Origin of the sequence: Micrococcus sp. KRD026 (genome assembly GCF_017168445.1) — a bacterium.
GTDB classification, from domain to species: domain Bacteria; phylum Actinomycetota; class Actinomycetes; order Actinomycetales; family Micrococcaceae; genus Micrococcus; species Micrococcus luteus.
The window spans coordinates 34,413-75,970 of sequence record NZ_JABFBA010000009.1 but is presented as its reverse complement, the minus strand read 5'-3'; the positions used below and the strand labels follow the sequence as shown (position 1 = coordinate 75,970).

The 41,558-nt window shown below is 74.4% G+C and carries 33 protein-coding genes, 3 tRNA genes and 2 pseudogenes; 29 read left to right on the top strand and 9 right to left on the bottom strand.

The window, feature by feature from the left end; all coding sequences use genetic code 11:
* Window positions 1–6: 6 nt before the first annotated feature.
* The 8 genes from gltX (at window position 7) to J1M40_RS03410 (ending at window position 7,653) form a co-directional block, all read left to right on the top strand.
* Complete coding sequence (gene gltX / locus J1M40_RS03445) at window positions 7–1,521, top strand: glutamate--tRNA ligase (protein WP_206450492.1); 1,515 nt, start codon at window positions 7–9, stop codon at window positions 1,519–1,521.
* A gap of 8 nt (window positions 1,522–1,529) precedes the next feature.
* On the top strand, window positions 1,530–2,315 hold the full coding sequence (locus J1M40_RS03440) for an HAD family hydrolase (RefSeq protein WP_206450480.1): 786 nt from the start codon (window positions 1,530–1,532) through the stop codon (window positions 2,313–2,315).
* A 119-nt stretch (window positions 2,316–2,434) separates the two neighbouring features.
* A tRNA-Gln gene (locus tag J1M40_RS03435) sits at window positions 2,435–2,506 on the top strand.
* Between the two features lie 55 nt (window positions 2,507–2,561).
* Window positions 2,562–2,634 (top strand) — tRNA-Glu (locus tag J1M40_RS03430).
* Between the two features lie 129 nt (window positions 2,635–2,763).
* Window positions 2,764–2,836 (top strand) — tRNA-Glu (locus J1M40_RS03425).
* Between the two features lie 106 nt (window positions 2,837–2,942).
* Window positions 2,943–4,751 (top strand): dynamin family protein, encoded by a 1,809-nt coding sequence (locus J1M40_RS03420; RefSeq protein WP_134416627.1) that lies wholly within the window; start codon window positions 2,943–2,945, stop codon window positions 4,749–4,751.
* Window positions 4,748–6,508 (top strand): GTPase, encoded by a 1,761-nt coding sequence (locus tag J1M40_RS03415; RefSeq protein WP_036312928.1) that lies wholly within the window; start codon window positions 4,748–4,750, stop codon window positions 6,506–6,508. The genes J1M40_RS03420 and J1M40_RS03415 overlap by 4 nt, the downstream gene beginning before the upstream one ends.
* On the top strand, window positions 6,505–7,653 hold the full coding sequence (locus J1M40_RS03410; RefSeq protein WP_119217392.1) for a thiamine-monophosphate kinase: 1,149 nt from the start codon (window positions 6,505–6,507) through the stop codon (window positions 7,651–7,653). The genes J1M40_RS03415 and J1M40_RS03410 overlap by 4 nt, the downstream gene beginning before the upstream one ends.
* Before the next feature lie 27 nt (window positions 7,654–7,680).
* On the opposite strand, the gene J1M40_RS03405 is transcribed toward J1M40_RS03410, so the two are convergent.
* On the bottom strand, window positions 7,681–9,147 hold the full coding sequence (locus J1M40_RS03405) for a UDP-glucose/GDP-mannose dehydrogenase family protein (RefSeq protein WP_036312925.1): 1,467 nt from the start codon (window positions 9,145–9,147) through the stop codon (window positions 7,681–7,683).
* A 122-nt stretch (window positions 9,148–9,269) separates the two neighbouring features.
* Window positions 9,270–10,046: an IclR family transcriptional regulator gene (locus J1M40_RS03400; RefSeq protein WP_002856418.1), complete on the bottom strand. Its 777-nt coding sequence runs from the start codon at window positions 10,044–10,046 to the stop codon at window positions 9,270–9,272.
* A 229-nt stretch (window positions 10,047–10,275) separates the two neighbouring features.
* On the opposite strand from J1M40_RS03400, the gene leuC reads away from it, so the two are divergent.
* From leuC to J1M40_RS03370, 6 genes are all read left to right on the top strand, one after another.
* Window positions 10,276–11,730, top strand: a complete 1,455-nt coding sequence (gene leuC, locus J1M40_RS03395; RefSeq protein WP_060973445.1) for a 3-isopropylmalate dehydratase large subunit — start codon at window positions 10,276–10,278, stop codon at window positions 11,728–11,730.
* Window positions 11,731–11,733: 3 nt separating this feature from the next.
* The gene (leuD, locus tag J1M40_RS03390) at window positions 11,734–12,339 is read left to right on the top strand and encodes a 3-isopropylmalate dehydratase small subunit (protein WP_036338085.1); all 606 of its coding nucleotides are present in this window, start codon (window positions 11,734–11,736) and stop codon (window positions 12,337–12,339) included.
* A 172-nt stretch (window positions 12,340–12,511) separates the two neighbouring features.
* Window positions 12,512–13,840 (top strand): UDP-N-acetylglucosamine 1-carboxyvinyltransferase, encoded by a 1,329-nt coding sequence (murA, locus tag J1M40_RS03385; RefSeq protein ID WP_002856412.1) that lies wholly within the window; start codon window positions 12,512–12,514, stop codon window positions 13,838–13,840.
* Between the two features lie 80 nt (window positions 13,841–13,920).
* Window positions 13,921–14,595, top strand: a complete 675-nt coding sequence (locus J1M40_RS03380; protein ID WP_036334718.1) for a 1-acyl-sn-glycerol-3-phosphate acyltransferase — start codon at window positions 13,921–13,923, stop codon at window positions 14,593–14,595.
* Window positions 14,592–15,629, top strand: a complete 1,038-nt coding sequence (locus J1M40_RS03375; RefSeq protein ID WP_036338089.1) for an NAD(P)H-dependent glycerol-3-phosphate dehydrogenase — start codon at window positions 14,592–14,594, stop codon at window positions 15,627–15,629. The genes J1M40_RS03380 and J1M40_RS03375 overlap by 4 nt, the downstream gene beginning before the upstream one ends.
* Complete coding sequence (locus J1M40_RS03370) at window positions 15,626–16,765, top strand: D-alanine--D-alanine ligase family protein (protein WP_036338091.1); 1,140 nt, start codon at window positions 15,626–15,628, stop codon at window positions 16,763–16,765. Before J1M40_RS03375 ends, J1M40_RS03370 begins: the two co-directional genes overlap by 4 nt.
* A gap of 56 nt (window positions 16,766–16,821) precedes the next feature.
* Here J1M40_RS03370 and J1M40_RS03365 read toward each other — a convergent pair whose 3' ends face one another.
* Window positions 16,822–17,301 (bottom strand): DUF3515 family protein, encoded by a 480-nt coding sequence (locus tag J1M40_RS03365; protein WP_069941790.1) that lies wholly within the window; start codon window positions 17,299–17,301, stop codon window positions 16,822–16,824.
* Between the two features lie 89 nt (window positions 17,302–17,390).
* Here J1M40_RS03365 and J1M40_RS12615 point away from each other — a divergent pair, with 89 nt between their 5' ends.
* Genes J1M40_RS12615 through rsmD form a run of 4 tightly spaced genes read left to right on the top strand, consistent with a single transcriptional unit; the run spans window position 17,391 to window position 22,298 of the window.
* The gene (locus J1M40_RS12615; protein ID WP_095347298.1) at window positions 17,391–18,515 is read left to right on the top strand and encodes an LCP family protein; all 1,125 of its coding nucleotides are present in this window, start codon (window positions 17,391–17,393) and stop codon (window positions 18,513–18,515) included.
* A complete protein-coding gene (locus J1M40_RS03355) occupies window positions 18,512–19,549 on the top strand; it encodes a DAK2 domain-containing protein (protein ID WP_206450479.1) in 1,038 nt (345 codons plus the stop codon). The genes J1M40_RS12615 and J1M40_RS03355 overlap by 4 nt, the downstream gene beginning before the upstream one ends.
* The gene (locus J1M40_RS03350) at window positions 19,539–21,731 is read left to right on the top strand and encodes an ATP-dependent DNA helicase RecG (protein ID WP_206450478.1); all 2,193 of its coding nucleotides are present in this window, start codon (window positions 19,539–19,541) and stop codon (window positions 21,729–21,731) included. The genes J1M40_RS03355 and J1M40_RS03350 overlap by 11 nt, the downstream gene beginning before the upstream one ends.
* 3 nt (window positions 21,732–21,734) lie before the next feature.
* On the top strand, window positions 21,735–22,298 hold the full coding sequence (gene rsmD / locus J1M40_RS03345; RefSeq protein WP_206450477.1) for a 16S rRNA (guanine(966)-N(2))-methyltransferase RsmD: 564 nt from the start codon (window positions 21,735–21,737) through the stop codon (window positions 22,296–22,298).
* A 237-nt stretch (window positions 22,299–22,535) separates the two neighbouring features.
* Here the strand turns inward: rsmD and J1M40_RS03340 are convergent, their stop codons facing one another.
* Window positions 22,536–23,789: an aminotransferase class I/II-fold pyridoxal phosphate-dependent enzyme gene (locus tag J1M40_RS03340; protein ID WP_145015474.1), complete on the bottom strand. Its 1,254-nt coding sequence runs from the start codon at window positions 23,787–23,789 to the stop codon at window positions 22,536–22,538.
* 132 nt (window positions 23,790–23,921) lie between these two features.
* Between J1M40_RS03340 and coaD the strand changes: the two are divergent.
* Window positions 23,922–24,353: pseudogene (gene coaD / locus J1M40_RS03335) on the top strand (pantetheine-phosphate adenylyltransferase); the annotation flags it as partial.
* Window positions 24,354–24,359: 6 nt separating this feature from the next.
* Here the strand turns inward: coaD and J1M40_RS03330 are convergent.
* From J1M40_RS03330 to J1M40_RS03315, 4 genes are read right to left on the bottom strand one after another with little or no spacing between them, the layout of a single operon-like run.
* Entirely contained in the window at window positions 24,360–25,952 is a 1,593-nt protein-coding gene (locus tag J1M40_RS03330; protein ID WP_241252036.1) for a glycosyltransferase family 4 protein, read from the bottom strand.
* Window positions 25,953–25,972: 20 nt separating this feature from the next.
* Window positions 25,973–27,769: a hypothetical protein gene (locus J1M40_RS03325; RefSeq protein WP_285139025.1), complete on the bottom strand. Its 1,797-nt coding sequence runs from the start codon at window positions 27,767–27,769 to the stop codon at window positions 25,973–25,975.
* Complete coding sequence (locus J1M40_RS03320) at window positions 27,766–28,641, bottom strand: ABC transporter ATP-binding protein (protein WP_206450475.1); 876 nt, start codon at window positions 28,639–28,641, stop codon at window positions 27,766–27,768. The genes J1M40_RS03325 and J1M40_RS03320 overlap by 4 nt, the downstream gene beginning before the upstream one ends.
* Entirely contained in the window at window positions 28,638–29,525 is an 888-nt protein-coding gene (locus J1M40_RS03315) for an ABC transporter permease (RefSeq protein WP_144879132.1), read from the bottom strand. Before J1M40_RS03315 ends, J1M40_RS03320 begins: the two co-directional genes overlap by 4 nt.
* Before the next feature lie 178 nt (window positions 29,526–29,703).
* On the opposite strand from J1M40_RS03315, the gene wecB reads away from it, so the two are divergent.
* From wecB to J1M40_RS03300, 3 genes and pseudogenes are all read left to right on the top strand, one after another.
* Window positions 29,704–30,942, top strand: a complete 1,239-nt coding sequence (gene wecB, locus J1M40_RS03310; RefSeq protein WP_285139021.1) for a non-hydrolyzing UDP-N-acetylglucosamine 2-epimerase — start codon at window positions 29,704–29,706, stop codon at window positions 30,940–30,942.
* Window positions 30,943–31,183: 241 nt separating this feature from the next.
* Window positions 31,184–31,810: pseudogene (locus J1M40_RS13015) on the top strand (asparagine synthase-related protein); the annotation flags it as partial.
* 409 nt (window positions 31,811–32,219) lie between these two features.
* Window positions 32,220–32,657 (top strand): hypothetical protein, encoded by a 438-nt coding sequence (locus tag J1M40_RS03300; protein ID WP_206450474.1) that lies wholly within the window; start codon window positions 32,220–32,222, stop codon window positions 32,655–32,657.
* A gap of 68 nt (window positions 32,658–32,725) precedes the next feature.
* On the opposite strand, the gene J1M40_RS03295 is transcribed toward J1M40_RS03300, so the two are convergent.
* Entirely contained in the window at window positions 32,726–34,054 is a 1,329-nt protein-coding gene (locus tag J1M40_RS03295) for an MFS transporter (RefSeq protein ID WP_206450473.1), read from the bottom strand.
* Between the two features lie 51 nt (window positions 34,055–34,105).
* Between J1M40_RS03295 and J1M40_RS03290 the strand changes: the two genes are divergently transcribed.
* From J1M40_RS03290 to J1M40_RS03260, 7 genes are all read left to right on the top strand, one after another.
* Entirely contained in the window at window positions 34,106–35,530 is a 1,425-nt protein-coding gene (locus tag J1M40_RS03290; RefSeq protein WP_206450472.1) for an alginate lyase family protein, read from the top strand.
* 77 nt (window positions 35,531–35,607) lie between these two features.
* Window positions 35,608–36,111: a hypothetical protein gene (locus tag J1M40_RS03285; protein WP_206450471.1), complete on the top strand. Its 504-nt coding sequence runs from the start codon at window positions 35,608–35,610 to the stop codon at window positions 36,109–36,111.
* Between the two features lie 46 nt (window positions 36,112–36,157).
* Window positions 36,158–37,378, top strand: a complete 1,221-nt coding sequence (gene ftsY, locus J1M40_RS03280) for a signal recognition particle-docking protein FtsY (RefSeq protein ID WP_206450470.1) — start codon at window positions 36,158–36,160, stop codon at window positions 37,376–37,378.
* 243 nt (window positions 37,379–37,621) lie between these two features.
* Window positions 37,622–38,902 (top strand): ammonium transporter, encoded by a 1,281-nt coding sequence (locus J1M40_RS03275; protein WP_241252056.1) that lies wholly within the window; start codon window positions 37,622–37,624, stop codon window positions 38,900–38,902.
* Window positions 38,903–39,011: 109 nt separating this feature from the next.
* The gene (gene ffh / locus J1M40_RS03270; RefSeq protein WP_145015486.1) at window positions 39,012–40,598 is read left to right on the top strand and encodes a signal recognition particle protein; all 1,587 of its coding nucleotides are present in this window, start codon (window positions 39,012–39,014) and stop codon (window positions 40,596–40,598) included.
* A gap of 200 nt (window positions 40,599–40,798) precedes the next feature.
* A complete protein-coding gene (gene rpsP, locus J1M40_RS03265; protein WP_020628324.1) occupies window positions 40,799–41,245 on the top strand; it encodes a 30S ribosomal protein S16 in 447 nt (148 codons plus the stop codon).
* Window positions 41,246–41,247: 2 nt separating this feature from the next.
* Window positions 41,248–41,487: an RNA-binding protein gene (locus tag J1M40_RS03260; RefSeq protein ID WP_029248213.1), complete on the top strand. Its 240-nt coding sequence runs from the start codon at window positions 41,248–41,250 to the stop codon at window positions 41,485–41,487.
* Window positions 41,488–41,558: the final 71 nt, after the last annotated feature.

Genomic DNA, 41,558 nt, shown 5'->3' with positions numbered 1-41,558 from the left:
CCCCAGGTGGACGCCGAGACCCCCGTGCGCGTGCGCTTCGCCCCCTCGCCCACCGGCACCCCCCACGTGGGGCTGATCCGCACCGTCCTGTTCAACTGGGGCTGGGCGCGGCACACCGGCGGCACCCTCGTGTTCCGCATCGAGGACACGGATGCCAAGCGCGATTCGGAGGAGTCCTACCAGCAGCTGCTCGAGGCGATGCGCTGGCTCGGGATCGACTGGGACGAGGGCGTCGAGGTCGGCGGTCCGCACGAGCCATACCGTCAGTCCCAGCGTGGGGAGATCTACGCGGACGTGATCGAGAAGCTCAAGGCCGGCGGATACATCTACCCGTCCTACTCGAGCCCCGAGGAGACCGAGGCCCGTCACCGGGCCGCCGGCCGCGACCCCAAGCTGGGCTACGACGGCCACGACCGTGACCTCACGGACGAGCAGATCGCCGCCTTCGAGGCCGAGGGCCGCGCGCCGGTCTGGCGGCTGCGCATGCCGGACGAGGACATCACCTTCACCGACCTGGTGCGCGGGGAGATCACCTTCAAGGCCGGCTCCGTGCCGGACTTCGTGGTGGTCCGCGCGGACGGCTCGCCGCTGTACACCCTCGTGAACCCGGTGGACGACGCGCTCATGGGCATCACCCACGTGCTGCGCGGCGAGGACCTGCTCTCGTCCACTCCGCGCCAGATCGCGCTCTACCGCGCCCTGCACGCGATCGGCGTCGCCCGGTACATGCCGGTGTTCGGCCACCTGCCCTACGTGATGGGCGAGGGCAACAAGAAGCTGTCCAAGCGCGATCCGCAGGCCAACCTGTTCCTGCACCGGGACAACGGCTTCATCCCGGAGGGCCTGCTGAACTACCTCGGCCTGCTGGGCTGGTCCCTCTCCGCGGACGAGGACATCTTCACCCCGCAGCAGTTCGTGGAGCACTTCGACGTGCACAAGGTGCTGGCCAACCCCGCCCGCTTCGACGAGAAGAAGGCGATCGCGATCAACGGCACGCACGTGCGCATGCTCGACGTGGCCGACTTCCGTGACCGTCTCGTGCCCTACCTGCACGCGGCCGGCCTCGTGGGCGAGCACCTGACGGAGCGGGAGATGGAGGTCCTCACCGCCGCGGCCCCGCTCGTGCAGGAGCGCGTGCAGCTGCTCGGTGAGGCCGTCGAGATGCTCACCTTCCTCTTCACGGCGGACCGGGACGTCCGGACCGCCGAAGGCGCCCTCAAGGGCATGCCGGCGGACCTGGGCGCCGCCGTCGCCGCGGCCCGGGAGGCGCTGGCCGCCCTGCCCGAGGACGAGTTCACCACCGAGCGCATCGAGGCGGCGCTGCGGGCCGCCCTCATCGACGGCCTGGGCCTCAAGCCGCGCCAGGCGTTCGGCCCGGTGCGCGTCGCGGTGACCGGCCGCAAGGTGTCCCCGCCGCTCTTCGAGTCGCTCGAGATCCTGGGCCGGGACTCCGCGCTCGCCCGTCTGGACCGCTTCGCCGCGGAACAGGGCCTGGACCAGGACCAGCCCGCCGACGCATGAGCCGGGGCGTGAGCACGACGCCGGCCGGCGGGTCCGCGGGCGCGCCCGCGCCGCCGGCCTGGGACGCCGTCCTCTTCGACCTGGACGACACGCTGCTGGATCTGCGCTCCGCCCAGCACGCCGCGTTCGACGCGACGGTGCGCCGGCAGTGGGCCGGGGCCGCCGACGTCGACCCGGCGGTGCTGGCTGAGGCCACCGACGCCTTCGCGTCCGACGCCGGCGGCCACTACGGGCGCTACGTGGCCGGGAAGCTGACGTTCGAGGAGCAGCGGCTGGCCCGCGTGGCCGACGCCCTGCGCGCGCTCGGCGTGCCCGAGGACGCGGCGACCCCGCTCGACGGCCTGTGGACCACCGACTACGAAGAGGTCGTGCGCGGGCACTGGGCGCTGTTCCCCGCGACCGTCGACGTCCTCGCCGAGGTGCGGGGAACAGGCCGTGGCGTGGGGATCGTCACGAACAACGTGGAGGCCTACCAGCGCGGCAAGGCCGACGCCCTCGGTCTGGAGTGGGTCGAGGTGCTGATCGGCTCGGACACGGCCGGGGCCCCGAAGCCGGACCCGGCCCCCTTCCTGGCCGGCTGCTCCCGCCTGGGCACGGACCCGGGACGCACCCTCATGGTGGGGGACAGCCTGCGTCACGACGTCGAGGGGGCCCGGTCGGCGGGGCTCGTTCCGGTGTGGATGAGCCCCGACGCCCCCGCCCACGGCGGGGCGGAGGAGCCGCTCTGGGACGAGGAGCACGCATGCTGGCGGATGCGGGCGATCGGCGGGCTGCGGACCTGGCTGGCGGCCTGACCCGCCGATTTTGCACACGTCGCCCGGAGGGTGTAGAGTTCTTACTCGTTGCCGGAGAGATCCGGGAACACCGAGCTCATGAATATGATGCACATCGGTCAGGCATGCTTGACCGACAGTGGGGTATGGTGTAATTGGCAACACAACGGTTTCTGGTACCGTCATTCTAGGTTCGAGTCCTGGTACCCCAGCGAGTCTTCGGACTCAATGAACGCGCACGGGCGGAGACGCTCGGACGTGGCGCACGGCCCCATCGTATAGCGGCCTAGTACGCCGCCCTCTCACGGCGGTAACGCGGGTTCAAATCCCGCTGGGGTCACGCAGTCGCCGCCCGGTCCTCGGACCGGAACGGCACGGGCGGATGAACGCATCCGCCGCCTGAACAGGAGACGCAGGCGCAGAAGAAGGTCTCCACGGCATCGCTTCCGCACACGCGGACAGCGCGCTCGGCCCCATCGTATAGCGGCCTAGTACGCCGCCCTCTCACGGCGGTAACGCGGGTTCAAATCCCGCTGGGGTCACCCGAGTGACAGGAGGCCCGGTCCCTGCGGACCGGGCTTCCGTCGTTTCCGTCCGCCGGGCCGGCGGGATGGGCGGCCGGTGCGCGCCCGTGAGACGATGGCCCACGTGCCACACACGGATCAGAACGCCCCAGACCTCGGCGTCGACACGGCCGTCCGTCGCGTGCGCGAGCACCTCGCCGCGCTCGAGCTGCCCTTCGAGACCGTCACCGCGGGGCAGGACCGCGCCGAGCGCGAGCGCACCCTGCACCAGATCGACGACTACGTGCTGCCCCGCCTCGACTCGCTCGACGCGCCGCTGCTGGCCGTCGTGGGCGGCTCCACCGGTGCGGGCAAGTCCACGCTGGTGAACGCGCTCGTCGGCCACGAGGTCTCCCGCTCCTCCGCCCTGCGGCCCACCACGCGCCAGCCGCTGCTGCTGCACAACCCCGCCGACGCCCACTGGTTCACGGGCCCGCGGGTGCTGCCCGACCTCGCCCGCGTCAGCGTGCACCGCGACGCGGCCGCCGGCCCCGTCGAACCCGACCAGTCCGCGATGGACACGGTCGCGCTCGTGGCCGAGCCCGCACTGCCCTCGGGCATCGCCCTCGTGGACGCCCCGGACATCGACTCCGTGGCGGACCAGAACCGCGCGCTGGCCCGGCAGCTCCTCGAGGCCGCCGACCTGTGGATCTTCACGACGACGGCGCACCGCTACGCCGACGCCGTGCCCTGGCAGCTGCTGGACGAGGCCGCCGCCCGCGACATCACCGTGGCCGTCGTGCTCGGCCGCGTGCCCGAGGGCGCGGCGGAGGACATCACCCCGGACCTGCGGCGCATGCTCACCGAGCGCGGCCTCGCCGACGCCCGGATCCACGTGATCCCCGAGACCCGCTTCGACGAGCGCGGTCTGCTCCCGCAGGAGCACGTCGCGGGCCTGCGCGCCTGGCTCGAGACCCTCGCCGCCGACGCCCAGGCGCGCGGCGCTGTCGCCCGCCGGACCGTGGACGGCGTGCTGGGCCAGCTGGCCGCCCGCGTCGCCGACCTGGCCCGCGCCGAGGAGGAGCAGCGGCATGCCGCGGACCTGCTCGCCCGGATCGTGGGGGACTCCACGGACCAGGCCGTCGGCCGGGTCCGTGAGGCCACCTCGGACGGCACGCTGCTGCGCGGCGAGGTGCTCTCCCGCTGGCAGGACTTCGTGGGCACGGGGGAGTTCTTCCGCGGCGTCGAGACCACGATCGGCCGGCTGCGGGACCGCCTCGGCGCCCTGGTGCGCGGGCGCCCGGCCCCGCCCGAAGAGGTCGAGACCGCGCTCGAGACCGGCCTGCACGCCGTGATGGTCGAGGCGGCTGCCGCGGCCGCCGAGCAGATCGAGCGGCGTTGGGCGTCCGAGCCGGCGGGCCGGGCCCTCGTGGCCGGGCGCGACCTGGGCGCCCTGGCGCCGGACACGTCGGCGCGGGCGGCCGACGTCGTGCGGGACTGGCAGTCGGACGTCTTGGCACTGGTCCAGGAGGAGGGCGCGGGCAAGCGCACGCGCGCCCGCCTGGCGGCCACCGGCGTGAACGGCGCGGCCGTGGCCCTCATGATCATCTCGTTCGCCTCCACCGGCGGACTCGCGGGCATCGAGGTCGGCATCGCCGGCGGCGCCGCCGTCGTCGGGCAGAAGCTGCTCGAGTCGATCTTCGGCGAGGACGCCGTGCGCCGCATGGCCCGGCGGGCCGATGAGCTGCTCGAGCACCGCGTGCGGGCCTTCCTCGAGACCGTGCTCGCGGACCGCTTCCTGCCGCTGCTCCACCTCGAGCGCGAGCCGCAGGCCACCGAGGAGCTGCGCGCCCTCGTGCCGGTGCTGCGCCGCGGGGTGGCCGCCGGCGTCGACGGCCCGACCGGGCCCGAGCACGTCCCGTCCGCCGCCGAGGCGGGGGAGGAGCCCCGATGAGCCGCCGCGACACCCCCGCCCTGGCCCCCCGCCTGGACGCCCTCGGTGAGGCCGCCGAGCTGGCCGCGGGCCGCCTGCCCGAGGACGTCGTGGCCGGGGCCGACGCCGTCGTGCGCGCGGCCGGGGAGCGCCAGGCACTCTCCGCGGAGCACACCGTGGTCGGGTTCTTCGGGGCGACGGGCTCCGGCAAGTCCTCCCTGTTCAACGCGCTCACCGGCCGCGACCTGGCCCGCGTGGCCGCCACCCGGCCCACCACGTCCGAGCCGCTCGCCGCGGTCTGGGGCGTGGGCCGGGGACAGGGGCTGGACCCGGACGCGGAGCACGGCGACGGCACCGGCGAGGGCGGCGGCGCGGCCGCCCTGCTCGACTGGCTCGGCGTGCGCCGCCGCCACCTGCTGGACGAGGCCCCCGTGCTCGACGACGGCCGCCCCGGCTTCCTCGGCTTCGGCCGCCGTGACGGCGCCGACGCCACCGGCCTGATCCTGCTGGACCTGCCGGACATCGACTCGGTCGAGCGGGGCAACCGCGAGATCACCTCCCGGCTGGCCGGCCACGTGGACGTGCTGGTGTGGGTCGTGGACCCGGAGAAGTACGCGGACGCCGTGCTGCACCGCGAGTTCCTGGCGACCATGGGCTCGCACGCGGCCGTGACCCTCGTGCTGCTCAACCAGGTGGACCGGCTCTCGGTGCGGGACCGGGACGTCGTGCTGGCCTCGCTGCGCCGGATGCTCTCCGGCCACGGCCTCGGCGACGTCCGGGTGCTGCCCGTGTCCGCGCGCACGGGGGAGGGCCTCGAGGAGGTCGGCCGGCAGGTCGCGGCGATCGTCGCCCAGCGCGGCGCGGCCGCCGAGCGCCTGGGCGCGGACGTCGCGGCCCGTGCCGCGGACCTCGCCGCCGCCTCGGGCGAGGGCGAGCCGGCCGGCGTCGGGCCCGGGGACGAGCAGCGGCTCGGGCGCGAGCTGGCCGTGGCCGGCGGCGTGCCGGCCGTCGTCCGGGCGGTGGAGGGCTCGTACCGGCTGCGCTCGGCCAAGCGCACCAGCTGGCCCGTGCTGCGCTGGATGCACTCCTTCCGCGCGGACCCCCTGCGGCGCCTGCACCTGATGCCCGAGAGCGCCGCCCCCCGCCGCGACCGGGACGAGGTCGCCCGCGACCCCGCGCTGCACCGCACCTCCCTGCCCGAGCGCTCGGGCACCCAGCGGGCCGTCGTCGACGGCGCGGTCCGCACGCTGGCCGCCGCGGCCGGCGCGGGAGCCTCCGAGCCGTGGGCCGCCGCCATCCGCCGCGCGGGCCGGGAGCACGCCGAGGAGCTCCCCGGCGCCGTGGACCAGGCGATCGCCGCCACCGACCTCGGGGCCGGTCGGGGCAGCTGGTGGCACCCCGTGCTGGACGTGCTGCAGTGGCTCGCCCTCCTCACCGCCGTCGTCGGCGCCGGCTGGCTGGGCGTCCTCGCCCTGGCGGGGTACCTGCAGTTCCCCCTGCCGCCCGCGCCCACGGTCGAGGGCTTCCCCCTCCCGACGCTGCTGCTCGTCGGCGGCCTCGCGCTCGGCGTGCTGCTGGCCCTGCTGGCGATCCCCCTGACCCGGTGGACCGCCGCGGCGCGGGGACGCCGCGCGCGCCGCCGCCTCGAGGAGGCGACCACCGACGTCGGCCGGCGGCTCGTCGTCGACCCGGTGCGCGCCGAGGTGGACCGCTTCCACGCCTTCCGCGACGCCCTCGCCCGGGCCTCCGGCGTCCCGGTCCGGCGGGGCCGCCGATGACGATGCGCGACCCCGCGGCTGCGGCGGGGGCGACCGTCGGCGACCTCACGGAGGCCGAGCTGCTCGAGGTCGTCCTGACCGGGCTCGCCCCCGCCGTCCGGGACGGCCACTGGCCCGCCGGCACCGTCGCCCCGGGCGACGACGCCGCCCTCGTGCCCGCGCCCCGCGGCGGGACGCTCATCTCCACGGACGCGATGGGGGAGGGCACGGACTTCCTGCACCGCTGGCCCGCCGGTCCCCGCACCCGCGGCCACGACGCCGGCTGGAAGGCCGTCGCCCAGAACCTCTCGGACGTCAACGCGATGGGCGGGACCGCCTCCGCGCTCGTCACCGCCCTCACCCTGCCGCCGACGACGCCGGTCGCCTGGGTGCGGTCGTTCGCCGCGGGCATCGTGGGCGCGGTGCGTCACCTCGGCGCGCCGGACTGCCGGGTGGCCGGGGGCGACCTGGGCACCGGCGGACGGGTCCACGCCGCAGTGACGGTGCTCGGGGACCCGCACCCCGGCGGCGTGCTGCGCCGCGCGCCGGCCGCGGCGGACCGGGACCGCGTGCTCGCCGAGGGCGCCGACCTCGTCCATGCCCAGGCGGTGCCGGACGGTCCCCGGGCCGCCGCGCCTTCGGGGCCGGGGTGGGCCGCCGCCGGGCTCACCCTGCTGCTCACCGACCGCGCGGAGCTGGAGCGATGGGCGGACGCCCTCCCCGCCGCCGACCGGCCGTCACCGCGGGAGCTCGCCCGCGCCGTCCGCGCCCAGCTGCGACCGCGCCCGCCGCTGACCCTCGGGCCCGCCGCGGTGACGGCCGGCCTGCTCACCCTCATGGACGTCTCCGACGGCCTGGGCAAGGACGCGCACCGCATGGCGGCCGCCACCGGCGGGGCCGGACCCGCGCCGGCACCGTGGCTGGACGAGGCCTGGCTGGCGGCGACCGCCGCACCCCTGCGCCGCGTGGCCGCCCTGGCCGGGACCAGTCCGGAGGCGCTCGTGACCGGCGGGGGCGAGGACTACGGCCTCCTGGGGCTGGCGTGGCCCGAGACCGAGCTGCCCCGGGGGTTCACGCGGATCGGCCGGCTCGTGCCGGACGGGGCCCGGCCGCCGACCGGGCACCGGCCCCTGTCCGAGTCCGGCTGGGACCCGTTCGCCGGCTGAGCGCCCGGGCCGGGGTCCGCGGGCGGGTCAGGCCGCGCGGAGGAGTCGCTCCGGGTCGAAGCGGTGGCCGAGGCCGATGACGTCCCACCCGTGCTCGCGCCACGCGGCGACGTCCAGGACGTTGCGCCCGTCGATCAGCAGGCGGGAGGCCACGCGTGCGCCCACGGTGTCCGGATCCATCTCGCGGAACTGGCGCCACTCGGTCAGCAGCAGGGTCAGCTCGGCGCCGTCCACGGCCGCCTCGAGCGAGTCCACGTAGTCGAGCCGCGGGAAGCGGGCGGCCGCGTTGGCATTGCCCTCGGGGTCGTACACCCGGACGTCGGCGCCGGCCGTGTAGAGACGGTTGGCGACGTCGAGGGCGGGGGAGTCCCGGACGTCGTCGGAGTCCGGCTTGAACGTGACGCCCAGCACGGCGATCCGCGTGCCGTTGAGCACCTGCACGCTCGCGGGGGTGGGGGCGGGCCCGGAGGCCTCGGCCCGGCGGATCCGGCCGTCGCGAGCCGCGGAGAGCACCTGCACCGCCAGGTCCACCACGCGGTCACGGCGGCGCAGGTTGATGTCGTCCACCTCCGCCAGAAACCGCATGGTCCGGTCCAGGCCCAGCTCGGAGACGCGCGCCTGGAGCGCGCGGATGTCCTTGGGCAGACAGCCGCCCCCGAACCCCACGCCCGCGTTGAGGAACCGGCGTCCGATCCGCGCGTCGTGGCCGATCGCGTCCGCAAGGGTGCCGATGTCCCCGCCCACGTTCTCGGTGATCTCCGAGAACGCGTTGATGAACGAGATCTTCGTGGCCAGGAAGGCGTTCGCGGCCACCTTCACCAGCTCGGCCGTCTCGAGGTCCGTGCTGATCCACGGGGTGTCGTCCGCGAGCTGCCGCGCGTAGACCCGGCGCAGGATGCCCGCGGCGCGGGGCCCGTGCGTGCCGATGACGAGGCGGTCCGGGGTGAGCGTGTCCCTCACGGCGAAGCCCTCCCGCAGGAACTCGGGGTTCCAGGCGAGCTCGACCTCGCCCGGCAGCCCGGCCTCGGCGCGCACGGTGCGCACGAGCTCGGCCAGGCGGCGCGCGGTGCCCACGGGCACGGTCGACTTGCCGACGATCAGCGCGTCGCGGTCGATCGCCGCAGCGAGGGAGGCGACGGCGGCGTCCACATAGCTCAGGTCCGCCGCGGTCTCGCCCACCTTCTGCGGGGTGCCGACGCCGATGAAGTGGACGTCCGCCCAGCGGGCCGCCTCCGCGACGTCCGTGGTGAAGCGCAGCCGCCCGGAGGCGACGTGGGTGCGCAGCAGCTCGGGCAGGCCGGGTTCGTGGAAGGGCACCTCGCCGCGGGCCAGGCGCTCGATCTTGGCCGGGTCCACGTCCACGCCGAGGACCTCGAAGCCCAGCTCGGCCATGCACGCGGCGTGCGTGGCGCCCAGATAGCCCGTGCCGATCACGGACAGCCGCGGCGCGGCCTCCTGCTCGGCGGGGGCGGCGGGCGCGGTCGTCTCGGTCACGGCGGACTCCTCGGTGGTGCGGGGGCGGCGGTCGGGGACCTGGCTGACGCTAGGCCCCGCGGGTGAACGCGGGAAGAACGGGGTGTCTCGGCGGCGCGTCCCGTCGGTGGCGCGGGCGGGCCTCAGGCCTCGCCGGCGCGGATGAGCTCGGTGAGCCGCGTCGCGGCGGAGACGACGGCGTCCGCGTGCAGTCGGCCCGGCTGGCGGGAGAGCCGCTCGAGGGGGCCGGAGATCGAGACCGCCGCGATGACGCGTCCGCTGGGGCCGCGCACCGGTGCGGACACCGAGGCGACCCCGGGCTCGCGCTCGGCCAGGGACTGGGCCCAGCCGCGCCGCCGCACCGCCGCGAGGACGGTGGGTGTGAACACGGCGCCGGCCAGTCCCTCGACGAGCCGCTCGTGGTCCTCCCAGGCCAGGAGCACCTGCGCGGCGGAGCCGGCCTTCATGGACATGCGGGCGCCCACGGGGATGGTGTCGCGCAGGCCCCAGGGCCGCTCCGCGCTGGCCACGCACACGCGGGAGTCCGCCTGCCGACGGAACACCTGGGCGCTCTCTCCCGTGGCGTCGCGCAGCCACAGCAGCACCGGGCCGGAGGCCGTGGTCAGCCGGTCCTCGCCGGCGGCGGAGGCGAGCTCGGCCAGGCGGGTGCCCAGCACGTAGCGGCCCTGCAGGTCCTTGCCCACCATGCGGTGGTGCGTGAGGGCGGCCGCGAGCCGGTGCAGCGTGGGCCGCGCGATCCCGGTGGCGGTGACGAGCTGGGCGAGCGTGGCCGGGCCGGACTCGAGCGCGTCGAGGATCGCCACCGACTTGTCCACCACGCCGACGCCGCTGGGATGCCGGTGGAGCGAGGGGCCGATGAGGTCGTCCTCGGTGGGCGGGCGCACGGGCTCGGTGGTCATGGGGTGATCGTAGTCGTCTCACTGCTCGGACGGACCGGGGCTGTCGGTGTGCGTCGCATGTGACCGCGCCGGCCGGCGCCAGGTCCGGCATGTGAGACGAAATCTCACGATATGGAATATTGCGCCGCGTGGTCGAGAACGGCCTCGCCGCGCCCCACAGTGGTCCGTGAGCACCGGCGCCCCGCGCCGGGCGACGACCGACAGGTGCGTGAGCAGGAAGGTGCGGCACATGACGACGGCGACGACGCGGCCCAGGACGCTGGCCGAGAAGGTCTGGGACGAGCACGTGGTGGTGCGTGGCGAGGGCGAGGGCGCCTCCCGCACCCCCGACCTGCTCTACATCGACCTGCACCTCGTGCACGAGGTGACGAGCCCGCAGGCCTTCGAGGGGCTGCGTCTGGCCGGGCGTCCGGTGCGTCGGCCCGACCTGACCATCGCCACGGAGGACCACAACACCCCGACGCTGGACATCGACCAGCCGATCGCGGATCCCACCTCGCGCACCCAGATCGAGACCCTGCGGGCCAACTGCGCCGAGTTCGGTGTGCGCCTGCACCCGTTGGGCGACGCCGAGCAGGGCATCGTCCACGTCGTCGGCCCCCAGCTGGGCCTGACCCAGCCCGGCCTCACCGTGGTCTGCGGCGACTCCCACACCTCCACCCACGGTGCGTTCGGCGCCCTGGCGTTCGGCATCGGCACCTCCGAGGTCGAGCACGTCCTGGCCACCCAGACCCTGCCGCTGAAGCCCTTCAAGACCATGGCGGTCACCGTGGACGGCACGCTGCGCCCGGGTGTGACGGCCAAGGACATCATCCTCGCGGTCATCGCGAAGATCGGCACGGGCGGGGGCCAGGGCTTCGTGCTCGAGTACCGCGGTGAGGCCATCCGGAACCTCTCCATGGAGGGCCGGATGACCATCTGCAACATGTCCATCGAGGCCGGCGCCCGCGCCGGCATGGTCGCCCCGGACGAGACCACCTTCGCCTACCTGAAGGGGCGGCCCCATGCCCCCGAGGGCGCCGACTGGGACGCCGCCGTCGAGCACTGGCGCACCCTCGCCACGGATGAGGGCGCGGAGTTCGACGCCGAGGTGGTCATCGACGCGGACACGCTGGAGCCGTTCGTCACGTGGGGCACCAACCCGGGTCAGGGCGTGAGCCTGAACGACACCGTCCCCGCGCCCGAGGACTTCGCCGACCCGGTGGCCCAGGAGGCCGCCCGCAAGGCGCTGTCCTACATGGACCTGGCCCCCGGCACCCCGATGAAGCAGGTCGAGGTCGACACCGTGTTCATGGGCTCGTGCACCAACTCCCGCATCGAGGACCTGCGGGCGTTCGCCGAGGTCGTCCGGGGCCGGCGCAAGGCCGAGGGGCTGCGCGTCATGGTCGTGCCGGGCTCGGCGCGCGTGCGTCTGCAGGCGATGGACGAGGGCCTGGACAGGGTGTTCGAGGACTTCGGGGCCGAGTGGCGGTTCGCCGGCTGCTCCATGTGCCTGGGCATGAACCCGGACCAGCTCTCCCCGGGGGAGCGCTGTGCGTCCACCTCCAACCGCAACTTCGAGGGCCGGCAGGGCAAGGGCGGGCGCACCCACCTGGTGTCCCCGGTGGTCGCCGCGGCCACCGCCGTGCTGGGCCGCCTCGCCAGCCCGTCCGACCTGCCCGCCCTCACCCCCCAGGAGGCCTGAGCCATGGAGAAGTTCACCACCCACACCGGCGTCGGCGTGCCGCTGCGCGCCTCGAACGTGGACACGGACCAGATCATCCCGGCCGTGTACCTCAAGCGGATCTCCCGCACGGGCTTCGAGGACGCCCTGTTCGCCGGCTGGCGCCAGGACCCCGACTTCATCCTGAACACCGAGCCGTTCAGCGGGGGCACCGTGCTCGTGGCGGGCTCGGACTTCGGCACCGGCTCCTCGCGCGAACACGCCGTGTGGGCGCTCAAGGACTACGGCTTCCGCGCCGTGATCTCCCCGCGCTTCGCGGACATCTTCCGCGGCAACTCCGCCAAACAGGGGCTCGTCGCGGCCCAGGTGGAGCAGGAGGACGTCGAGCGCATCTGGAAGGAGCTGGAGAACCGTCCCGGGACCCCGGTCACCGTGGACCTCGTCACACGCACCGTCGAGTGCGGGGATGTGACCGCCCCCTTCCAGATCGACGACGACACCCGTCACCGGCTGCTCGAGGGCCTGGACGACATCGCCGTCACCCTGGGGCACCAGGCCGAGATCGACGCCTACGAGGCGGACCGCCCCGCGTACAAGCCCACCACCCTGCCGGCCCGCACGGCCGGCTGACCGGCCGCCGCCGGGAGCGCACCATTGCCGCGCGTGCCCGGCGACGCCCTATGCTGGGAGGCGATTCCGGGACCGCCCGCCGCACACGGCGGGCGGTCCCGTTCAGAGACCTCCCCGCTCCGGCGGAGTGGCCGAGACCGTGGCCCTGCGGCCGCGCTGAGGAAGGACGCGCATGGCGAAGCTCTTGACCATCCATGGCGGCAAGCCGCTGACCGGTGAGGTGACCGTGCGCGGCGCCAAGAACCTGGTGCCCAAGGCCATGGTGGCCGCCCTGCTCGGCAACTCGCCGTCCGTGCTCCGGAACATCCCCGAGATCAAGGACGTGGACGTCGTCAGCTCCCTCCTCGAGATCCACGGCGTGTCCGTGGAGTGGGACAAGGAGACCGGGCGGATCACGATGGACCCGGCCGGGGTGAAGTCGGCCCTGACCGCCGAGATCGACGCCCACGCCGGCGACTCGCGCATCCCGATCCTCTTCTGCGGCCCGCTCATGCACGCGATCGGGGAGGCCTTCATCCCCGACCTCGGCGGCTGCAAGATCGGCGACCGCCCGATCGACTACCACCTGGCCGTGCTGCGCAACTTCGGCGCCGTCGTGGACAAGCGCCCGGGCGGCATCTCCATCTCCGCCCCCAAGGGCCTGCACGGCGCCAAGCTCGAGCTGCCGTACCCCTCCGTCGGAGCCACCGAGCAGGTGCTGCTGACCGCTGTGAAGGCCGAGGGCATCACCGAGCTCAAGGGCGCCGCCGTCGAGCCGGAGATCCACGACCTCATCGCCGTCCTGCAGAAGATGGGCGCCATCATCACCGTGCAGACGGACCGCACCATCCGCATCGAGGGCGTGAGCGAGATGCGCGGCTACAACCACATCGCGCTGCCCGACCGCAACGAGTCCGCCTCGTGGGCCTCCGCCGCCCTGGCCACCCGCGGGGACATCTACGTCCGCGGCGCCGAGCAGCGCGACCTGACGGCGTTCCTGAACACCTACCGCAAGATCGGCGGCGAGTTCGACGTCGTCGACGACGGCATCCGGTTCTGGCACGCCGGCGGCGATCTCAACCCGCTCGTGCTCGAGACGGATGTGCACCCCGGCTTCATGACCGACTGGCAGCAGCCCCTCGTGGTGGCGCTGACCCAGGCCAAGGGGGTCTCCATCGTGCACGAGACCGTGTACGAGAACCGCTTCGGCTTCACCGACGCCCTCGTGCGGATGGGCGCCTCCATCCAGCTGCACCGCGAGTGCCTCGGCTCCGTGCCGTGCCGCTTCGGTCAGCGCAACTTCCTGCACTCGGCCGTGATCTCCGGCCCGACGCCGCTGCACGGCGTCGAGTTCGACATCCCGGACCTGCGCGGCGGCTTCTCCCACCTGATCGCCGCCCTCACCGCCGAGGGCACCTCCACGGCGACGGGCCTGGAGATCATCAACCGCGGCTACGAGCACTTCATGGCGAAGCTCGAGGGCCTCGGCGCCGACGTCGAGCTGACCGAACGCGACCGGTGAGCGGCGTGGACGCGCAGAGCCCTGGCGCCGCGGGGGGTCGTCCGACGCGTGCCGCGCGGGCCCCCTACGTGATCCCGGGCGTGATCGTGCGACCGGCGATGCGGGCCCTCGTCCGCCAGGTGTGGGAGGGGACCGAGCACCTGCCCGAGACCGGGGCGATCCTCGCCGTCAACCACATCTCGGAGGTGGACCCGCTCTCCGTGGCCCACATGGTCTACAACCAGGGCCTGCTGCCGACCTTCCTCGCCAAGGCCGAGCTCTGGAAGGTGCCCGTGCTCAAGCAGGTCCTCGAGGCCACCCGCATGATCCCGGTCGAGCGCACCCGCGACGGCGGCCGCTCGCTCGCCGCCGCCCGCGAGGCCGTCGCCACGGGCCGGGCGATCATCGTCTACCCGGAGGGCACCGTCACCCGCGATCCCGACGGCTGGCCCATGGCCGGGCGCAACGGGGCCGTGCGCCTCGCCCTGCAGACCGGCGCCCCGCTCATCCCCGTCGGCCAGTGGGGCATCCAGGAGCTGCTGCCGTACGGCGGCCGCTCCCTCCGCGTCCTCCCGCGCAAGACCGCCCGGATCCGGGTCGGCGCGCCCGTCGACCTCGCGGACCTGCGGGACCGCCCCGTGACGGCGGCGACCCTGCGCGAGGGCACCGGCCGCATGATGGCCGCGATCACCGACCTGGTCGCCGAGCTGCGCGGAGAACCGGCCCCGGAGGGCCGCTGGGATCCCACGACCGGAGCGCGGGTGACCGGGGCATGAGCGATCCGCGCACCGTCGCCGTCCTCGGGGCCGGCAGCTGGGGGTCGGCCTTCGCCCGCGTCCTGGGCCTGAGCACCAGCCCCGAGCCCGCCCGCGCGTCCGAGATCGTGATGTGGTCCCGGCGGGCCGAGGTCGCCGAGGCCATCACCGAGCGACACGAGAACCCCGAGTACCTGCCCGGCATCACCCTGCCCACCTGCGTGCGCGCCGTCACCGACGCCGCCGAGGCGGTCCGGGGCGCCGGCGTCGTAGTGGTGGCCGTGCCCGCGCAGCACGTGCGCGAGACGCTGCGCACCGTGCGCGCCGACCTGGCCCCGGACGCCGTCGTGGTCTCCCTCGTCAAGGGCCTCGAGCGCGGCACCGACGCGCGGATGTCGCAGGTCTGCGCGGAGGAGCTGGGCCTCAGCCCGGACCGGTTCGCGGTGGTCTCCGGACCCAACCTCGCCCTCGAGATCGCGCGCGGCGAGCCCACCGCCACGGTGGTCGCCTCGGCCTCGCGCGCGACGGCGGAGCGCATCGCCGCCCTCACAGCCGGCCGGACCTTCCGGCCCTACACGAACACGGACGTCGTGGGCGTGGAGATCGGCGGCGTGGTGAAGAACGTCATCGCGCTCGCCGTGGGCATCTGCGACGGGCAGGGGCTGGGGGACAACTCCAAGGCCTCCGTCATCACCCGGGGCCTGGCCGAGACCACCCGGCTGGCCGTCGCGCTCGGCGGCGACCCGGCCACCATGGCCGGGCTCGCCGGCCTGGGCGACCTCGTGGCCACGTGCGCCTCGCCCCTCTCCCGCAACCGCACGGCCGGCCGCCACATCGGCACCGGCCTCAGCGCGGAGGAGGCGGTGGCCGCCATGAGCCAGACGGCCGAGGGCATCAAGTCCGTCTCCGCCATCGTGCACGCCGCCCGCGCCCACGGTGTGGAGATGCCCATCAGCGAGCTGATGGACCGGGTGGTCGTCGGGGACGTGGCCGTGGACCGCCTCGCCGAGCTGCTGCTCGCCCGTGACCTGAAGTCGGAAGGACGCACCGCATGACCGCCACCCCCGCCCCGGAGGCCGCCGCCGACGCGCGTCCCCGCGTGCTCCTGCTCTTCGGCGGCCGCTCGAGCGAGCACCCCATCAGCTGCGTGACCGCGGCGGGCGTGCTGCACGCGGCCGACCGTCAGCGCTGGGACGTCGTGCCGGTGGGTGTGGCCCGCTCCGGCCTGTGGTCGCACGACGAGCTGGACGTGGCCTCGTTCCGCCTGGACGGCGACGTCCTGCCGGAGGTGCCGGAGCCCGAGGCCCCGGTGAGCCTGCGCGCCCTGCCGGACGGCACCGTCGAGCTGACCGCGGCCGACGGCTCCTCGCTGGGCCCCGTGGACGTCGTGTTCCCGCTGCTGCACGGCCCCTGGGGTGAGGACGGCACCCTCCAGGGCATGTTCGAGTCGCTGGGTCTGCCCTACGTGGGCTGCGGTGTGCTCGCCTCTGCGGTCGGCATGGACAAGCACTTCATGAAGGTCGCCTTCCAGGCCGCCGGTCTCGAGGTCGGCCCGTGGGAGACCATCACCGCCCGCGACTGGGCGCGCGATCCGGAGGCGGCTCTCGCCCGCGCTGGGGCGCTCGCCTACCCGCTGTTCGTCAAGCCCGCCCGCGCCGGCTCGTCCTTCGGCATCACCCGCGTCACCGAGCCCGCGGGCCTGCGCGCCGCCGTCGAGGAGGCCCGTCGCTTCGACCCCAAGGTCGTGGTGGAGGCGGGCATCGTCGGCCGCGAGATCGAGTGCGCCGTCCTCGACGGGCACGGCTCCGCCGCCCCGCGCGCCTCGCTGCCGGGGGAGATCGTCGTGGCCCACGACGAGGGTGAGACGCAGTTCTACGACTTCGAGTCGAAGTACCAGGACACCGGCACCACCCAGCTGTCCTGCCCGGCCGAGCTGCCGGAGGAGGAGATCGAGCGGCTGCGCGCCCTGGCGATCCGCGCCTTCGAGGCCGTGGACGGATCTGGCCTGGGCCGCTGCGACTTCTTCTTCACCCCGGACGGGCGCTGGGTGGTCAACGAGATCAACACCATGCCGGGCTTCACGCCCATCAGCATGTACCCGGCCATGTGGGAGCGGACGGGCCTGTCCTACGACGATCTGATCTCGGAGCTGCTGGACCTCGCCCTCGAGCGGGGCGTCGGCCTGCACTGACGCGGCCCGCGGCCGGCCCGGGCCACGGCGGTCGTGCCGGCCGGCCCGCGCCGGTCTCAGCCGACGGGTGTGGCGTCCTGCACGCCGACGCAGCCGCCGCTGGGCTCGATCTGCGCGACCGCCGAGGACAGGCCCACCATCACGGTGTCCGAGCTGGCCTGGTCCTTGCCGAACAGCACCTCCACGGCCGGGTCACGGCCGTAGGTGGTGATCCGCCAGTTCTCGTCCTCGTCCCGGATGACCCAGTCGATCCCGTCCACGGAGATGCAGCGGTCCGTGGTGGGGCCGGGGACCTCGGCGCCGCAGCGCAGGACGACGGCGGCCGGGTCACCCCACACGGCCGTCGCCTGGCTGTCGGTGGGGCGCAGGTCGAGGTCGCCCAGGGCGTCGGGCATGGCCACCATGGCCGGGGCACACGCCGGGTCAGCGGCGTGGGGCGCGGCCTCCACCGTGGCCACCCGTCCGGTGCAGGCCGTGGCGCCGAGGGCGATCGCGGTCAGGAGGGGCACGAGACGACGCAGACGGCGGGATTCCATCCGCCCAGGATACGTGCGGCGCCGGGACCCGCGGGGGCCCGTGCCCTAGCATGGGCGGGACCGTTCCCGTCCCCGCCTCAGGAGCCCACGTGAGCAGCACCGCGGACCCCCGCCCCCGCCCCCCGCAGGAGGACGTCGCCGTCGGGCGGCGCCGTCGTCGTCGCCGCCCGTGGCTGATCGCCCTGGCGGTGGTGCTCGTGGCGCTGCTGGCCGTGGGCATCGCGGCGGCGGTGTACGTCGGCGGGATCGCCCGGATCATCGACCAGGACACCCAGCGCTTCGACGGCGGCGCGTTCCCCGCCGAGTCGGGCCGCCCGGGCGCCGCGGGGGCGTCCGCCCAGCAGCCCACCGCGCCGCCGCCCGGCATGGACGCGGACCAGGCCGCCGAAGGCGCCCAGGGCCCCGTCGCCCCGGACGCGGACGAGAAGGCGGACGAGCAGGCCCTCGACGTGCTGCTCGTCGGCGAGGACGCGGGCGCGGAGGGCCGTGACTCCGCCGGCCGGTCGGACACCCTCATGTGGGTCCACGTGCCCGGGGACCGCAGCGAGATCCAGGTCATGTCCATCATGCGCGACATGTGGGTGCCGATCCCGGGACACGGGGACCACAAGGTCAACGCCGCCTACCAGTACGGCGGCATCCCGCTGACGGTGGCCACCGCGGAGAACATGTTCCAGGCACGCGTGGACCACGTGATCGCCGTGGACCTCGCCGGCTTCAAGGGCCTCGTGGACGCCCTGGGCGGCGTCAGCGTGGACAACCCCAGCGCCTTCGTCTCGACCGGCGGCATCGACTTCCCCGCGGGCACCGTGCAGATGGACGGGGACAAGGCCCTGGCCTACGCGCGGGAGCGGTACAACCTGCCGCGCAGCGACTTCGACCGCGTGGAGAACCAGCAGCGCCTGGTCAAGGCCATCGTGGCCGCGTTCCTCTCCCGCGACACCCTCTCGGACCCGAGCCGCGTGCAGGCCGCCGTCGAGGAGTTCGCCCCCTTCCTGACCCTCGACGACGAGCTCGACTCGAGCACCCTCGCGAACCTGGCGTGGTCCCTGCGCGATGCGCGCGACGCCCCGATCGTGACCAGCACGGTGCCGTCCGTGGGCGTGGGCTACACGGACACCGGCGAGGACGTCGTGTGGCCGGACTGGGCGGCGATCGCCCGCCTCGGCGAGGGCATCCGCACCGGCACCCTGGGGGAGGCCGTCGCGCAGTGAGCACGCCGTCCCGGCCGTCACTGGTACGGCACTGGCTCGCGCTCGCGGAGGAGCTCGTGGGCCGGGCCGCGCCGCGACTCGACGCCCTGAACCTCTTCCCGGTCCCGGACGCGGACACGGGCACGAACATGCTCGCCACGCTGACGGCGGTCCGCACCGCGGCCGACGCCTGCCCCGCACAGGACGACGTCGGCGCCGTGCTCGCGCACGCAGGCGCGGCCGCGCTGGACTCGGCCCGGGGCAACTCGGGCATGCTGCTCGCGGTCAGTCTGGCGGGGATGGCCGAGCCCCTGCGCGGCCGGGAGCGTGTCGACGCGTTCGCCCTGGCGGCGGCGTTCGGAGCCGCCGACCGGGCCGCCCGGCAGGCCCTGTCGGATCCGCGCGAGGGGACGATCCTCACGGTGCTCTCCGCGGCCGCCCGCAGCCTCGCGCGCTCGTCCACCCAGGCTCCCGACACGCCCGCGGTGGCCGGGGACGCGGACCCGGCCGTGCGCCTCGGCCCGGCCGTGACCGTCATGCTGGCCGACTGCGTGCAGGCCGTGGAGGAGACCGAGTCGTTGCTCGCTCCGCTGACCCGGGCGCACGTCGTGGACGCCGGCGCCGTCGGGCTGCTCTGGGTGTTCGAGGCGCTGCGCTCCGTCGTCACGGGCACGCCCGTGGACGAGGAGCTGGCCACCGCCCTCCCCGGCTACGGCGAGGGCGCCCACGCCGCGGAGGGCGAGCCCGCCGCCGCGGCGGAGGCGCCGGCCGAGGGGGCCGTCGAGGTGATGGGCACCCTGGCCCTCACCCCGCTCGCCGCGGCCGAGCTGCGCCGTCGGCTGACGGAGGTGGGGGACGCCGTGATCCTGGCCCCCGTCGGGACCGCCCGTGACGCGCACGGCCGGGTGCCGTGGCGGGTCCACGTGCACGTGCCCCGCGCCGAGGACGCGATCGGCCCCCTGCGGGCCGCCGGCGACGTCGAGGGCCTGGCCGTCACCGACCTGGCCGGGCCGTCGCAGGCAGACGCCGCACCGGACGGGTGCCATGGCCGCTGAGGCCCCCGTCACCGAGCTGCCCCTGTCCGAGGTGCTGGGCGGGAAGCTGCCCGCCCGCCTCGAGAAGGAGCTCGGGCTGACCACGGTCGGGGACCTGCTGGACCACGTGCCGCGCCGCTGGATCGAGCGCGGCGAGCTCACCCCCATCGCCGCGCTGCCGCACGACGCCGAGGTGACCGTCGTCGCCGTCGTGGAGTCGGTGACCACGCGGCGCATGCACAGCCGGCCCGGGTTCATCGTGGACGTCACCGTCGCGGACCCGTCCGTGGCCGGCGTGCCGGGGGCGAGCCTGTCCATGGCCTTCTTCAACGGCCACGACGCCCGCCGCCGCCTCGCCCCCGGGATGACCGCCATGTTCCAGGGCCGCACGACCGAGTACCGCGGCCGGATCACGCTGAACAACCCGGACTTCGCCCTCCTGGACGACGACGTCGCCCCGGGGGAGGTGGACGTGCGACCGGTTCCGCTCTACCGGGCCACGGGGAAGCTGCCGTCGTGGACGGTCCGCTCCGCCGTCGCCCGGGTGCTCGAGACCGTCGACCTGGGACGGATCCCCGAGCTGCTCACCGAGCGGATCCGCGCGGAGGCCGCCGCGGCGCTCGACCTGGACGCGCCGCTGCCGGGCACCGCGCAGGCGTACCGGGACCTGCACGCCCCGCACGACGTCGCCGCCACCGGCCCGGCGCGGACCGCGCTCGCCCTGCGTGAGGCGCTGCTCGTCCAGGCTGCGCTCGCCTGGCGCCGGGACCGGGAGCGGGCGGTGCCCGCCGTGCCCCGCCCGCCGCGGGCCGGGGGCCTGCTCGAGGCCCTGGACGCCCGCCTGCCGTTCGCGCTGACGCCCGGCCAGGTGGCGGTGGGGGAGCAGCTGTCCGCCGAGCTGGCCCGGGACGCCCCGATGAGCCGGCTGCTGCAGGGGGACGTGGGCGCGGGCAAGACGCTCGTGGCCCTGCGGGCGATGCTGCAGGTCGTGGACGCCGGCGGCCAGGCCGCCCTGGTGGCACCCACCGAGGTGCTCGCCGCGCAGCACCACCGTGCCCTGCTGCGCCTGATGGGCCCCCTCGCCGAGGCCGGCACCCTCGGGGCCGGCGACGGCCCGGCCACAAGGGTCGCGCTGGTCACCGGCTCGCTCAAGACCGCCGCGCGCCGCGAGGCGCTGCTGGCCCTGGCCTCCGGCGAGGCCGGGATCGCCGTCGGGACGCACGCGCTGCTCTCCGAGAAGGTGGGCTTCGCCGAGCTGGCCCTGGCCGTCGTCGACGAGCAGCACCGCTTCGGCGTAGACCAGCGCGAGGCCCTGCGGCGGGCCAACCCCGGCACGCACCTGCTCGTCATGTCCGCCACGCCCATCCCGCGCTCCGTGGCGATGACGGTGTTCGGGGACCTGGACCTGTCGGTGCTCGAGGGGCTGCCGTCCGGGCGTCAGCCGGTCACCACGCACGTGGCGCGGATGGCCCATGGCCCGCGCGTGATCGGCCGGGTGTGGGAGCTGATCGCCGAGCACGTGGCGGCCGGCCACCAGGCGTTCGTGGTGTGCCCGCGCATCGACCCCGACGACGCCGACCCGGGTCACGCCAACGTGGAGGAGATGACACCCCGGCTGCGGAGTCTGCCGGCGCTGGCGGGGCTGCGGATCGACGCCGTGCACGGGCGCATGGACCAGGCCGAGCAGGACGCGGCGATGCAGGCCTTCGCTCGCGGGGAGACGGACGTGCTCGTGGCGACCACCGTCGTCGAGGTGGGCGTGGACGTGCCCAACGCGACGGTCATGGCGGTCCTCGACGCCGACGACTTCGGCCTGTCCACCCTGCACCAGCTGCGCGGCCGCGTGGGCCGCGGGCCCGGGGCGGCGGTCTGCCTGCTGGCCACGCGCCTGCCGGACGGGCACCCGTCGCTGCGCCGGCTCGAGGTCCTGGCCCAGGAGCAGGACGGCATGCGCATTGCGCAGGAGGACCTCGCCCAGCGCGGCGTCGGCGACGTGCTCGGCGCCGCCCAGTCCGGGCTGGCCTCGGGGCTGCACCACGTGGACGTCATCGCCGACGCCCCGCTGATCGCCGTGGCCGCCGACGCCGTCGCGCAGGTCATGGCGGCCGGCCCGGGGCTCTCCGCCCACCCGGCGCTCGCCGCCGAGGTGGCCCGCTGGGAGGCCGAGCACCTCACCGCCGCCGACTACCTCGAGAAGGGCTGAGCCATGTCCCGCATCATCGCCGGCGCGGCCGCCGGGCGGCCCCTGACCGCCGTCCCCGGCACCGGCACGCGCCCCACCACGGATCGCACCAAGGAGGCCCTGTTCTCCTGGCTCGAGGCCCGCGACTGGCTGGACGGGACGGCCGTGCTCGACCTCTACGCCGGCTCCGGCGCCCTGGGGTGCGAGGCCGCCAGCCGCGGAGCGGCATCGGTGCTGCTGGTCGAGCGGGACCGGAAGGCCGTGGCCGCGTGCCGCGCGAACGCCGCGCTGGTCAACCGGGCGCGCGGGGCCGACGTCGTGCGCGTGGGCGCCGGAAGCGTGGAGCAGGCGCTCGCGGCGGAGGCCGTGTCCGTGGACCTGATCCTGGCCGACCCGCCGTACCCGGTGGCCGGCCCGCCGCTCGAGGCCGTGGTGGAGGCGGCGGCCGGGCGGCTCGCCCCGGGCGGGCTGCTCGTGCTGGAGCGGGCGGCCCGGGACGTGGCGCCGCGCCGGCCGCGCGGCCTCGAGGAGGTCGAGGTGCGCGTCTACGGCGAGACCGCCCTGTACCTCTGGCAGGACGAGCGCTGACTCCGCCCACCCGCTTTCGTTCGGGAAACGGCGGCGTGTCGGCCTGCTTTCGTTCGGGAAACGGCGGCGTCTCGGCCCGTTCTCACCGGGGAGACGGGAGGGCGGAACGGACTGGGCTCAGCACGGAACCGCGAGCACGGCGGCCGCCGTTTCCCGAACGAAAATGCTCCGGGGACCGCCGTTTCCCGAACGAAAGTGCTCCGGGGGCCGCCGTTTCGTCAACGAAAGCGTCGGGGGTCAGGCCGCGCGCAGCCGCGGGGCCGCCTCGGCCAGGCGGCGCATCGCCTCGTCGATCGCATCGGGGGACTTGCAGAACGCCAGCCGCAGCCACGACCGCAGGTGGCCTCCGTCCGGGCGGCAGAGCGCGCCCACGGGGATGCCCGTGACGCCGGCCTCACGCGTCCACCGCACCGCGGCCTCGGCCGCGTCCGTCACACCCCACGGGGCCAGGTCCACGACGACGAAGTAGCCCGCCGCCGGGACGACCGGGTCCAGGCCCGCCTCCCGCAGGCCCGCCACGAGCCGATCCCGGGCGTCGCGGTACCGCTCGCGCTGGCCGGCGAGGTGTCGCCCGGCGTCGTCGGTGGGCAGGTAGGCACCCAGCGCGCGCTGGAAGGCGGGGCCGGAGGAGTAGGTGAGGAACTGCTTGACGGCGCGCGCGGCCCCGACGAGCTCGGCCGGGCCGGTCAGCCAGCCGACCTTCCAGCCGGTGACCGCGAACGCCTTGCCCGCGCTGGAGACCGTCAGGGCGATGTCCTCGGCGCCCGCGACCGAGCGCAGGCCGACATGCTCGCCCTCGTAGACGAGGTGGTCGTAGACCTCGTCCGCGAGGATCAGCACGCCCCGGGACCGGCACAGGGCCACGAGCTCCTCGAGCAGCTCCCGCGGATAGACCGCGCCCGTGGGGTTGTGCGGCGTGTTCACGATGAGCAGGCGCGTGCGGTCGGTCATCGCCGCGGCCACCCGTGCCGGGTCCGGCAGGAAGTCCGGCGCCTCCACCGGCACGCTCACGTGCCGGCCGCCGGCCAGGGCGATCGTGGCGGCGTGCGAGTCGTAGAACGGCTCGACCGTGACGACCTCGTCGCCCGGGCGCACGAACGCCAGGACCGTCGCGGCGATGCCCTCGGTGGCACCCGTGGTGATCATGACCTGCGTGGCGGGGTCCTCCGTCACGCCCCAGTGGCGCCGGCGGTGCTCCGCGACGGCCCGCCGCAGCGCGGGGTCGCCCGTGCCGGGGGCGTACTGGTTGGGGCCCGCCAGCACGGCGTCGGCCGCCAGCCGCAGCAGCGCGTCGGGGCCGTCGGCGTCGGGGAAGCCCTGGCCGAGGTTCACGGCCCCGTGCTCGACGGCGAGGCCCGTCATCGTCTCGAACACGGTGGGCACGGGGCCGGCGTCACCGAGCAGGCCCGCGGCCGCCGCCGTGCGACGCCACGGCGCGTCCACGTCGACGTCGTGCCGTGCTGCTCCGGGGGTGGGCTGGGTTCCGTCCATGGCCGCACTGTACCCATCGCGGCGGACCGCACACGGCGGCGCACGCCGCGTCCGTCACGACCGCGACGCGCCGGAGCCGGACCGGACGGGCGTCCGTCGCCGCTCGGCGCGGCCCCCGCTAGGCTGGCACCCATGCGTCGTGCCGTCTGCCCTGGTTCGTTCGATCCCCTCCACAAGGGGCACGTCGAGGTGATCGCGCGAGCCGCGAACCTCTTCGAGGAGGTGGTGGTCGCCGTGTCCTCCAACCCGGCCAAGACGTACCGCTTCAGCGTGGACGAGCGCATCGCCATGATCGAGGCGACGGTGTCCTCCCTCGCCGGTGTCGCGGTCCGGCCCATGGGCCCGGGCCTGCTGGCCGAGTTCTGCCGACAGATCGGCGCGGACGCGATCGTCAAGGGGCTGCGCGGCGGCGCCGACCTCGAGTTCGAGGCACCGATGGCCGCGATGAACCGCCACCTCACCGGGGTCGAGACGGTCTACCTCCCGGCCGACGCCCGGTACACCCACGTGTCCTCCTCGCTCATCAAGGAGGTCCATGGACTCGGTGGCGACGTCGCCGAGTTCTGCCTCTTATACACATCTCCGAGCCCACGGGACGGAAAAAAAAAAAAGCCGGGGATCGCGCGCGGGGTCCGGGGCGATCTCCACGGGCGGCGGCGCGGCGGGCGTGGGCACGAGACGCCGCCAGAGGCCGTGCAGCGCCCGCTCGGCGGCCTCCCACCCGTGGCGGGCGGTGATCTCCGGGGAGCGCGCGGCCGCGGTCAGCTCGGTCCGTCGCGCCAGGAGGTCGCGCACGGCCCGGGCGAGGTCCGCCGCGTCCCCGGGGGCGAACACGGTCCCCACCCCCTGCTCCCGGACGAAACGGGCCTGCTCGCGCAGGTCGGACACGATCAGCGGCAGACCCGCCAGCAGGCATTCACGCAGCTTGGTGGCCACCGCGCTCTCGTGGGCCGGGGTGGGGAGCAGAGGGCTCACGCCCGCGGTGGCGGAGGAGACGTACCACGTCACAGAGGCCGAGGGCACGTAGTCGACGATGTGCATCCGGTCGGCGACGTCGAGCTGGGCAGCCCGGTCGCGCAGGCCCTGCCGGGCGCCGGGGTCGGGGGAGCCCACGAACGCGACGTGGACGCCGGGCAGCAGCGGCAGGGCGTCCACCAGCGTGCCCACGCCGCGGACCTCGGCCAGCTTGCCGACGTAGACGAGCAGCGGGACGTCGTCGGACAGGCCCAGCTCGGTGCGCAGGGGCAGGCGCTCGGCCGGGTCCATCGGGACCTGCGTGCCCCACGGCCCGTTGATCACCGTCACGGGGCGTTCCGGCAGGGCGTGGTACTCGCGCATCCGGTCGGCCAGTCCGTCCGTGACGGCGACGACGGCGTCGGCCTCGTGGATCAGCTCGGCCTCGGCCGCCTTCCACGCGATGCGCTGGTCCACGGGCCCGGGCATCATCTGGCCGGGCAGCCACTCGTGGGCGTCGTAGACCCACGGCACCGGCGACAGCCCGCGCGCGGCGCGGTAGCGGTCGTAGGCGGCCGCGGCGGGCAGGGGGTGGCGGTCGTGCACGTGGACGAGGTCGGGCGCGAGGTCGATCAGGGCACGCAGGAAGCCGTCCTCGTAGTCCGCGATCAGGGGCCAGACTTCGCGCCAGGCGCCGGTCCGCCCGGCGGAGAAGTTCTTCAGTGCGCGCCGGCCCCGCGTTGCTGCCGGGCCCCGGCGGCCCCGCACCGGGCCGAGGCGGTCCAGGCGACGGGCGGCCCGGCCGAGTCGGCCGCGGGCCCCGTCAGGCAGGGCGTGGGGCGACAGCCCGCGCACCACGGCCTGGGGCAGGCCCGCCCCGGACTCGTGGGCGAGGTCCCAGGCGGTCATCACCGCAGCCTCCTCGGGGTCCAGCACGGCGGACCAGTCCGTCGCGTCCGGCCGGGCGGTCCCGTGCAGGGTCTGCCACGCCAGGTGCCGCCGGAACGTCACGGGCACACGCAGGATGGGCACGGACCCGTACCGGCCGAGGTTGAACGTCGTGCGGTGCGAGACGCCCACCACGACGACCTCGTAGCCGGCGCGCACCGCAGAGACCGCGGCCTTCTCCACGCGCGAGTCTCCGACGACCTGGTTCCCCACCAGCATCGCCATCCGGGGTCGGCGGGGGGCGGGCGTGGCGACAGGCATGGGACTCCTTCTCGGCGAGGTCAGGTGGCGGCGCCCCCCAGGACCCGACGGACCAGGGCAGGCACGACGTCCTCCTCAGCATAGGTGTGCGCCACGTCTCGCCGGGCCTGGGCCACGGCGGACCGCCAGGCACGCGCGTCAGCAGTGGCCCGGCGAAGGGCGTCGGCCATGGTGGCCACGTCCGGGCTCAGCCACGCGGCGGGGTAGAGCAGGTCGGCGCCCGCCCACGCGAGTGCGGCCGGCAGGCAGCCGTGCGCGGCGCCGTCGGGCAGCGTGAAGTGGAACGACTCGAAGTCCGAGACGGAGAGCGCGACGCCCACCTGGGCGTACCACGCGGGCATGTCCGGCCCGTGGGGGTCCCAGGCCACGGCTCCGGCGAGCATCGGGTCGGTCTCGATGCGGCGCAGCTGCGCCCGGTAGTAGGCCGCCGCGGTGGGGCGCTGCGCCATCCAGCCGACCTCCTCCGGGTGGTGGCCGCGGATCCGGAGCGTGTGGCGGGGCTCGACCCGCCGGAGCGTGGCCAGCAGGTCGAGGGCGCGGTGCAGTCCCTTCCGCTCGGGCAGCACGCCGACCAGCCCGAGCACGAAGCGCCGGTCGTCGTCGCCGTCCGGGAGCGTGGGCGGCACGGCCACTGCGTTCGGCACCACCGAGGTCCGCGCGGCCGGGAAGCGGGTGTCCCGCAGCACCTGGGCGCGCACGTGCTCGGCCACGAACACCCACTCGTCCAGGGCGTCCTGACGCACCCGGGACGGGAACGCGGTGCCCGCCTCCTGCAGGTGGAGCCTGCTGGTCAACCGCGTGGTGCGGTGCGGAGAGTCCAGGTGCCGGGAGTACCAGGCGAGATTGCCGAGGCTCCATTCGCAGTGCACCACGTCCGCCCACGCGGCCAGGGCGCGGCTGCGCTCGACGTCGTGGCGGGCGTGGCCGCGCCAGGCGTCCACGCGCACCTCGTGCCCGTCCGCCCGCAGCCGGTCCATCAGCGCGCCCGCGAACTTCAGGTCGTGGCCCGCGACGACGACGCGGCGCGGCTCCGCGGTCACCCGCACCCGGGGTGCCGATGCGGCGGTCGGGCCGGCGGCCTCGGCGGGCGTGAGCGAATCCAGGCGCGCCGCCCGGCCGGCGGCGGCCAGGCGCTCCCACGTCTCGGCTGCCCGGTCCGGTCCGATCACGGCGCGGCCCGCGCGTGCGGCCACGCGCGCGAGCGCGGGGTCCAGCCGGGTTCCCTCCGGAGCGAGGACCGCATCGACGAGCCCCAGCGCGGCCAGGATCCGCGCCCGGCCGGCCGCCGTCGCCGGGTCCGGGCACGCGACGACGAGCACCCCGGGGAGGCGGGCCCCGGCGGTGCGCAGGGCGGCGATCAGGGCCCCGCGGGAGGCGGGGTCCGTCACCAGCACCGTGCGCAGGCCCGGCGCGCCGGCGGGCTTCTCCAGGTCCGCGCAGCGCCGGGCGGCCAGCTCGGCGGCCGCCTCGACGGACCAGCCGTGCGCGGCCGGCCCGTCCAGCGGCAGGAGCAGGACGGCCGGCGCGGCGGCCGGCCGGGGCCCGAGGGGGGAGAACGCGTCGAGGGAGGGGTCGCGCGCACCCGTCAGGGCGCGGCGCAGCGCCGCCGCCGCCGGGAGCGGGAGCGCGGTCGCCGCGTCCGGCACGTGCACGTCCGACGCACGCCAGGTGCGCTCCGGGAGGGTAGCCGCGCCCCGGGCGCCGCGCGCCGCGCGGAGGGCCGCGGCGCCGGCGTCGCCGGCCGTGGCGGCCGCCCGCTCGCCCACGATGCGGGCCCGGCCCGCCCAGCGACGCAGCCGCGCCCCGGCCGTGTTCACAGCGCGGTGATCCCGGTGGGCCGCTCGCCGCCGGTCCACGCGATGCGCTCCCGCACGAGCTCCGACCGCTTGCGCTCGAGGATCTCCTGGGCCTCCTCGGTCCGCCCCTGGGCCATGGCCCGGGCGTAGAGGTTGTAGCCGCGCGTCACCGCGCGAGGGCTGCCGTCCATCGTCAGGACGCCCCGCTCGATCCAGATCACGCGCTGGCACATCTCCTGGATGGTGCTGAGGGAGTGGCTGACCAGGAACACGCAGCCGGCCTGCTCGCGCAGCTCGTCGAGCCGCTGACGCGTGCGCTCCCGGAACTGGGCGTCGCCCGTGTTGAGCGCCTCGTCGATCACGAGGATGTCCGGGTCCACCGAGGTGGCGATCGCGAACTGCAGGCGCGCGGCCATGCCCGAGGAGTACGCCTTGAGCGGCAGCTGGAGCGCGTGGTCGTCGAGGCCCGACAGGGCGACGACGGCGTTTCGCTTGGCCTCCGCCTCCGCGCGGGACATCCCCATCGCCAGGCAGCCCAGCCGGATGTTGTCCTCGCCGGAGACCTGGCGGACGAGTGCGGCGTTGACGCCCAGCATCACGGGCGTGGAGGTCGCGTAGATGTGGCCGGTGGTCGGGCGCATCTGGCCGGTGATGAGCTTCATCAGGGTGGACTTGCCGGACCCGTTGGTGCCGATCACGCCCACGGACTCGCCGCGTCCCACCACGAACGACAGCGGCTGCAGCGCCTGGACCTCCGTGGTGCGCACGCCCCGGGCGGCGCGGACCCGGCCCCGCAGGCCCCGGTGGGGCTGGACCGCTTCGGCCGAGAGGACGCGGTAGGTCATGGACGCCTCGTCGACGACGACGGAGGGGGTCAGGGGCTCCGCGCTCATCGTTCCTCCCCGTAGGTCTCCTCGGCGCGCCAGAACACCACGGTCCCCACCACGAGCAGGGCCGCCGTCCACGCTGCGAGGACGATCCACCGCATCGGGTCGGCGTCGGAGGCGTACAGCAGGGACTGTCGCGCGATGTCCAGGACGCAGTACAGGGGGTTCAGATGCATGGCGGTCATCAGTGGCGGGATGTTCGCGAAGCGGTCGGCGCTGAAGAACACGGCGGAGATGTAGAGCCAGATCCGGGTGCCGAACGCGATGAGGTTGGACAGGTCGGACCAGCGGGCCACGTAGCGGGCCAGCAGGAGGGAGGCGCCGACGTTGAACAGCGTCTGCAGCGCCAGCAGCGGGATCAGCAGCAGCCAGCGCCACGTGATCTGCTCCATCGGCGGGATGGCGAGGACCAGCACCAGCATCACCACCAGCGTCGGGCCGAAGAGCATCAGCTCTCGGATGTTCGTCGCGATCGGCAGGGTGGCTCGCGGGAAGCGGAAGGCGCGGACGATGGAGAGGTTGGTCGAGATCGAACGCGATCCCGCCGTGATCGCGCTCGAGGTGTAGCGGAACAGGAACACGCCGATGATCAGGTAGCCGAGGAAGTTCGGCACGCCGCGGCCGGTGCCCAGCAGCAGCCCGAACACGAGGAAGTACGCCGCGCCGTCGAGGATCGGGTTGAGGACCATCCAGACGCGGCCGAGCGCGTTGACGGAGTTCGCTCCGGCGATCCGGGAGCGGGAGTCGAACAGGATGAACGAGCGGTACTCCCACAGGGAGGCCAGGTAGCGCGCCAGGCCCGGGCGGGCGCCCACTCGGCGCAGGCTGGTTCCGTCCACGGTCAGGACCGCGGTGCCGCTCGGGACGCGGGGGTCGCCGGTGTCTGCCATGCCGTCGCGGCCTCTCTTCGTGCAGGCGGGGAAGGCGGGCCGGGGCGGCCCGCCGCGAGTCGCCACTCTAGCAACCGGCGGTGCGGCGGCGCCGTCAGTAGACTGGCGCCAGCTCGCGCCCGCGTCGAGCCTGATCGGGCCGCGGCCGCGGTCCGTCGTCCAGTCAAGAGGAGCAACTGTGCCCAAGGTCATGCCCATCTACGGAACCCGCCCGGAGGCGATCAAGGTGGCCCCCATCGTCAAGGCGCTGCAGGCCGACGAGCGGTTCGAGTGCGTGGTGACCGTCACGGGGCAGCACCGCGAGATGCTGGACCAGGTCAACGAGCTGTTCGGCATCGTCCCGGACCACGACCTGAACATCATCCAGCCCCGTCAGACCCTCAACGGCGTGTTCGCCCGCACCCTCGACGGTCTCGACGCCGTCCTCGAGCAGGAGCGGCCGGACGCCGTCGTCGTCCAGGGCGACACCACGACCTCGACGGCGGGCGCCGTCGCCGCCTTCAACCGCGGCATCCCCGTGGTCCACGCCGAGGCGGGCCTGCGCAGCTTCGACATCCTCTCCCCGTTCCCGGAGGAGGCCAACCGCAAGATCACCAGCCAGATCTCGGCGCTGCACCTGCCCCCGACCACCGTGAGCCGGGACAACCTGCTGCGTGAGGCCGTGGCCGCGGAGGATATCTACGTCACGGGCAACACCGTGATCGACGCGCTGCTGGAGGCCGTCAGCCACCAGGTGCCGTTCGAGGACGAGCGTCTGGCCGAGCTGGAGGCGTCCGGCCGTCGCGTCGTCCTGGTGACGACCCACCGGCGCGAGAACCAGGGCGACGCGATGCGCGGCGTCGGGCGCGCCCTGGCCCGCCTGGCCGCGGACCACCCGGAGGTCACCTTCGTGCTGCCGGCGCATCGCAACCCGGTGGTTCGCGAAGCGATCCTTCCCGAGATCGAGGGCCGCGAGAACGTGCTCGTGACCGAGCCCCTGGCCTACGGCGAGTTCACCCACCTGCTGTCTGTGGCCACCGTGGTCCTCACTGACTCCGGCGGCGTCCAGGAGGAGGCCCCGTCCCTCGGCAAGCCCGTCCTCGTGATGCGCGAGAACACGGAGCGCCCCGAGGCCGTGACCGCCGGCACCGTTCGCCTGATCGGCACCGACGAGGAGGTCGTGGTCACCGAAGTCACCCGCCTGCTGACGGATGAGGCCGCGTACAGCGCGATGTCCCAGGCGGTGAACCCCTACGGCGACGGCCGCGCGGCAGAGCGCACGGTCTCGGCGATCGCCGAGCTGCTCGGCGTGGGCGAGCGGCTGCCGGCCTTCGACGGGGGGATCCGGCGTGACCGAGTTCCTCCTCGCCGTCCCGCGTCGGCCCCGCCGGGGTCTCACCCTCGACCTCACCCGGAGCCGCCTGCGCGCGGTCGCTGACGGTTACGCACCGTTCGTGGGCCCGGCCTACGACCAGGAGCCTGTGATCGTGGAGCCCTCCGTCACGACCGTCGCCCTCGTGTTCCAGCGCACTGGTGGCCCCGCGCTTGCCGCTGCCGAGGGGGACCGGTGGGCCGTCACCGGCGGCCATCCCGTGTGGGATGAGCTGATCCGGAATGTCCGCCGGGTCGGCTCCCGTCTCGGGTACGACCGCCCTGTATGGGGTCAGTACGCGGCCGTGATGGTGGAACGCCACGTGGACCGGGTGACCGCGTGGGCCACCGTGCCCGCTTTCGACGGTCTCTACTGGGCGCAGGACTCGGAGCACGTGTACGTCTCCAACCGGCCGCTCCTGGTGGCGCTCGCCCTGGCCGCCGGACACCGGCCGGGCGTGCGCCGGGACGAGCGCTACTTGGCCCACTACCTGTACTCGGGGTACAGCTTCGAGGACGTCACCCCGTTCGAGGGCGTCGCGCGACTGCCGATCGACCGGTCGCTGGAGATCGTGGGGGGCGCCGCCTCTCTCGGGGAGGTCCCCCCGGGCCTGCGCTCGACGCTGACGGAGGACCACACGCCGGAGGAGGGGGCCGAGGCGGCGGCCGCCGCCCTCACCGCGGCCATGGATCGGGTCGAGGACGTGCTCGCCGGCCGCCCTGTGCAGCTGCGGCTCTCCGGCGGGAAGGACTCCCGCACCCTGCTCGCCCTGCTGAAGGGTCGCGACGTCGACGCACGGGCCGTCACCTTCGGTGAGGAGCACGAGCCCGACGCCGTGGTGGCGCGCATGATGACCGAGGCCCTCGGGATGCCGCACGAGGTCACGCAGCCGACCGTCCTGGACGGGGCGGGGCCACGCGAGCACATGCTCTCCACCCTCCGGCAGGCCGGCGGTCAGCCGCTCTCCGAGGCCCAGACGGCCCGCTACCGGGGACCCGACCCGGCCACGCCGGGGGAGGGCATCATGCTGGGGCAGTGGCCGCTGCTCAAGGGCGGCATGGCCCAGCGCCTCACCTACACGGGTTCGCAGGCGCTGCGCCGCATCAAGGCCCGCTCGGCCCCCGAGCTGCTCACGGAGCACCGCCGCCGTCCGGTGGAGTCCGCCCTCGAGCGGTGGTTCCACGAACTCCCCGCGCAGAGCCGGGAGGAGAAGCTCTACCTCTACGCCCGCCACTTCCGCCGGCCCCTACCTGCACGCACACATCGCTCACTACGGCCGGGACGCGACCATCGCCTACCCCCTCGGCGACGCGGAGGTCGGTGCCGTGGCGGACGCCCTCTCCTTGTCCGAGAAGGTGTCGCAGCGTGCGCTGTTCGGCGCCATGGCCCGGATCTGGCCCGAGGTCATGGCCGTCCCGCTGGGCAACAACTCCTGGGCCTTCGAGCACGACGGGCCCGACCCGGACTGGTCCGGCCCGCATCACGCAGCCCGCACCGCTCCGCTGCCGACGGTCGAGCCCGTCCCGCGCACCGGCCCGCGCCGCGTGGGCGAGTTCTCCGGCAGGACCCTCCTGGCCCTGTGCCGCGGCCTCATGGACAGTCCGCATCCGGACGTGCTCCAGGACCACCTGTCCGAGCCGATCCTCACCGCCGTCGTCGAGTCCGCCCTGCACGGCACGGTGAGCCCCCCGGAGGGCATGGAGCGGCGCGTCTTCGCCCGCCACCTGTGGCGCATCGCGCTCGCGGACCAGTGGTACGGCTGGGAGTGGATGCCGGCCTGAGCCCCCCGACGACGACGTCCCCGGACCTGCCAGGTCCGGGGACGTCGTCGTTCGGTGGACGCCGGCGCTCAGCCGAGCTCGCGTCCCTCCATCCGGCGCGGGTCCACGTCCGGGTCGACCTTTGGCAGGGAACCGGTCCGCGGTCCGCCGGGGGCGACCGGCAGGTTGGTCTCCGGAGCCCGCGCCCAGGCGAGGGCGCCGACGGCGATCACCGCCCCCGTCACCACGAAGCCCCAGCCGTAGCCGGCCGCGTCCACCACGAGGCCCACGAGCAGCGGGCCGAGGATGGCCCCCAGGTCACCGGACATCTGCGCAGCGGACATCACCGGACCGGCCTTGCGGTCCTGGCCCACGAGGTCCGCGACGGCGGCCTGCTGCGGGGCGTTGAGGGTGCCGGTGCCGGCACCGGCCAGCGCGCAGGAGACGAGGAACAGCAGGGGCGACTCCAGCCAGCCGATCGCCCCGGTGAACACCGCCATCACGGCCAGTCCCACGAGGATCAGCGGCTTGCGCCCGTGGAGGTCGGAGAGCCGGGAGCTGGAGGCCACCGCGAGGACGTTGCCGGCCGCGAACACGGACAGCGCCAGTCCGGCCATGAGCTGGCGGTTCTCCTCGGTGATGCCCCATCCCAGGAGCGCCGTCCCGGTGAAGGCGCTCGCGGCGAACAGCGGCGTGATGGCGTTGCGCACCCCGAAGGTCGCCCACCCGTTGGCGAACATGGAGGTCAGGGCCGCGCGGTAGGAGCGGTGGCCCAGCGCCTCGCGCAGGGGCATGACGGGCCGGGTCTCCCCGCGGGCGCGGTCCTGCAGGCGGGTGTCCCGGAGCATGACGAACACGATCCCGGCGGCGATCACGAGCGAGGTCCCGTAGATCAGGAACGGCACCCGGAAGCCGAAGACGGCCAGCACGGAGCCGACGATCGGCCCCACGATGTTGCCGATCAGGAACGCCGAGGCGTAGGCGCCCGAGACCCGCCCGCGGATGGTCGGCGGGGACTTGCTGGCCAGGAACGCCATGGCGGACACCGTGAACAGCGTGGAGCCGACGCCGCCGAGCGCGCGGTACAGCAGCAGCTGCGTGTAGTCCTGGGCGAAGGCGATCAGGAACATCGAGGCGGCCACGATCAGCACGCCCGTCATGTACACCGGCGTCTCGCCGAGCCGGTTGGTGAGCCGGCCGGAGACGGGCGCGAACAGCAGGCGGGTGAGGCCGAACGCGGAGACCACGGCGGCGACGGCGGTGGCCGGGTTGGCGAAGTCGGACGCGAACATCTCCGCGTACTGCGGCAGCAGGGGCGCGATGATGCCGAAGCCGATCGCGATCACGAACGCCGCCGCGACCATCACCTTGATCTCGGTCGGCAGGGGCACGCGTGCGGCCGGAGGAGAGGAGGGCATGGCCGCCATCCTCCCACCTCACACGATCCACGGCAGGGGTAGGTTGGCGGCATGAGCCGTCCCCGTGGATTCCGTGTCCTCCCCCGTGCGCGTGCCCGGTCCGCGGCGCTCGCGGTCACCCTGGGCGCCGGTCTCGTGCTGACCGGCTGCACGGCTCCCGACGGGGTCGAGGAGCCGCGGGAGCCCCCCACGGTGACCGCGTCCCCGGCGCCGCCGTCGGCCGCGCCGACGGCCTCGGGGGCCGCGGCGCCGGCCGATCCCGCCTCGGCCTCGGCGAGCACCGCCGAGCTGGCCCGCGCCGAGCTCTACCCCTGCCAGGGCTACGGCCGGGTGCCCCGGCACAACACCGTGGAGTCCAACGCCCGGGACGTGTACGCCTGGCACGTCTTCGAGCCGGTGGCCGTGGGCGACGGGCACGGCGACGTCGACTGGGACGCGGACCCCTACGAGGACGAGGGGTGGCGCCTGTGGCTGGCCTCCCTGCGGTGGATCGGCCCCAGCATCGAGGCCGCCCGCGAGGGGGATGAGGAGGCCTTCGCGGTGGCCGAGCGACTCATCGCGGACTGGGCCGCCGACCATGAGCAGGGCTGGGCGGAGGACCACGACGACCTCGAGGCGAACACGCACCGGCTCAACGTGCTCCTCTGCTTCCGAAGCGTGGTCCTGCAGCGCGAGGGCGGGACGGTGCCGGAGGAGTACGCGTGGGTGGACGAGCTGATCGGCCGCCACGCGGACCAGAACATGGCCCGGTACTCGGCCCGGCACAACCACGGCTCCATGGAGAACCGGGGCCTGCTGGGGGCCGGCTGCGTCCTGGACCGTCCGAAGTGGATGCGGCACGCGATGCAGCGCGTGGAGGCGGATCTGCCGTACCAGATCGACGAAGAGGGTCTGAGTAACGAGGCGGCGCCCCACTACGCCCAGTTCAACTACACCCTGTTTCACGCGATCGACACGACGAGCACCGCCTGTGGAGTCCCGTCGGAGGCCTTCGAGGGCCGTGTCGAGGCCATGGGCGAGGCGCTGCCCCACATGGTGGACTCCACCGGCTCCTACTGGCAGTACGGGGACAGCGCCGAGTATCCGGTCAAGCCCTTCACCGGGATCAGCGAGGGTCTGCGCTACGCCGCGACCCAGGGCGCCGAGGGTGTCGCCCCCGCGGACCGTGTCCGCGCCTTCGAGAACGGCCCCGTGTTCGGGCGCTCCTCCTGGGGCACCCCCGAGGAGGGCTTCCGGCAGGCGGCGAGCTGGATGCTGCGCTCCGGCACGGGAACCGAGAAGAAGGCCCACCGGGGGGACCTGCTGCAGTTCCTGTACACCGCGCGTGGTCGTCAGGTCATCGAGGACGGCGGTCACCCCGGCATCGTGACGGACGACTGGCGGCCCTGGGGTCTCGGTCCCACCGCGCACAACGTGATCCACCTGCCCACCCTCGAAGAGTTCCCCGGGACGGTGCGGCCGAGCGGACCTCGTTGACGGTGTCGCCGGACGGCTCGGCCGACGGCGCCTCGGCCCGACAGGCACTGACCGCGGGCGGGGAGCGGAGTCGGTCCGTGCTGGTGCTCACCGAGCCGGACGCCGCCGTGGTGGTGGACCGCACCCGGATCGAGGACGGGCGCGCCGGCCACGTGGTGGAGAGCCTGTGGAACCTGCCGACCGAGTTCACTGCGGAGCGGATCGCCCCCGACACGGTCCGCGCCGTCGAATCCGCCTCGGGTGAGGCCACGACTCTGGTCCAGGTCCGCCTGGACGGGGCGTCGGTGGGGGAGGACGACCTGGCGATCCACCGAGGCCGGATGGATCCGGAGGGCCACCTGCACCGCGGCTGGCACTATCCGGCGGAGCAGGTGCGGGAGGAGGCCACCCAGGTCGCCTTCCGTTCGGCCGGGCCCGAGGCCGGCCTGGTCTCGGTCTTGATCCCGGCCGGGTCCGAGGACGAGGTCGGCGTCGAGGTCGAACAGCACGACGACGGCACGCTCACCCTGGTGGTCCGCGGCGCCGAGGGCACGGCGCGAGTGGGGATCGACGCGGACGGGACGCCGACCCGGCTGCCGTGAGCCCCGGGCGCGGCCCGGGGGATCCCCCCGGGCCCGGTGAGAACCCATGTGCGAGACTGGGCACGTGGAAATCGTGCTCATCATCTCAGTCGTCCTCGCCCTGCTGGTGGGCGGTCTCATCGTCGGCCTGCTGGACCGCCGGCCCGCCCCGCCGAAGGGCTCGTACCAGGGGGTGCGCGACGCGGACGACCCGCGCCCCGGGCCCCGCCACGCGGCGCCCGGCGGGTCCACCGCGGTCCTGGAGCGTCCCGACGCCGAGGAGGCGACGGTCGACGTCGCCGAGCCAGAGGTCGTCGAGGAGGTCGAGACCGCCCCCGCGGCCCCCGAGCTGGAGCGCCCCGAGGCCGCCGGCTCGCGTCTGTCCCGCCTGCGCGCCCGGCTGCTCAAGTCCAACAACGTGTTCGGCAAGGGCCTGCTGGCCCTGCTCTCCCAGGACCGCATCGACGAGGACGTCTGGGACGAGATCGAGGAGACCCTCCTCATGGCGGACCTCGGCACCGAGCCCACCATGGAGCTCGTCGACCGCCTCAAGGCCCGCGTCACCGTGGAGGGCACCCGCGACCCCGAGCAGGTCCGCGCGCTGCTGCGCGAGGAGCTCGTGGCCATGGTGGACCCGTCCATGGACCGCCGCCTCGCGGCCACCCGCCGGGACGGCCGCCCTGCCGTGACCCTCGTCGTGGGCGTCAACGGGGTCGGCAAGACCACCACCGTGGGCAAGCTCGCTCGCGTGCTCGTGGCCGAGGACCGCGACGTGGTCCTGGGCGCCGCGGACACCTTCCGTGCCGCCGCCGCCGAGCAGCTGGCCACGTGGGGCGCCCGCGTGGGCGTGCCCACGGTGCGCTCCGAGAAGGAGGGCGCCGACCCGGCCTCGGTGGCGTTCGAGGCCGTGGCCGAGGGCATCCGCGCGGAGGCCGACGTCGTGCTCGTGGACACCGCCGGCCGCCTGCAGAACAAGTCGAACCTCATGGACGAGCTGGGCAAGATCAAGCGCGTCATCGAGAAGCAGGCGGAGGTGGACGAGGTCCTGCTCGTCCTCGACGCCACCACGGGCCAGAACGGCCTGACCCAGGCCAAGGTGTTCGCCGAGGTCGTGGACGTCACCGGCATCGTGCTCACCAAGCTGGACGGCACCGCCAAGGGCGGCATCGTCGTCGCCATCCAGCGCCAGCTGGGGGTGCCGGTCAAGCTGATCGGCCTCGGCGAGGGCGCGGACGACCTCGCCCCCTTCACCGCCGAGGGCTTCGTGGACGCGCTGCTGGCCGACTGACCCGCCGCGCCGCGCACCGGGCCCCTTCCGACGTCGTCGGGAGGGGCCCGCTGCGTCCCCGGTCACCCCCGGCGGCGCGGCGCGTCACATTGCGTCCGATTCCGTGCGCGCCACCGTGCCGCGCCTCACGCTCCGCTACGCTCCTTGAGCAACGGTCCGATCCTGGACCGGGCGACGACGCCGGACGAACGGCGTCGACGCGGCGGGCGTCCGGCTCAGACCGAGGAGACGCCCATGAACGAGATGACCCTGGACGCCGGAACCGTGTGGATGGTGGTGAGCGCAGGCCTCGTCCTCTTGATGACACCGGGGCTCGCCCTGTTCTACGGCGGGATGACCCGCTCGAAGTCCGCGCTGAACATGATGATGATGTCCTTCGTCTCGATGGGCCTGGTCGGCGTCGTGTGGATCCTCTGGGTCTCCGGCATGACCGGCGGCGAGGGCTGGCTCGGCCTCGTCGGCAGCCCGCTGGCCGACCCCGGCCTCACCACCGCGATGGAGGAGGGCGGTCTGATCGCCGCCGGCTTCGGCGCCACCTTCGCCATCATCACGGTGGCCCTCATCTCGGGCGCGGTCGCGGACCGCGCCCGCTTCCTCACCTGGTGCGTGTTCGTGCCGGTGTGGGTGACCCTGGTCTACGCGCCGCTGGCCTACATGGTGTGGGGCGGCGGCCTGCTCGCCGAGGAGGGCGCCATCGGCTCGCGCCTCGGCGAGGCCCTGGACTTCGCCGGCGGCCTCGTGGTGCACATCAGCGCCGGCGTGGCGGCGCTCGTCCTGGCCCTGATGATGGGCAAGCGCAAGGGCTTCGGCGTGGACCCCGGCCACAAGCCGCACAACGTGCCCTTCACCATGCTGGGCGCCGCCCTGCTGTGGTTCGGCTGGTTCGGCTTCAACGGCGGCGCCGCCGGCGACACGGGCCAGCTCGGCCTGATCTGGATCAACACCCTGGCCGCCGCCGCGGCCGGCATGCTCGGCTGGGTCGTGGTGGAGTGGGTGCGCCGCGGCCGCCCGACCTCGATCGGCACCGCCTCCGGCATCGTGGCCGGCCTCGTCGGCATCACTCCGGCGTGCGCCTTCGTCAGCCCGCTCGGCGCCCTGGTGATCGGCGTGGCCTCCGGCGCGGCCAGCGCCCTGGCCGTGAACCTCAAGTACCGCCTCGGCTTCGACGACTCCCTCGACGTGGTGGGCGTGCACCTGACCGCCGGCATCCTGGGCACCGTGCTCATCGGCTTCTTCGCCCTGCCCTCCGAGGGCCCCGCGGGCCTGTTCTACGGCGGGGACGGCCGTCTGCTGCTGGCCCAGACGGTGGCCGTCGTCGTGGCCGTGGTGTTCACCGCGGTGCTCACCTTCCTCATCGCGCTCGTGCTCAAGGCCACCCTGGGCCTGCGCGTGAGCGAGGAGGACGAGGAGCGCGGCGTGGACCTCACCCTGCACGACGAGTCGGCCTACCACTACGACGTCGGCTTCGGCGGCGTCCCGGTCCCGGCCGAAGCGCAGGCCCATCGGGGCGGCGCCGCCGGCTGACCCCTCCAGCCGGGTTGCTAGGCTTGGCGGGCGCCGCGGTGGATGCCGCGGCGCCCGCGACCGACCGCGTCCGGATCAGTCGACCCCGCTTCGAAGGATCACACCCGCCGTGTTCAACTCCCTGTCCGACCGCCTCACAGCCACCTTCCGCAGCCTCAAGGGCAAGGGGCGGCTGAGCGAGGCGGACATCGACGCCACCGCACGCGAGATCCGCCGCGCCCTCCTGGACGCCGACGTCGCCGTGCCCGTGGTCCGCCAGTTCATCGCGCAGATCAAGGAGCGCGCCCTCAGCGCCGAGGTCGCCCAGGCCCTGAACCCGGGCCAGCAGGTCGTGAAGATCGTCAACGAGGAGCTCGTGGGCATCCTCGGCGGCGAGACCCGGCGCATCCAGCACGCCAAGACGGGCACCACCGTCATCATGCTCGTGGGCCTGCAGGGCGCCGGCAAGACGACCCTCGCCGGCAAGCTCGCCCACCTGCTCAAGTCCCAGGGCCACACCCCGCTGCTCGTGGCCTGCGACCTCCAGCGCCCGAACGCCGTGAAGCAGCTGCAGGTCGGCGGCGAGCGCGCCGGCGTCCCGGTCTACGCGCCGCACCCCGGCGTCTCCTCCGAGTTCGAGGCCGCCACCGGCGACCCGGTGCAGGTGGCCCGCGACGGCGTCGCCGAGGCCAACACGAAGTACCACGACGTGGTCATCATCGACACCGCCGGCCGCCTCGGCGTGGACGCCGAGCTCATGCAGCAGGCCGCGGACATCCGCGCCGCCGTGGACCCGGACGAGGTGCTCTTCGTCATCGACGCGATGATCGGCCAGGACGCCGTGGCCACGGCCCAGGCGTTCAACGAGGGCGTCGGCTTCACCGGCGTCGTGCTCACCAAGCTCGACGGCGACGCGCGCGGCGGCGCCGCCCTGTCCGTCCGCCACGTGACCGGCAAGCCGATCATGTTCGCCTCCACGGGCGAGGGCCTGAAGGACTTCGAGGTCTTCCACCCGGACCGCATGGCCTCGCGCATCCTCGACATGGGCGATGTGCTCTCCCTGATCGAGCAGGCCGAGCAGAACTGGGACCGCAGCGAGGCCGAGAAGATGGCCCGCAAGTTCGCGGACCAGGAGGACTTCACCCTCGACGACTTCCTCACCCAGATGCAGCAGCTCAAGAAGATGGGCTCGCTGAAGAAGATGCTCATGATGATGCCGGGCGCCCAGGGCATGCGGCAGCAGCTCGAGCAGTTCGACGAGTCGTCGATCGGCCGCGTCGAGGCGATCATCCACTCGATGACCCCGCACGAGCGCGTGGCCCCCAAGATCATCAACGGCTCGCGCCGTGCCCGCATCGCCCGCGGCTCGGGTGTGAGCGTGTCCGAGGTCAACGGCCTGCTCGAGCGCTTCGCCGAGGCGCAGAAGATGATGAAGCGCATGGCCGCCGGCGGTGGCATCCCCGGCATGCCCGGTATGCCGGGCGGCGCCTCCCGCAAGGCGAAGGGCAAGGGCAAGAACGCCAAGCGCGATCGCGTGAAGTCCGGCAACCCCGCCAAGGCCGCGGCCGAGCGCAAGGCGATCGAGGAGCGGCGCGCCCGCGCCGCCCAGGCACAGGCCGGGGCCGTGTTCGGCCGCGACGGCGCGGGGACGGACGGCTTCGACCCGTCCACCCTCAACCTGCCGGCGGGCTTCGAGAAGTACCTCAAGGACCGCTGAGTCGCCCGCTGCCCGGTCGCGGCGCGCCGGGTGTGCACCGGCCCGCCCGATCTGGCAGAATGACACGGTACTGAGCGTGAGCCCGGACGACCCTCTATCCTCCGCTGCGCTCCGTTCCGTGTGCCAGGTCGTCGACGCCCGCTGCCCCCACGCGGCGTCGTGCCCCGGCCCCCCAGATCCACTGAAGGAGAACCACACTCGTGGCTGTCAAGATTCGTCTGAAGCGGTTCGGCAAGATCCGCGCCCCGTTCTACCGCGTCGTCGTCATGGACTCGCGCACCCGCCGCGATGGCCGTGCCATCGAGGAGATCGGCAAGTACCACCCCACCGAGGAGCCCTCGTTCATCGAGATCGACTCGGAGCGCGCCCAGTACTGGCTCTCCGTCGGCGCCCAGCCGACCGAGCAGGTCGCCGCGCTGCTGAAGGTCACCGGTGACTGGCAGAAGTTCAAGGGCGAGTCGGGCGCCGAGGGCACCCTGAAGTCCAAGTCCGAGAAGGAGGCCTTCGTGGCCCCCGAGAAGGGCTCGGTCATCCTGCCGGAGGAGCCGAAGCAGGAGGAGGCCCCGGCCGAGTCCGAGCAGGCCGCCGAGGCTCCGGCCGAGGAGGCCGCTGAGGCTCCGGCCGAGGACGCCGAGAAGTCCGAGTGACCATGCTGACCGAGGCCCTCGAGCACCTGGTGCGCGGCATCGTGGACACGCCCGAGGCGGTCCGCGTGGACGCCCGCTCCCAGCGGCGCGGCGACATGCTGGAGGTCCGCGTGGCCCCCGAGGACCTGGGTCGCGTGATCGGCCGCCAGGGTCGCACCGCCACCGCGCTGCGCACCGTGCTGGACGGCCTGGCCGGCCACCCCGTCCGCGTGGACGTGGTGGAGACCGACCGCCGCTCCTGACGGCCCGTGACGCACGGCCCGCCCGCCCCTCACCGGGTCGGCGGGCCGTCGTCGTCTGCGGCCCCGCCCCC

What these genes read in the sequence shown, in the direction of transcription:
- J1M40_RS03415 (WP_036312928.1), top strand. Translation starts at nt 4,748, where the DNA reads ATGAGCCGCCGCGACACCCCCGCCCTGGCCCCCCGCCTGGACGCCCTC.
- J1M40_RS03410 (WP_119217392.1), top strand. Translation starts at nt 6,505, where the DNA reads ATGACGATGCGCGACCCCGCGGCTGCGGCGGGGGCGACCGTCGGCGAC.
- J1M40_RS03400 (WP_002856418.1), bottom strand. Translation starts at nt 10,046, where the DNA reads ATGACCACCGAGCCCGTGCGCCCGCCCACCGAGGACGACCTCATCGGC.
- leuC (WP_060973445.1), top strand. Translation starts at nt 10,276, where the DNA reads ATGACGACGGCGACGACGCGGCCCAGGACGCTGGCCGAGAAGGTCTGG.
- leuD (WP_036338085.1), top strand. Translation starts at nt 11,734, where the DNA reads ATGGAGAAGTTCACCACCCACACCGGCGTCGGCGTGCCGCTGCGCGCC.
- murA (WP_002856412.1), top strand. Translation starts at nt 12,512, where the DNA reads ATGGCGAAGCTCTTGACCATCCATGGCGGCAAGCCGCTGACCGGTGAG.
- J1M40_RS03375 (WP_036338089.1), top strand. Translation starts at nt 14,592, where the DNA reads ATGAGCGATCCGCGCACCGTCGCCGTCCTCGGGGCCGGCAGCTGGGGG.
- J1M40_RS03370 (WP_036338091.1), top strand. Translation starts at nt 15,626, where the DNA reads ATGACCGCCACCCCCGCCCCGGAGGCCGCCGCCGACGCGCGTCCCCGC.
- J1M40_RS03365 (WP_069941790.1), bottom strand. Translation starts at nt 17,301, where the DNA reads ATGGAATCCCGCCGTCTGCGTCGTCTCGTGCCCCTCCTGACCGCGATC.
- J1M40_RS03350 (WP_206450478.1), top strand. Translation starts at nt 19,539, where the DNA reads ATGGCCGCTGAGGCCCCCGTCACCGAGCTGCCCCTGTCCGAGGTGCTG.
- rsmD (WP_206450477.1), top strand. Translation starts at nt 21,735, where the DNA reads ATGTCCCGCATCATCGCCGGCGCGGCCGCCGGGCGGCCCCTGACCGCC.
- J1M40_RS03340 (WP_145015474.1), bottom strand. Translation starts at nt 23,789, where the DNA reads ATGGACGGAACCCAGCCCACCCCCGGAGCAGCACGGCACGACGTCGAC.
- J1M40_RS03330 (WP_241252036.1), bottom strand. Translation starts at nt 25,952, where the DNA reads ATGCCTGTCGCCACGCCCGCCCCCCGCCGACCCCGGATGGCGATGCTG.
- J1M40_RS03320 (WP_206450475.1), bottom strand. Translation starts at nt 28,641, where the DNA reads ATGAGCGCGGAGCCCCTGACCCCCTCCGTCGTCGTCGACGAGGCGTCC.
- J1M40_RS03315 (WP_144879132.1), bottom strand. Translation starts at nt 29,525, where the DNA reads ATGGCAGACACCGGCGACCCCCGCGTCCCGAGCGGCACCGCGGTCCTG.
- J1M40_RS03295 (WP_206450473.1), bottom strand. Translation starts at nt 34,054, where the DNA reads ATGCCCTCCTCTCCTCCGGCCGCACGCGTGCCCCTGCCGACCGAGATC.
- J1M40_RS03290 (WP_206450472.1), top strand. Translation starts at nt 34,106, where the DNA reads ATGAGCCGTCCCCGTGGATTCCGTGTCCTCCCCCGTGCGCGTGCCCGG.
- ftsY (WP_206450470.1), top strand. Translation starts at nt 36,158, where the DNA reads ATGTGCGAGACTGGGCACGTGGAAATCGTGCTCATCATCTCAGTCGTC.
- J1M40_RS03275 (WP_241252056.1), top strand. Translation starts at nt 37,622, where the DNA reads ATGACCCTGGACGCCGGAACCGTGTGGATGGTGGTGAGCGCAGGCCTC.
- J1M40_RS03260 (WP_029248213.1), top strand. Translation starts at nt 41,248, where the DNA reads ATGCTGACCGAGGCCCTCGAGCACCTGGTGCGCGGCATCGTGGACACG.